Source organism: Streptomyces sp. NPDC101219 (assembly GCF_044767675.1).
Taxonomy (GTDB): Bacteria; Actinomycetota; Actinomycetes; order Streptomycetales; family Streptomycetaceae; genus Streptomyces.
Window position 1 is genome coordinate 353,046 of record NZ_JBIWOK010000006.1, and the last position, 57,334, is coordinate 410,379.

Sequence of the window (57,334 nt, forward strand, 5' to 3'; positions counted from 1 at the left end):
GGGGGGCGGGGCGGCGCGGGCGCGCGGCCCCGCACCCGCGCGGCGCCCCCGGGGGGGGCGCCCCCCCCCCCGGGGGGGGGGGGGGGGGGCCCCCCCGGGGGGGGGGGGGGGGGGGGTCCCCCCCCCCCGCCCCTCACAGCTGCTCACATGATCCGTGGGGAGAGCGTGTCCGGCCCGGTTCAGTCGTCGTCGGAGTCGTCGGAGTCGTCGGCGTCGTCGTCCCGGTCCGCGGTGACCTTTCCGCTCTTCAGGTCCACGTGCCAGTCCTTCCCGGCGCCGCGGGCGTTCGTGGTCTCGACCTCCCAGCCCCGCTCGTCGTCGTCCTCCAGCTCCACCGACGTCACGGTGCCCTTGGCGGCGGCGGCCCGCGCGGCGTCCTGGGCGGAGACGGACGCGCCCTGCAGCGCGGCCCGCACCTCGCCGGCGTCGTCCTCGTCGTCCTTCTGCGAGCCGAGGACCTTGCCGGTGGCCGGGTCGATCCGCACGCTGTACCAGTTGTCGCCGCCGGCGAGCACGTCGACCTCCCAGACGGCCCGGCGGTCGTCGTCCCGGTCGTCCAGCTCGGCGGAGACCGCGGTGCCCGGGCGGTGCTCCAGCGCGGCGGCGATGGCGTCGGCCGCGGTCACCTTCGCGGAGGCCGCCCGCGCGCCGTCGCGGTCGTCCCGGTCGTCGTCCCGGTCGTCGTCGCGGTCGTCGTCCCGCCCGTCGTCGTCGCGGTCGTCCGTGCGGTCGTCGAACCGGGTGTCCGCCTGCCTCGTCGTCGGCGCATCGTCCCCCGAGACCGCCAGGGCCGTCGCGGTGGCTCCCCCGACCAGGGCCGTGGCCGTGACGACAGCGATCACGATGTTGCGCTTCATGATGATTCCTCCCGAGTCGGTGTGCTTCGCGTCGAGTCGCTTGGTTCGCGCTGTTCGACGACCTCAATGTCGCCCACCGAGGCTGAGAGGAAGCTGAAGCCCCCTGAAGAACTCTTCAGGTTCGCTCTGCGACCCTCGTAGGCATGCGCCCACCCGTCACCCACCACCACCCTGCCGGAGGCGCTGCGCGCCGCCCCTCCCTCTCACCCGTCACCCACCACCACCCTGCAGGAGGCGCTGCGCGCCCTCCCGCCCGACTGCTGATCGTGGAGGACGAGAAACGCCTCGCCCTGTCCCTCGCCGGCGGTCTGACGGCCGAGGGCTACTCCGTGGACGTCGTCCACGACGGCACCGAGGGCCTGCACCGGGCCTCCGAGGGCGGCTACGACCTGCTGATCCTCGACATCATGCTGCCCGGCCTGAACGGCTACCGGGTCTGCGCCGCCCTGCGCGCCGCCGGACACGAGGTGCCGATCCTCATGCTCACCGCCAAGGACGGCGAGTACGACGAGGCCGAGGGGCTGGACACGGGCGCCGACGACTACCTCACCAAGCCGTTCTCGTACGTCGTCCTCGTCGCCCGGGTCAAGGCGCTGCTGCGCCGCCGCGGGCAGAGTGCCGGGGCCTCCCCGGTGCATGTCCACGGGGACCTGAAGGTGGACACCGCCGCCCGCCGGGTCTTCCTGGACGAGGACGAGGTGACGCTCACCGCCAAGGAGTTCTCCGTGCTGGAGCAGTTGGTGCTGCGGGCCGGTGAGGTGGTGTCGAAGGCGGACATCCTGGAGCACGTCTGGGACTTCGCCTACGAGGGCGACCCGAACATCGTCGAGGTCTACGTCAGCGCCCTGCGCCGCAAACTGCGCCCCGGGCTGATCAGGACCGTCCGCGGGGCCGGCTACCGGCTGGAGACCGCGCCGTGAGCGGAGTCTTCGGTTCCGTCCGGGCTCGGGCCACCCTCGGCGCGACCCTGGTGGTGGCGGTCGCCCTTGCCGCCGCCGGGGCCGCCCTGGTGCTGTCGCTGCGGTCCAACCTGATCGGTGAGGCGGGCACCCAGGCGGAGCGCTCCGCGCGCGCGGTGGCCGCCGAGCTGGCCGCCGGCACGTCCTACGACGCCCTGTCCGGGCTGGACGGCGACGACCGCCCGGTGCAGATCGTGGACGAGGACGGACGGCTGGTGGCCGCGACCCAGGACCTGGAGCGCATCAGCGGCACGACCACCTCCGACGTACGCCCGCGGCCCGCCGACCCGCAGCGCGACGACGACTCCGACGACGACGATGACGACGACGATGACGACCCGGACGGCGGGCGGAACCCCGGGGAGTCCCTGGAGCCGGGCGAGATCGGCCAGGAGGTCACCTTCACCAACGGCGCCGCGACCATCGACGGGGACACCGAGGACTACCGGTACGCGGCCGTCGACGTGGAGACCCCGCGGGGGGAGCGCCTCACCGTCCACGCCGGCGGGCCGCTGGCCGCCGAGCACAGCGCCGTGCGGACCGCGCGCACCGCGTTGCTGATCGGCGTCCCCCTGCTGTCCGGCCTGGTCGCCGGGGTGACCTGGCTGGTCACCGGGCGGGCGCTGCGCCCGGTCGCCGGGATCCGCCGGGAGATGGCCGCGATCACCGCGTCCGAGGACCTGACCCGCCGGGTGCCGGAGCCGGACACGCACGACGAGATCGCGCGGCTCGCCCGCACCACCAACGAGACGCTCTCCGCGCTGGAGGCGGCGGTGGAGCGGCAGCGCCGCTTCGTCGCGGACGCCTCGCACGAGCTGCGCAGTCCCATCGCCTCCCTGCGCACGCAGCTGGAGGTGGCCGCGGCCCACCCCGGCCTGCTCGACCTGGACGGCGCGGTGGAGGACACCGTACGGCTTCAGCACCTGGCAGCCGACCTGCTGCTGCTTGCTCGGCTGGACGCGGGGGAGCGGCCCTCGGACAACCGGGTCGACCTGGCCGCCCTGGCCCGCGAGGAGGCGGGAGCACGAACCGGTGTCGTGGTGTCGGAGACGGAGCCGGCGGAGGTGACCGGGTCGCGGGGACAGCTCGCCCGGGTGCTCACCAACCTGCTGGACAACGGCCGGCGGCACGCCCGCGAGACGGTCACGGTGACCGTGCGGCGGGACGGTGCCTGGGCGGTGCTGGGGGTCGCCGACGACGGGGAGGGCGTGCCCGAGGGCGACCGGGAGCGGATCTTCGAGCGGTTCGTCCGCCTGGACGCAGCCCGCAGCCGCGACGACGGGGGCGCCGGTCTGGGCCTCGCCATCGCTCGGGACGTCGCCGCACGTCACGGCGGGACGCTCACGGTCGGCGAGGCACCGGCGGGCGGAGCCCTGTTCGAGCTCCGCCTGCCGCTCGCCGCAGATGCGTAGCCGGGCGACTCGCCGGAGATGCGTAGCCGGGCCGCGCGTCAGTGCGCCGCCCGGCGGCCGCGGGGGGCCCGGGTCAGGGCCGTCCCCGCTGCCCGCGGAGGTGCTCCGCGATGGGCTTCAGGGCCTTGTCGAGGTCGGTCAGGGATTCGGGGGCCAGCAGGTCGATGAAGTGCCGCCGCACGGACGCCACATGGTGGGGCGCGACCTTCTGCATGGTCTCCATGCCGTGCTCGGTCAGCACCGCGTAGAGCCCCCGGCGGTCCGACTCGCAGTTCTCGCGGCGGACCAGGGCCGCGTTCTCCATGCGGGTGATCTGGTGCGAGAGCCGGCTCTTGGACTGCAGGGTGGCGGAGGCGAGATCGCTCATCCGCATCCGGCGGTCCTCCGACTCGGAGAGGTTCACCAGGATTTCGTAGTCGTTCATCGTCAGGCCGAACGGCTGCAGATCCTTCTCCAGCTGGTAGGTCAACAGCTTGTTGACCTCCAGGTGAGTGCGCCAGGCACACTGCTCCGCATCGCTCAGCCAGCGCGTGGCCGTCTCGGTCTCCATGTATGCAGTCTACCTAAGAAGTTGAAAGGCGAACTAGTAAGGCATTCCGTGTGACTGCGTGCACGCGTTCGATGTCACACTCCGCAGACTACCGCTCACAGCCCGAAGCGACGCTGGAGGTCTCCCAGCTGTCCGGGAAGGCGCGGTCCCCCCGGCGGCTGCCCGGGTCCGCCGGAACTGCTGCCTCCGGGCACTCCCGGCTGCGCCGGAGGCGCCCCCGTGGCCTGCTCGGTCATCAGTGTCTCGGACGACTGGAGCAGCACCGTCCCGGCCCCCACGAACTCGAACTGGTGCTCCTCGCCGGAGGCCCCGCCGAGGCCCGTCATCGCACGTAGACCGCCCATGACGCCGGTCAGGTAGCCGTGGTCGTAGTGGTGGCACGGAGAGGGGCAGTCGGCCCATCCGACCAGCGCCTGCGGGTCCACCCGGACCGGGGGTTCCATGAACACCACCGGACCGTTGGACGCGGCCACGAACTTTCCGGTTCCGATCAGGGTCAGGAAACCCGGCACGATCGACTGCTTCAACGACAGACTTGGCTGAAAAGCGAGCAAGTTGCCGGAGCGAATGGTCAGGTTGCCGTCCTCGAGGTCGTACGAATTCACGTCGAAGGCCCGGTCGGCGAGCAGCATCTTGCCCGCGCCCTCCGCCACGACCCAGTCGCTCGCGTGCAGTGGCGAATGGAACGAGGTGCGGACAAGTCGGTCGAGCCGGCCGTGCCCGATGCCGTTGAACTCGATCGAGCCGTAATAGGCGATCATCTTCCCCTTCTGCAGGAACCACTGGCTCCCCTTGAGCTCCACGCAGAAGGTGTAGTGATCGACGTTGTCGTCGGACGGCAGGGTCGTCGGGTCGAAGACGGCGGGGCCGCCGGGGCCGCCCTGATAGATGCTCACAGCTTCTCCTCCGAGGCCTGGACGTAGACCGCGCCGCTGCCGCTCAGTTCCAGCTGGAACGCCTCGCCCGAGCCGCGGCCCACCATGTCCCGCCAGCCGAGCGCGGTCGACAGCCGGTTGCGGACGTCGCCGTGGTGGGCCACGTACGCCTGCGGGTCGACGTGCACCGCCCGCTGCGGGGTGATCGGCAGCTCGATCACCCCGCCGTGGGCCATCACGGCGACGGCGCCGTGTCCGCGCAGGGTGGTGGTGAACAGCCCCTGCCCGGAGACCTGGCCCCGGACCATCCCCATCACGCCGCCCTGCGAGCCGAGGAAGACGGTGCCCTGCTCCAGCGTGCCCTCGAAGGCCAGCAGACGGTCCGCCTCCACGTACAGGGTGTCGCCGGAGAGGTTGATCACCTGGATGTGGTGGCCGCCGTGCCCGAACAGCACGGTGCCGCTGCCCTCCACCGTCATCAGGGGCGTGGCCTCGCCCGCGACCCGCCGCCCGATCATCGACCGCAGCCCGCCCTGCCCGCCGGTCAGATTCGGGGTGAAGCTGACGTCCCCCTGGTAGGCGAGCATCGCGCCGCGCTGGCTGAACAGGCGCCGGCCCGGTGTCACGACCGCCCGGATCATCTTCGAGTTGATCTCCTCGAACCCCATGTCACATGTCCCCCGCGATCGTGTTCCGCTCACTCGGCTGCACGTAGACCAGCCCGTCGCCCTCGAAGCGGATCTGGAACGCCTCGCCGCCGCCCTCGCCGAGCATCGTGCGGAACGTCACACCGGACTGCAGCGACTGCCGCAGGTTCCCCCGGTGGGCCACGTAGGCGCCCGGGTCGACGGTGAGGGGGTACTGCGGACCGACCCGCAGCACCACCGCCGGCCCGTCCGACATGATCGCCACCTGGCCGTGCCCCTCGACGGTGGTGGTGAACAGCCCGTTGCCCTGCGAGGCGCCGCGCAGCCCGGTGAAGGTGGTCCCGGTGCGCAGCGCGCCGTCGGCCGCCAGCAGGTTGCTGGACTCGACGTAGAGCGTGTCGCCCTGCAGTCCGACGAGGTTGATCTCGGTGGCCCGGTCGGCGAACCAGCAGGTCCCGTTGCCCTTCACCTCCATCACCGTCATCTGCTCACCGGTCAGCCTCCGGGTCACCATCCCCCGGATGCCCTCGCCGCCCCCGCTGAGCTTCTTGAACGTCATGTCACCGTCGTACGCGACCATCGAGCCGTTCTTCGCCTTCACGGCATCCCCGGTCATGTCGACGGCGAGCACCTTGCTGCTCTGAAGTCGGAACATCGCCACGTGGGTGACCGTAGCCGGATATGTGCCCGTCCGGACAGGTGTGTGGACCGGCGGGCGGACCCCCTCCGGTGATCGCGGAGGGCGTTTGCCAGAATGGTGGGACGCTTGTGCGTGCGTTCACAAACCGTCAGACCGTCGACGCCGACGTCTCTCCCATCGAAGGTGACCCGTGGACCTCAAGACCGCCGCCGCCCTCCGCCGACTCCGCCTGGTCTCGGGCCCCGAGGCGATCTCCTTCCTCGTCCTGCTCGTCTGCTCCGTCCTGAAGCGGACCACGGACTTCAACGCCGTCCCGGTGATGGGCGCGATCCACGGCATCCTCGTGGTGCTCTACCTGGTCTTCTGGGCCGACGCCTGGAACCGTGCCAAGTGGTCGCTCAAGACCGCCGCCTTCTACCTGCTGATGTCGGTCCTGCCCGCCGGCGGCTTCGTCGCCGAGCGGCGCCTCAAGCGGGAGGCCGAGGACGCGGTGATCGCCTCCCGCGCCCGCAACGAGGGAGTGGTGAGCGCGTGATCGTCGCGTTCTCCGTGACACCGCTCGGGGTCGGCGAGGACGTGGGGGAGTACGTCGCCGACGCCGTGCGGGTGGTCCGCGAGTCCGGGCTGCCGAACCGCACCGACGCCATGTTCACCTCCGTCGAGGGCGAGTGGGACGAGGTCATGGACGTGGTCCGGCGGGCCGTGGCCGCCGTCGAGGCGCGGGCGCCCCGCGTCTCCCTGGTCCTCAAGGCGGACATCCGGCCCGGGGTGAGCGACGGACTGACGTCGAAGGTCGAGACCGTGGAACGGCACCTGGCCGCCCCCGGCGGAGACGGTCCGGCCTGACCCCGGCGGAGGCCGCCGGGCTCGACCCGGCCCGGCGCCGGCGCCGGTGCCGGCCGAGCGGGCCCGGCCCGGCACCGCTCCCGGCGGGAGCGGGGGCCCGGCCTGGTGCCGATCCAGGCGGAGACGGTCCGGCCTGACCCCGGCGGAGACCGCCCGGCTCGACCCGGCCCGGTGCCGGTGCCGGCCGAGCGGGCCCGGCCCGGCACCGCTCCCGGCGGGAGCGGGGGCCCGGCCCGGTGCCGATCCAGGCGGAGCGGGCCCGGCCCTGCCCGGCCTGACATGGCCCGGTCGTGGTCGGCCGCCGACCGCGGCCGGGGGCCGAGGAGCCCCCTCGTCCCGCCCCCGGGACGCTCAGCGGCGTCCCGCCCTCCGCAGGTGGTGCCGCACCGCCCGCTGGGCGACCGGGCCGAGGTCCTCGAGCGCGGCGACGAGCGCGCCCAGCTGCTCCAGGGCGTCCAGCGCCGCCCCCGCCCCGGCCGGATCGACCCCGTCGTACAGCTCGATGCCCACGAAGGACGCCGCCACCGCCCGCGCGAGCCCGCGCACGTCGGTGAACTCGCCGAACGGGGTGGCCGGGAGCACCCGCGCCAGGACCCTCTCGATCTCCGCGATCCACAGGTCCAGGCCCGCCGCGGTCGCCGCGGCGAGCGTGTCCTGCGTCTGCGCCCCGGCGAGCAGCTGCCCGAGTACGGCCACATGACCGGCCGCCCGCTCCTCCTCGTGCATCGCGCGCCCGAAGGCCAGCAGCTCCGAGAGGGAGCCGATGCCCGCGAGCCGGGGGCCGTAGCGGGCGATCCGCTGCTCGGTGGCGTGCCGGCAGGCCGCGGACAGCAGCTCGTCCACCGACCCGAAGTGGTAGAAGACCAGCGCCTGGTTGACTCCCGCCGCCGCCGCGACGGTACGGGCCGACACCTTCGTGATGCCCTGATCGGCCAGCGTGCGCAGGGCGCCGTCCAGCAGCTTCGCCTTGGTGTCCCGGGCCGCACTCATGCGCGCCGCTCCTCCCGGACCGGGCGCAGACCGGGCCGCACCCCGCAGGCGCAGACGTCGGTGTACGCGGCGGTGAACGAGCCCTCGTAGCCGAACAGGGGCCCGAACCAGCGGTGGGTGACGTCCACGCGGATCCGGAAGCGGCCGGCGCGCTCGTCGAAGGACTCCCGCACCTCGGCCGTCGCACCGATCAGTTCGGGGACGCGCACGTCGACCGGCCCCTCGCGGAAGCGGTGCTCACCGGAGCGGATCAGCAGCGAGCCGTCCGGCTCGGCGCTGGGGCGCAGCTCGGTGGCGAGGTGCTGGTGGGTGCCGAGGTAGTCGAGGATCCGGTCGCCGCCGGGGGCGAGCACCATCTGGGCGTCGAAGCGGCGGGGACGGCCGGGCAGCCGGAAGGTGCGCACGAAGGTCACCGTCTCCCGCCCGAAGCCGTCGGTGTAGGGGACGTTCTCGATGGTGAAGGGGACGTCCCGGCCTTCCCGGGGCACCAGGATGTTCCGGGTCCCGCCGAGCGCCAGGAACGGCTTGACGAAGGCCCGCCCGTGCCAGATCCGGTCCATCACGCCGTGGCCGGTGCACGCCTCGCCGCTCGACAGGCCGACGGAGAAGCGGCGGCGCAGCTCCGGGTGGAGCCGGTCGAAGGAGGCACCCATCGCGGTGCGGAAGATCGAGGTCATCGCGGCAGCTCCAGGGTGTGCAGGACCCGCGGTGCACGGGAGCGGACCGGCGGGGTGCGCAGGCAGCGGCGGGCCGCCGGGGTGCGGGGCGAGGGCGGGGCGAAGAGGGCCGCGCAGACCGTCAGGGTCAGCAGCAGGACGAGGTAGGCCAGGGCGGGGGAGAGTTGCGCCGGCTGCAGCGCGAGGACGGTGCCCGCGGCCAGGACGGCCAGGACGGCCAGGGCGCGCAGCGCCAGCTCCGCCAGCCAGTTCAGGCGGGCGCGCTCCGGTGCGACGCCGTCCTCCAGCCAGAGCCGCAGCCGGTCGAAGGACCAGGCCGTCGCCCAGCCCATCAGGGGGCGCAGCACCAGACGGTCGGCGAGGGCGCCGAAGCGTCCCCAGCGGGGCCGGTAGTCGTAGCCGGTGAGGAAGCGCACGCCGTCGCCGTCGGGGACGTAGCGCCAGTAGCCGCTGCCCTCCGCGAGCAGCGAGAGCGGGTGGGCGGAGGAGAACCGCAGGGCGGAGGTGCGGGTGCCGTCCGGGCGCTCCCGCTCGCCCGCCGCGACGCCGGTCCCGGAGACGGTGAGGAACGGCAGCACGCGCGTGGCGTACCGGAACCGCTGCGGCTCGCCGTCGGCGCGCGGCAGGTAGGTGATCTCGGTGAACCGCAGGTCCCACCGCTGGTGCCGGTCCGGTTCCTGCGTCCGCTCCCAGAGCGTCTCCAGTCCGGCTCTCACGCGTGTCTCGACGTACAGCCCCATGCTGCCCCCAGGTCGGCCGGTCCTTTTGAGCGACTGCTCAAATGCGGTGCGACGGAAGGTACCGGGTTTTGAGCGATCGCTCAAGCATCAGAAGTCAGGACGGGGGTGACCGAACGGCGAGACGGAGCTGACCAGCATATGACCGGCCGGTAGGGTCTGGACCGTGCCGAAGCCGCTCAGTCTCTCGTTCGATCCCATCGCGCGCGCCGACGAACTCTGGAAGCAGCGCTGGGGAAACGTGCCGTCCATGGCCGCGATCACGTCGATCATGCGCGCGCACCAGATCCTGCTGGCCGAGGTCGACGCGGTGGTCAAGCCCTACGGGCTCACCTTCGCGCGCTACGAGGCGCTGGTGCTGCTCACCTTCTCCAAGTCGGGCGAGCTGCCGATGTCCAAGATCGGCGAGCGGCTGATGGTGCACCCCACGTCCGTCACGAACACCGTGGACCGCCTGGTCCGCTCGGGCCTGGTGGCCAAGCGCCCCAACCCCAACGACGGCCGCGGCACCCTGGCGGCCATCACCGACAAGGGCCGCGAGGTCGTCGAGTCCGCCACCCGCGACCTGATGGCCATGGACTTCGGCCTCAGCGCCTACGACGCCGAGGAGTGCACCGAACTCTTCGCCATCCTCCGGCCCCTGCGGCTGGCGGCGGGGGACTTCGAGGGCGACTGAGGTCGCGTCAACCGGGGACGCCGCCTACTCCCTGACGGTGGGTTCTGGCGCTCGCGGGCTGCAGAAACGCTCGGGCACTCGTCCCGCGCTGGGATCCTGGCGACCGGCCTTCGAGCGGAAGGCCGGCCTCCACGCCGATCGTCAGGGAGCCCCCGCATGCGTGTGCGCCGTACCGTCCGTCGCCTGTCCCCCTCCGTCACCGTGCTCGCGCTCTGCGCCCTGGCGACCATGGGGACGGCGGGTGCGGCTCATGCCGGCGCAACCGGGTCCAGCGCGATCGGCACGTTCTCGTACCAGGTGCGGGGAGCCACGGTGACGGTGCCCGTCGGCTGCTTCCTGACCCATGCGATCTCCGGCTCCGGGAAACGGATCAACAGCCAGCTCGCGGGCGTCGACTGCATCGGTGTCGCGGCGATCTTCTCCCGGTTCTGCAACTGGCGGATCGACTTCGCCTACGCCGACACCCACGGCAGGACGTACCGCACCTCACGCGGAGCCACGCACGCCGAGTGCGACGGTGCCCCGCTGCGGCGGGCCGGGGCGCGGACCCTGCCCTCGTACGGAAAGGCGTGCGCGAAGCTCCACATCAACGGCACCCTGCGGACCACGCAGTGCCACTACATCACCAAGTGACGCGGTGCCGCCGAGGCGGACGTCAGGCCGTCGCGGGAGTGGCGTCGGCGTCCTTGGCGATCAGCGGCTCCGCCTCGCGGGTCACGCGCCGCTCGACGAAGAAGGCCGCCGTGGGGACGGTGCCGGCGAGCAGCACCCACAGCTGGCGCCCCACCGGCATCTTCATCTTGTTGCCGAGGTCGAAGGCGAAGATCAGGTACAGCACGTACAGCCAGCCGTGAGCGATCCCGACCACGGTGACGAAGCCGTCGAAGCCGCTCATGCCCAGCAGACGCTTGCCGATCACGCCCACGGTCAGCAGGACCAGAAGGACGGCGGTGATGTAAGCCATCACCCGGTAGCGGGTCAGGACGCTCTTCTTCATGGCCCCGAGGGTAGCCGGTGCGGTGCCGGCCTCCGTACACCCGTCCTGGCGTGCACTGCTGTCCTTTGCTAGGACGTCCAAGTAACTTCGATGGTATGGACGCTCACGCCATCGAAGAGGGCCGCCGGCGCTGGCAGGCCCGGTACGACAGTGCGCGGAAGCGGGAGGCGGACTTCACCACGCTCTCCGGGGATCCGGTGGAGCCGGTGTACGGGCCGCGGCCGGGCGACACCTACGAGGGGTTCGAGCGGATCGGGTGGCCGGGGGAGTACCCGTTCACCCGGGGGCTGTATCCGACCGGGTACCGGGGGCGGACCTGGACGATCCGGCAGTTCGCCGGGTTCGGGAACGCGGAGCAGACCAACGAGCGGTACCGGACGATCCTCCGCAACGGCGGGGGAGGGCTGTCCGTCGCCTTCGACATGCCGACCCTCATGGGGCGGGACTCCGACGACCCGCGCTCCCTGGGCGAGGTCGGGCACTGCGGGGTGGCGGTCGACTCCGCCGCCGACATGGAGGTGCTGTTCCGGGACATCCCGCTCGGTGACGTGACGACGTCCATGACCATCAGCGGGCCCGCCGTGCCCGTCTTCTGCATGTACCTCGTGGCCGCCGAACGGCAGGGCGTGGACCCCGCGGTGCTCAACGGCACGCTCCAGACGGACATCTTCAAGGAGTACATCGCGCAGAAGGAGTGGCTGTTCCAGCCGGAGCCGCATCTGCGGCTGATCGGCGACCTGATGGAGCACTGCGCGGCCGGCATCCCCGCCTACAAGCCGCTCTCCGTCTCCGGCTACCACATCCGCGAGGCCGGTGCGACGGCCGCGCAGGAGCTCGCCTACACGCTCGCGGACGGCTTCGGCTACGTGGAGCTGGGGCTCAGCCGCGGGCTGGACGTCGACGTCTTCGCGCCGGGGCTGTCGTTCTTCTTCGACGCGCACGTCGACTTCTTCGAGGAGATCGCCAAGTTCCGCGCCGCCCGGCGCATCTGGGCGCGCTGGATGCGGGACGTGTACGGCGCGCGGAGCGAGAAGGCGCAGTGGCTGCGGTTCCACACCCAGACGGCCGGTGTCTCGCTCACCGCCCAGCAGCCGTACAACAACGTCGTGCGCACCGCCGTGGAGGCGCTGGCCGCCGTGCTGGGCGGCACCAACTCGCTGCACACCAACGCCCTGGACGAGACCCTCGCCCTGCCCAGCGAGCAGGCCGCCGAGATCGCCCTGCGCACCCAGCAGGTGCTGATGGAGGAGACCGGCGTCGCCAACGTCGCCGACCCGCTGGGGGGCTCCTGGTACGTCGAGCAGCTCACCGACCGCATCGAGGCCGACGCGGAGCGGATCTTCGAGCAGATCAAGGAGCGCGGCCTGCGGGCCCACCCGGACGGGCAGCACCCGATCGGGCCGGTCACCTCGGGCATCCTGCGCGGCATCGAGGACGGCTGGTTCACCGGCGAGATCGCCGAGTCCGCGTTCCGCTACCAGCAGGCCCTGGAGAAGGGCGAGAAGCGGGTCGTCGGGGTCAACGTGCACACCGGGTCCGTCACCGGCGACCTGGAGATCCTGCGGGTCAGCCACGAGGTGGAGCGCGAGCAGGTGCGCCTCCTCGGCGAGCGCAGGGCGGCGCGCGACGACGCGGCGGTGCGTTCGGCGCTGGACGCGATGGTGGCGGCGGCGCGCTCCGGCGCCAACATGGTCGAGCCGATGCTGGACGCCGTACGGGCGGAGGCCACCCTGGGCGAGATCTGCGGGGTGCTGCGGGACGAATGGGGCGTCTACACCGAGCCCCCCGGCTTCTAGGACCGGCAGCCCCGGCTTCCAGGACCGGCAGCCTCCCGGCTTCCAGGGCCGGCAGCCCCCCGGCTTCCAGGACCGGCCCACAAGGGCGGGCGGCTACGCGGCCGGGGCGGCGGCCAGGCCCGACAGCAGGACGCGGGTGAAGGAGCGCACCCACTCCCCGTCGGCGGGCTGGGCGCTCACCAGCGTCCGGTGCACCACGGCACCGGCCACCATGTCGAAGATCAGGTCCACCGTGCGTGCGGCCTGCGCCGCGTCCGGCTCCGGCGGCAGCTCGCCCCGCGCCTGGGCGCGCGTCCGCCCGGTGTGGACCAGGCGCTTCTGCCGCTCCACGATGGAGGTGCGGATGCGCTCGCGCAGCGCCTCGTCGCGGGTCGCCTCGGCGACCACCGCCATGAGCCCGCTGCGGGCCTCCGGCCGGGCCAGGATCGCGGCGAACTGGAGCACCACGCCCTCTATGTCGGCGGCCAGCGAACCGCGGTCGGGCAGGCACAGCTCGTCGAAGAGTTCCGCGACCGCGTCCACGACCAGTTCGTTCTTGCCCGCCCAGCGGCGGTAGAGGGTGGTCTTGGCGACCCCGGCGCGGGCCGCGACGTCCCCCAGGGTGAGCCGGGACCAGCCGAGCTCCACCAGAGCCTCGCGCGTGGCGGCCAGGATCGCGGCATCCGCGTCGGCGCTGCGCGGACGCCCGGTGCGGCTGGCGGGGGTGCGGCTCTGCATGGCACGACCTTAGCCACCGGCCGGTTCCGTGCGCCCCGTGAGAGAGATCACCGCGCGGGGGTACTCCCGACGGCCCTCCTACCGTTACGCTACGACCCGTAGCGAAAGCGCGCTCCGACCGGCGCGCCCGAGCGACGACCACCCGGGGCCCTCGCGGGCCCGACCGGGCGCGGGGTGGGGACCCGGTGCCCAACAGCACACGTACGCCTGGCTTTCCCGGCGTTTTTCACACGCACGCGTGGTACGGGGGAGGATAGACGCATGCAGCCACGGAACATGTCCATGAGCGGGGTCGTCGACCTCGCCGCGGTGAAGGCGGCCCAGGAGGCCAAGACGAAGGCGGAGCAGGCGCGCGCCGAAGCGGCCCGGCAGGGCGGCGGGGGTGCCGTCTCCCCGGCCGATCTCGTCATCGACGTCGACGAGGCCGGGTTCGAACGCGACGTCCTGCAGCGGTCCACCGAGGTCCCGGTCGTCATCGACTTCTGGGCCGAGTGGTGCGAGCCCTGCAAGCAGCTCAGCCCCGTCCTGGAGCGGCTCGCCGTCGAGTACGACGGCCGTTTCCTCCTCGCCAAGATCGACGTCGACGCCAACCAGATGCTGATGCAGCAGTTCGGCATCCAGGGCATCCCCGCGGTCTTCGCGGTGGTGGCGGGCCAGGCCCTGCCGCTCTTCCAGGGGGCCGCCGGCGAGGCGCAGATCCGCCAGACCCTGGACCAGCTGGTGCAGGTCGCCGAGCAGCGCTTCGGCCTGACCGGCCTCACCGTCGACCCCGAGGCCGAGCCGGGCGGTGCCGCCCCGGCGGCCGCGTCGGAGGTGCCCGTGGGGCCGTACGACGCCCTGCTGGAGGCCGCCGTGCAGGCGCTGGACTCCGGTGACCTGGGCGGTGCCGTCCAGGCGTACAAGAACGTGCTCGCCGAGGACCCGGGCAACCCCGAGGCCAAGCTGGGTCTCGCGCAGGCCGAGTTGCTCCAGCGCGTGCAGGGGCTGGACCCGCAGCGGGTGCGCGCCGAGGCGGCCGAGAAGCCGGGGGACGCGCAGGCGCAGATCACCGCGGCCGACCTGGACCTCGTGGGCGGCCACGTCGAGGACGCCTTCGGCCGCCTGATCGAGACGGTGGGCCGTACGGCGGGCGACGAGCGTGAGGCGGCGCGGGTGCGTCTGCTGGAGCTGTTCGAGGTCGTCGGCGCGGACGACCCGCGGGTGGTCGCCGCCCGCAGGGCACTCGCGCGCGCTCTGTTCTGAGCGGTCCGGGCAAGCCCGGGCCGGGTGGCTGAAATGCCCGGTTCCGGGCCCGTGGTGCCCGAGTGAAGGATTGGCCGACGGAGGTCCGTGCGACCGTGCTTTGCCAAAACTTGGCAATCGCGGCAGCTGTTACTGCGAGTAAGTCGCGGGCGTTGGTCTGTCGGTTTCTGTCCATTGATCAATAGTTTTGTACGCCCCCTTCAGGACACCCAGCGTCGCCGGACGAGGCCGCTGGGTCGTCCCACGGTTATCCGGCCGTTACTAGCGAGTAACGAACCCCCTTGTGCGGGCGGCGAGAATGCACCACGATCGGCGACGCTCGGTCCCTTGACCGCACCCCGACATCCGGTTGGGCCGCGGGACATCCTGGGTCCCCACCGAGCAGGGCCGGCGGCCGTCGTCACCGGCTCTTGGACAGGGGGGTCTTCGCCCTCGGCGAAGCCTGTCCAGCAGGTTGTGCGTGATGCGTGTCAGGCGCGACCAGTGGTTGTCGCTCGGGGGTGATCGCCGGTGATTCGGGCGCCAAGTGCGCCGCCGAGTGCGGGCGCTCTCCTTCCCGAGGACGTAGCACTTCTCCCATCCCTGTCCGGCCGGCCCGCCGACTGGCGGCGCGTCAGGACAGGAGATGTACGTCCGAGAAGGAGGAAATATGGAGTCCCAGGTGCGTGGCGGGACCAGATGGAAGCGGTTCGCTGTGGTCATGGTGCCCAGCGTCGCCGCCACGGCAGCGATAGGTGTCGCCCTCGCGCAGGGCGCTCTCGCCGCGTCGTTCAGCGTGTCCGGTCAGTCGTTCAAGGTCACCACGAAGGAGCTCGTCGGCACGGGCTTCTCGCAGTACGGCGCCCTTGACGAGGGATACACCCTCACCGGCAAGAAGACGGTTCACCCCGTCGCGGTCTCGGCGTTCAAGTCCGCGACCATCAAGAGCCTGTGCCAGTCGGTCGTCACCCCGAACATTCCGGTGCTCGGGAACGTCAGCCTGATCCTGCGTGCCGGTGACGGTGCTCAGCCGGTCGAGGCGGAGAACCTGTACATCGACGTCGCCGACCTGAACGCCGATGCCACGTTCACGAACATCGACATCGGTGTGGCCGCCAAGGACGCCAGCAAGGGTCCGGGCATGAAGGGCGGCAACGAGCAGGCCAACCCCTACGGGTTCGCCCAGCAGGCCGAGAAGGCCGTCCTGAAGGACGTGAAGCAGACGGCGTGGGCGACCACCGCCGGAACCTTCAAGCTCAGCGGCCTGAAGATGTCGCTCTCGACGGGTGTCAAGGAGTGCTACTAAGCACTCTCTGACGGGCGGGGGAGCCGGTGGCGCCCCCGCCCGTCCACCTTCCCGCCGCGCCGTCACGCGCGGCGCACATCACCACCACAGCAAAGCCGTACCAGGGAGCTGTTTTCCATGAGCGCCGAGACTCCTGCCGCCACCGGCCAGTTCACCCGCCGAAGGCTGCAGTTCCGCGCCTGGCGGGGCGAGCGGCCGTTCTGGGCCGGGCTGTTCGTCATGCTCGGCGGACTCCCCATCGCCTACTTCCCGTACGCGAACCTCCAGATCGGGCACCTGACGCTGGCCATGGCGACCACGGCGGGCGCCGGGTCCCTGATCATCGGCGTCCTGCTCGTCGTTCTCGGCGTCAGCCTCTGGTTCCAGAAGCACGTCCGGGTCTTCGCGGGTGTCGCGGCGATCCTCCTGGGGCTCGTGTCGATCCCCGTGTCCAACTTCGGCGGCTTCCTGATCGGCTTCCTGCTCGCCCTCGTCGGCGGAGCGATGGCCGTGGCCTGGGCGCCGGGTGTCCCGCCCGCGGAGCAGCCGCCGGCGGACACCGGGAGCGCGGGCGGTACCCCGGAGGGCGCGGAGTCCGAGACCACGGCGCTGCCGCCGGTCGAGGGCCCCGTCGCGGTGGACGAGCCGAATGATCTGTCAGGAACGAGCCCGGGGAACGGGGCGAACGGGAGGCACAGTGCCGGCTGACGAGGTGACCCGCGGGACTGAGGCGGAGACGTCCCGTGCGAGAACCGGGCCGCGGCACGCGGCACCCAAGAAGCCGCTGTTCACCCGGTTCCACATGCCGGCGGGCAAGGCGATAGCCATCGCGGCGATGCCGACCGCCGTCCTCATGGGGATGGGCTTCACGCCGACGCTCGCACAGGCCGACGACCAGCCGACGTCCAGGAGCCTGACCGCCGACGAGTTCAAGGACTGTCTGGCGGCCCTGGAGGAGGCCGAGAAGGACGACAAGGACAAGGACGACAAGGACAAGGACGAGAAGGACGACTCCTCCGCCTCGCCCACGCCGTCCCCGTCGGCGAGCGAGACCGCCTCGCCCGACAAGGACTCCGCGGAGCCCGGCACGTCGGCTCCCGGTGGGAACGACAAGGGTGCCGCCACGGACGCGCAGAAGGGCCGGGCCTCTTCGCCGGATTCAGGTTCCGACGACAAGGCCGAGCCCGCACCCGCGCCGTCCAGGAGTGCCGAGGACACCGCGAAGCCGGCCGAACCCGCGCCGTCCCCCTCGGAGACCGACCGCAACGTCCTGGAGCAGATCGGGGACGCCATCAAGGACGTCCTCACCCCGAAGGACAAGGCGGCCGAGGCGAGCCCGGCCCCGTCGGCGTCCGCCGACGGCAAGGCGGCCGACGACCCGGCCGCCGCCGCGGAGACGGCCGAGAAGGCCACCGAGAAGCCGACGGCCCCCGAGAAGGCGGCGGAGAAGGCCGCCGGGGCGGCCGAGGACGCGGGCAAGGCTGCCGAGGAGGCTGCCGAGGAGGCGGCCGAGCCGGAGGCGGAGGAGACCCCGACGCCGGAGGCCAGCGCCACTCCGTCGCCCAGCGCGTCCGAGACGTCCACGACCGACCTCGAGGACTGCCCGGTCGCCACCGACGCCGAGGGCGGCGTCGACAACAAGGTCCCGCTGCCCGACGACCCCTGGTTCCTGAACGCCAGCTCGCTGCTGCTCAAGGGCGCCGACTACAAGGGGATCGTCCAGGTGCGGACCGCCAACGGCACCACCAAGAAGGTCCTGAAGTACGTCGTGTCCAACGGCACGGACATCGGTGACCTCCACCAGACGGTCAAGGACAAGCAGTCCGGCAAGACCTACCACGTGCAGGCGGCGAAGGGGTCGACGTCGACCATCCGCGACGGCGACACGGTGATGTACACGGAGAGCATCTCCGGCAAGCTGCTGGGGCTGATACCGATCACCTTCGACCCCGAGAACCCGCCGCCGCTGAACATCCCGCTGATCTACTTCACCGACGTGACGGTGCAGCAGGCCGGCCAGTTCGGCGGGACCCTGCACGTGCCCGGGCTGCACCAGTTCGTGGACTAGGTTCTTACCGGGACCCGCCGCGGACCCCGCACACGCGCCGAGGGCGCCCCCTGTCCGCAGGGGGCGCCCTCGCCGTCGTCGTACGGCCGGGTCAGGCGTTCGTGCCGCCCAGGTGGTGCACGCGCACCATGTTGGTGGTGCCGGGGACACCGGGGGGCGAGCCCGCCGTGATGATCACGACGTCGCCCTCGCCGAAGCGGTTCAGCTTCACCAGTTCCTGGTCCACCAGGTCGACCATCTCGTCGGTGCTGTTCACGAACGGCACGACGTGCGGCTCCACGCCCCAGCTGAGCGTCAGCTGGTTGCGGGTGGACTCGTCCGTGGTGAACGCCAGGATCGGCTGGACGACCCGGTAGCGGCACAGGCGGCGGGCCGTGTCGCCGGACTGGGTGAAGGCCACCAGGCCCTTGCCGCCGAGGAAGTCAGCGATCTCGCAGGCCGCACGGGCCACCGACCCGCCCTGGGTGCGCGGCTTCTTGCCCGGCACCAGCGGCTGCAGGCCCTTGGAGAGCAGCTCCTGCTCGGCCGCCTGGACGATCTTCGACATCGTCCGCACGGTCTCGACCGGGTAGGCGCCGACACTCGACTCGGCCGACAGCATGACAGCGTCGGCGCCGTCCAGGATCGCGTTGGCCACGTCGGAGGCCTCGGCGCGGGTCGGGCGGGAGTTGGTGATCATCGACTCCATCATCTGGGTCGCGACGATCACCGGCTTGGCGTTGCGCCGGCACAGCTCGATCAGGCGCTTCTGCACCATGGGGACCTTCTCGAGCGGGTACTCGACGGCCAGGTCGCCGCGGGCGACCATGACACCGTCGAACGCCATCACGACGTCCTCCATGTTCTCCACCGCCTGCGGCTTCTCCACCTTGGCGATGACGGGGACCCGGCGGCCCTCCTCGTCCATCACGCGGTGCACGTCGGCGACGTCCTTGGCGTCCCGGACGAAGGACAGCGCGACCAGGTCGCAGCCCATCCGCAGCGCGAACCGCAGGTCCTCGACGTCCTTGTCGCTCAGCGCGGGCACGTTCACGGCGGCGCCGGGCAGGTTGATGCCCTTGTGGTCGGAGATGACGCCGCCCTCGACGACGGTCGTCCGCACCCGGGGGCCCTCGACGTCCAGCACCTTCAGCTCGACGTTGCCGTCGTTGATCAGCACCTGGTCGCCGCGGCTGACGTCGCCCGGCAGGCCCTTGTAGGTGGTTCCGCAGATCGTCCGGTCGCCCGGGACGTCCTCCGTGGTGATGGTGAACTCGTCACCGCGCACCAGTTCCACGGGGCCCTCGGCGAAGGTCTCCAGACGGATCTTGGGGCCCTGGAGGTCGGCGAGCACACCGATGGCCCGGCCGGTCTCCTTGGCGGCGGCACGGACCCGGTCGTACCGGCCCTGGTGCTCGGCGTGGGTGCCGTGGCTGAAGTTGAAGCGGGCCACGTTCATGCCGGCTTCGATCAGAGCGACGAGCTGCTCGTGGGAGTCGACCGCGGGGCCGAGGGTACAGACGATTTTCGAACGGCGCATGGGGCGATCCTATCGGTTTGTTTCGCTCCGGAATATTCCGTCTGGCGGAAAATACAAATGAGAAAGGCGTCGCTCAATTGTTCTTTCCGACCAGCGTGTAGGTCTGCGTGGCGATCTCCATTTCCTCGTCCGTCGGTACCACGGCGACCGCGACCCGCGCACCCTCGGGCGAGATCAGCCGCGGCGCGTCGCCGCGCTCTGCGTTGCGCTCGCCGTCGACCGCCAGGCCCATCCCTTCCAGGCCCGCCACGGCCGCCTCCCGCACCGGGGCCGAGTTCTCGCCGACCCCGGCGGTGAAGGCCACCGCGTCCACCCGGCCGAGAACGGCGTAATAGGCACCGATGTACTTCTTCAACCGGTGAATGTAGAGGTCGAACGCCAGCTTCGCCTGTTCGTCGCCCTCGTCGATCCGGCGCCGGATCTCCCGCATGTCGTTGTCCCCGCACAGACCGACCAGCCCGCTCCGCTTGTTGAGGAGGGTGTCGATCTCGTCCGCGGACATTCCGCCGACCCGCATCAGATGGAAGATGACAGCCGGGTCCATGTCCCCGGACCGCGTACCCATCACCAGCCCCTCCAAGGGCGTCAGCCCCATGGAGGTGTCGACGCACCTGCCGCCCCGCACCGCCGAGGCGGACGCCCCGTTGCCCAGGTGCAGCACGATGACGTTCACCTCTTCGGGTGCCTTCCCCAGCAGGTGCGCCGTCTCCCGGGACACGTACGCGTGCGAGGTGCCGTGGAAGCCGTAGCGGCGCACCCGGTGCTCGTCGGCGGTCTTCACGTCGATCGCGTAGCGGGCCGCCGACTCCGGCATCGTGGTGTGGAAGGCGGTGTCGAAGACGGCCACCTGCGGCAGGTCGGGGCGCAGCGTGCGGGCGGTGCGGATGCCGGTGAGGTTGGCCGGGTTGTGCAGCGGGGCCACCGGTATGAGCCGCTCGATCTCGGCGCACACGGCGTCATCGATGAGCGTCGGCTCGGTGAAGCGCAGCCCGCCGTGCACCACCCGGTGCCCGATCGCGGCCAGTTCGGGGGAGTCCAGGCCGAGCCCGTCCTCGGCCAGTTCCCCGGCCATCGCCTTCAGCGCGGCCTCGTGGTCGCGCACCGGCCCGGTCCGCTCCCGGGCGGCGCCGCCCGCGGCGAGCGGCACGTGCCGGACCAGGGAGGTGCGTTCGCCGATGCGCTCGATCAGACCGGTGGCCAGCCGGGTGCTGTCGCTCATGTCGAGGAGCTGGTACTTCACCGACGACGAGCCGGAGTTGAGAACGAGCACCCGGGCCGAGGGGGCCGGGTGCGGCGCGCCGGACGGGGCGGCGGAGGACGACGGGCGGGACGGGCTCACGGGTGGGACGCCTTTGCGGTCTCGGAGGGGGACTGGGCCTGGATCGCCGTGATGGCGACGGTGTTGACGATGTCCTGGACGAGCGCGCCCCGGGACAGGTCGTTGACGGGCTTGCGGAGCCCCTGGAGCACCGGGCCGACGGCGATCGCCCCGGCCGAGCGCTGCACCGCCTTGTAGGTGTTGTTGCCGGTGTTCAGGTCGGGGAAGATCAGCACGCTCGCCCGGCCGGCGACCTCGGAGTCCGGCAGCTTGGTCGCCGCCACCGACGGCTCCACGGCCGCGTCGTACTGGATGGGGCCCTCGATCATGAGGTCGGGCCGGCGGGCGCGGACCAGCTCGGTCGCCCGGCGCACCTTGTCCACGTCGGCGCCGGAGCCGGAGGTGCCCGTGGAGTACGACAGCATCGCGATCCGCGGCTCCACCCCGAACCGGGCCGCCGTGGCCGCCGACTGCACGGCGATGTCGGCGAGCTGCTCCGCGTCGGGGTCCGGGTTGACCGCGCAGTCGCCGTAGACCAGCACCTTGTCGGCCAGGCACATGAAGAAGACCGAGGAGACGATCGACGCGTCCGCGGTGGTCTTGATGATCTCGAAGGCGGGCCGGATGGTCGCCGCGGTGGAGTGCACGGACCCGGACACCATGCCGTCGGCCAGGCCCTCCTGCACCATCAGGGTGCCGAAGTAGTTGACGTCGGCGACGACGTCGTGGGCCAGCTCCTCGGTGACGCCGCGGTGCGCGCGCAGGGCCGCGTACCGGGCGGCGAACGCCTCGCGCAGCTCGGAGACGGCCGGGTCGATCAGCTGGGCGTCGCCGAGGTCGATGCCGAGGTCGGCGGCCTTCTTGCGGATGGGGTCCACCGGCCCGAGCAGCGTCAGGTCGCACACCCCGCGGCGCATCAGCACCTCGGCCGCGTGCAGCACCCGCTCCTCGGTGCCCTCGGGCAGCACCACCCGCCGCCGGTCGGAGCGGGCCCGCTGGAGCAGCGTGTGCTCGAACATCATCGGCGTGACCCGGTCGCTGCTGGGCGCGGAGACCCGCTTGCTCAGCTCCGCGGTGTCGGCGTACCGCTCGAACAGGCCGAGCGCGGTCTCCGCCTTGCGGGGGGTGGCCGCGTTCAGCTTGCCCTCCATGGAGAACAGCTGCTCGGCGGTGGGGAAGCTGTTGCCGGGCACCGACAGCACCGGGGTGCCGGGCGCGAGGCGGCCGGCGAGGGTGAGGATGGCGTCGTCCGGCACCTCGTCGAGGGTGAGCAGGACGCCCGCTATCGGCGGGGTCCCGGCGCTGTGCGCGGCCAGGGCCCCCACCACCAGGTCGGCCCGGTCGCCGGGGGTGATGACCAGGCTGCCCGGCAGCAGGGCGGCGAGCAGGTTCGGCAGCATGGCGCCGCCGAAGACGAAGTGCAGGGCGTCCCGGGACAGCCCGGAGTCGTCGCCGAGGACCACCTCGGCGCCCAGGGCCTGGGCGATCTGGGAGACGGTGGGCGCGGCCAGCGCGGGGTCGTCCGGGACGACGTAGCAGGGCACCGGCAGCCGGGTCGCGAGCCGCTCGGCGATCTCGTCCCGGTCCTCGGGGGCCACCCGGTTGACCACCATGGCGAGCACGTCGCAGCCGTGGGTGTCGTAGGCGCGGTAGGCGTTGCGGGCCTCGGCGCGCACCGACTCCGCGGTCTGCCGCCGTCCGCCGACGACCGGGATGACCGAGGCGCCGAACTCGTTGGCGAGCCGGGCGTTCAGGGCCAGTTCGTCCGGGAACTGGGTGTCGGCGTAGTCGGTGCCGAGGACCAGCACCACGTCGTAGTCGCGGGCGACCCGGTGGAACCGGTCGACGAGCGTCGACACCAGCTCGTCGGTGCCGCGTTCGGCCTGGAGCGTCGACGCCTCGTGGTAGTCCATGCCGTAGACGGTCGCCGGGTCCTGGGTCAGCCGGTAGCGGGCCCGCAGCAGCTCGAACAGGCGGTCCGGCCCGTCGTGCACGAGGGGACGGAAGACGCCGACCCGGTCGACCTGCCGGGTCAGGAGTTCCATCACTCCCAGTTCGACGACCTGGCGGCCGTCGCCGCGGTCGATGCCGGTCACGTACACGCTGCGGGTCACGCGCGCTCTCCGTTCCGTCGGGTTTCGGCGGTGGGTCCGGGGGCCGCCCGGCGGGGCACCCGCTCGGCGTGAGCGGCGACGGAGCAGCCTCCTCGACCGTACCCTCGCCGCCGGACCGGACGCCCGCCCGAGCCGTCCGGGCCCGGGGCGGGACCGTACGGGGGGACGGGTCCGGCGGAAGGCATGAAACAATCGAAGCCGGCTCACCGGTATCCACAGCGAGCAGGAGACACAGCACGATGCGTATCGGAGTTCTCACCGCAGGCGGCGACTGCCCGGGCCTGAACGCAGTGATCCGGTCCGTCGTGCACCGGGCCGTCGACAACTACGGTGACGAGGTCATCGGTTTCGAGGACGGCTACGCCGGCCTGCTCGACGGCCGCTACCGCACCCTGGACCTCAATGCGGTCAGCGGCATCCTGGCCCGCGGCGGCACCATCCTCGGCTCGTCCCGCCTGCAGCGGGACCGGCTCCGCGAGGCCTGCGAGAACGCCTCGGACATGATCCGCGACTTCGGCATCGACGCGCTGATCCCGATCGGCGGCGAGGGCACGCTCACCGCGGCGCGCATGCTGTCGGACGCGGGCCTGCCGGTGGTCGGCGTGCCGAAGACCATCGACAACGACATCTCCTCCACCGACCGCACCTTCGGCTTCGACACCGCCGTGGGCGTCGCCACCGAGGCGATGGACCGCCTGAAGACCACCGCCGAGTCCCACCAGCGCGTCATGGTCGTCGAGGTGATGGGCCGGCACGCGGGATGGATCGCCCTGGAGTCCGGCATGGCCGCCGGCGCCCACGGCATCTGCCTGCCCGAGCGGGCCTTCGACCCCGGGCAGATCGTGAAGATGGTCGAGGAGCGCTTCGCCCGCGGCAAGAAGTTCGCCGTGATCTGCGTCGCCGAGGGTGCGCACCCCGCCGACGGCACCATGGACTACGGCAAGGGCGAGATCGACCAGTTCGGCCACGAGCGTTTCCAGGGCATCGGTACGGCCCTGGCGCGCGAGCTGGAGCGGCGCCTCGGCAAGGAGGCCAAGCCGGTCATCCTCGGCCACGTCCAGCGCGGCGGTGTGCCGACGGCGTACGACCGGGTGCTCGCGACCCGCTTCGGCTGGCACGCGGTGGAGGCCGCGCACCGGGGCGACTTCGGGCGGATGACGGCGCTGCGCGGCACGGACATCGTGATGGTGCCGCTGGCCGAGGCGGTCACCGAGCTGAAGCGGGTCCCGACGGACCGCATGGACGAGGCCGAGTCGGTCTTCTAGTCCGGCTCCGGCGCGCGCCGGGGGGCGAGGGTCCCTCGTCCCCGCCCGTTGTGTCCCGGCGTGACTCAGCGGTCGTCGACGGCCGCCCAGAAGTGCTCGACGACCCGGTCCAGGAAGTCGCGGCCCGCGTCGCCGGCGTCGCCGCTGCCGCCGCCCCAGCTGAGGGTGGCGGCCATGTGGCCCTGGTAGTCCCGGTGCAGCCGCTGGAGCACGCCCTCCAGCAGCCGCCGGTCCAGCGGGGCGATCTTCGACACCGGCCGCACGTACGCCTGCCAGCGGGTCGTCGCCGCGCTGCGCAGCAGTTCCGCGAGCCTCGCCTCCCGCCCGGTGACGGTGATGAAGTCGGCCAGGGACAGGGAGAGCACACCGGCGAGCGCGGTGGCCTGCCGCTCGCTGCCGCGCCACTGGCCCGTCTCCTCCATCCGCAGGTAGGCGTGGATCTCGTGCCCGACGGCGCGTGCCACGTCCTCGGGTGCGAGCCCGCGGGCGATGCGGTGCTCGCGCAAGGTGCGCGGACGCCCGATGAGTTCACCCGGTGAGCACCACAGCACCCCGGCCAGGGCGGTGAGTTCGGTGCCGGTCGGAGCGGCGAGGCCGCGCTCCCAGCCGAGCACGAGGTCCGGGGTGACGTGGGGGAGTCCGTAGGAGACGCGCAGGGTGTGGGCGATGTGGTCGGCACCCATGCCGAGCGCGGACCGCAGCCGGCGGGCGGCGGCGGCGTTGAACGGCGGGGTCCGGCGGGGATCGGGGGACGGGGGGCGGTTCGGTCGGGCGGCAGATCGGGGCACGGCCCACAAGCTAGGCCCGCCGGACCGCGGTGACTACGGTCGGTCCGGCCAGGATCACGCTTCGTGCGAAGCTACGGCTACCGGGCGGTCACCCCTTCGGTGCGGCGCCCGCGCCGGGCCGCCCTCCCGTCCCTGCACCGGGCAAACGGAAAGCTCACCGGGCATATGCGCTGCCGACGGCGCGTCCGGCGCCCCCGCGGGCGTACCGGGCGGATGTGCGACCGTCCTCCGCCACTCGTACTTCCGTCCGTATCACCGCCCCGCCTGCCCCGGCGGAGCAACCTGTTCCGGCGGCGCAAACCGCACCCCGCGTGCGCGGGCCGGGACGCGCCCCCTGCCGGAAACCGCGCGCCCCGGGGGGGGCCGGCGGGGACGACCGGGGCGGTGACGCGCGCCGGGATCCCACCGGGCCTCGCGGCGACCGGCGTCCGCCGGACTCAGGGCCGGCCCGCCACCCACCGGTACTGCAGTTCCGGGCGGCCCACCGTGCCGTACTGGGGGCGGCGCGCCGCGTGGCCCGCCTCCACCAGGTGCTCCAGATAGCGGCGGGCGGTGATGCGGGAGATGCCGACCGTCTCCGCGACGCCCGTCGCGGTCATGCCCTCACCCGCGTCGCGCAGGGTTACCGTGACCCGCTCCAGGGTGGGGGCGCTCAGGCCCTTGGGCAGCGCCGCGGGGCCGGGCGCCCGCAGCACCGCCAGGGCGCGGTCCACCTCGTCCTGGCCGCTGGCCTCGCCCGCCGCCGCGTGGAACTCGGCGTAGCGCACCAGGCGGTCCCTCAGGGTCGCGAAGGTGAACGGTTTCAGCACGTACTGCACCACGCCGAGCGACACGCCCTCGCGCACCACGGCCAGGTCCCGCGCCGAGGTCACCGCGATCACGTCCGCCTGGTGTCCCGCCGCCCGCAGCGAGCGGGCCAGCTTCAGTCCGTGCACGTCCGGCAGATGCAGGTCGAGCAGCAGCAGGTCGACGGCCGTGCGTTCCAGCGCCCGGCGGGCCTCGACCCCCGAGGACACCTTGCCGACCGCCTCGAAGCCGGGCACCCGGCCGACGTACATCACATGGGCGTCGGCGGCGACCGGATCGTCCTCCACCACCAGCACTCTGATGGGCCCGCCCGTCATGCGCCCCCTCCCGAGCCGCTCACCGTCACACCCTCCGCCACCGGTTCCCGCGCCGTCCTGCCGCCCTCGGCGGTCCGCAGCGGGATGCGCGCCTCGAACTCCGCGCCGCCCTCCTCCGGCGACGTCACCGACAGCGAGCCCCCGTGGCGGCCCACCGCCTGCCGGACCAGGGCGAGGCCCAGCCCGCGCCCGCCGGGACCCGCGGGCTTCGTGGTGAACCCGCGCCGGAACAGCGCCTCGGCACGCTCGGGGTCCACGCCCGGACCGGTGTCCCGCACCCGAAGGATCAGCTCGGTGTCCTCGCAGGTCAGCGCGGTGACCGTCACCCGGGGGCGGATTCCGCCCTGCGCCGCGTCCACGGCGTTGTCGATCAGGTTGCCGAGGATGGTGACCAGGTCCCGGGCGGGCAGCGAGTCCGGCAGCAGCCCGTCGTCCAGACGGCTGTCGCCGGACACCACCAGCTCCACACCCCGCTCGTTGGCCTGGGCCGTCTTGCCCAGCAGCAGCGCCGCCAGCACCGGCTCCCCGACCGCCGCCACCACCTGGTCGGTGAGCGCCTGCGCCAGCTCCAGCTCGGCCGTCGCGAAGTCCACCGCCTCCTCGGCCCGGCCCAGCTCGATCAGCGACACGACGGTGTGCAGCCGGTTCGCCGCCTCGTGCGCCTGGGAGCGCAGCGCCTCGCTGAAGCCCCGCTCCGAGTCCAGCTCGCCCATCAGCGACTGCAACTCGGTGACGTCCCGCAGGGTCACCACGAACCCGCGCCGCTCACCGCCGGAGACCGGTGAGGTGTTCACCACCAGCACCCGGTCCGCCGTCAGATGCACCTCGTCCACCCGCGGCTCACAGGCGAGCAGCGCCCCCGTCAGCGCGGTGGGAAGCCCCAGCTCGGCGACCGACCTGCCCACCACGTCCTCCCCGGGAGCCACGCCCAGCAGGTCCCGGCCGCCGTCGTTGATCAACGCCACCCGGTACTGCCCGTCCAGCATCAGCAGCCCCTCGCGCACGGCGTGGAGCGCGGCCTGATGGTAGTCGTGCATGTGGCTGAGCTCGGTCGCGTTCATGCCGTGGGTGTGCCGGCGCAGCCGCGCGTTGATGACGTACGTGCCGATCGCGCCGAGCCCGAGGGCACCGGACGCCACCACCAGCAGCGCCGTGAGCTGCCCCTGGGCGCGCTGGCTGATCTCCTCGACCCGTATGCCCGCGCTGACCAGGCCGACGATCCGGTCCCCGTCCCGGACCGGGGTGACCGCGCGCACGGACGGGCCGAGGGTGCCGGTGTAGGTCTCGGTGAAGGTGCGGCCCTCCAGGGCGGGCCCGGTGTGGCCGCGGAAGGACAGGCCGATCTCGTCGGGGTCCGGGTGGGTCCAGCGGATGCCCCGCGGGTTCATGATCGTGACGAAGTCGATGTCGGTGTCGCGCACCACCGCCAGCGCGTAGGGCTGGAGGGCGGCCGAGGGGTCGGCGGAGCGGATCGCCTCCCGCACGGACGGCGAGTCGGCGACCGACAGGGCCACGGCCGTGGCCTGGTCGCCCGCCGCGTCCTCGGCCTGGCCGCGGTCGCTGACGTAGCTGAACACCGCGTACCCCACCACCAGCACCGCGATCAGCACGGCCTGCATGGCGAACAGCTGGCCCGCCAGGCTGCGGGGTCGGGGGAGGGGCAGACGCATCCCGTCAGTGTGCCTTCCGGTCCCGCGATGAACTAAATGAACGGAAGGGTGACCGCGCTCACAGGGCGAGACATAGTCACGGCGTTCCCCCGAACTTCATCCCCCGGACGTGAGCCGCACGCCGGTGATGCCGACGACGACGTCAAGGAGGGCCGCCGTGACCAGCACAGCCGATACGGCACCTGCCGCACCCAAGGCCAAGCGGGACCGCACGCACTATCTCTACATCGCGGTCATCATCGCGGTCGCCCTCGGCATCGGCGTGGGTCTGATCGCCCCCGGCTTCGCGGTCGGGCTGAAGCCGATCGGCACCGGCTTCGTGAACCTGATCAAGATGATGATCTCGCCGATCATCTTCTGCACGATCGTGCTGGGCATCGGCTCCGTGCGGAAGGCCGCCAAGGTCGGTGCGGTCGGCGGTATCGCCCTCGGCTACTTCATGGTCATGTCGGTCGTCGCGCTCGCCATCGGCCTGATCGTCGGCAACATCCTCGACCCGGGCACCGGCCTCGCGATCACCGACGCGGTCAAGGAGACCGGCCACGCGCAGATCGACGCGGAGGCCAAGGGCACCACCGAGTTCCTGCTCGGCGTCATCCCGTCCACCATCGTGTCCGCCTTCACCTCCGGCGAGGTCCTGCAGACCCTGCTGATCGCCCTGCTGTGCGGCTTCGCGCTGCAGGCCATGGGCAACGCGGGCCGGCCGATCCTGCGCGGCATCGAGCACATCCAGCGCCTGGTCTTCCGCGTGCTGGCCATGATCATGTGGGCCGCCCCGATCGGTGCCTTCGGCGCCATGGCCGCCGTCACGGGTTCTGCCGGTCTCGACGCCCTCAAGAGCCTCGCGGTGCTGATGCTCGGCTTCTACGTCACCTGTGTGCTGTTCATCTTCCTGGTGCTGGGCGCCATGCTGCGGCTCGTCGCGGGCCTGAACATCTGGACCCTGTTCCGGTACCTGGGCCGCGAGTTCCTGCTGATCCTGTCCACCTCGTCCTCCGAGTCGGCGCTGCCGCGCCTCATCGCGAAGATGGAGCACCTGGGCGTCAGCAAGCCGGTGGTCGGCATCACCGTCCCGACCGGCTACTCGTTCAACCTCGACGGCACCATGATCTACATGACCATGGCCTCGCTGTTCATCGCCGACGCCATGGGCACGCCGATGTCGATCGGTGAGCAGATCCCGCTGCTGCTGTTCCTGCTGGTCGCCTCCAAGGGCGCGGCCGGGGTGACCGGCGCGGGCCTGGCGACGCTGGCCGGCGGCCTGCAGTCGCACAAGCCGGCCCTGGTGGACGGCATCGGTCTGATCGTCGGCATCGACCGCTTCATGAGCGAGGCCCGCGCCCTGACGAACTTCGCGGGCAACGCGGTGGCCACGGTGCTGATCGGCACCTGGACCAAGGAGATCGACAAGGAGCGGGTGCACGAGGTGCTGGCCGGCCGGGAGCCGTTCGACGAGCAGAGCCTGCTGGACGACCACGCCGGCGACCCGGCCGAGGACGACGTCCCGGCCGCGGCGCCCGCGGCCGGCGGCGAGAAGGAACTCGCCAAGGCCTGACCCCCCGGCCCGCACGGCCCCGGCCGTGCCGCAGATCCTCCCGGGCGGCCGGGTGGCTTCCCCCCACCTCCCGCCGCTCAGCCGCCCGGGTTCCCGGAGGCCCCCGCCCGTACGGGCCTCCACCCGCCGGGCGGCCGGGCCCCGCCCCGTGGACCCGGCCGCCCGGTTCGCGTCCGGACACGAGAAAACCCCCGGGGCAATTGCGCCCGGGGGTTTTCTCGGCGTATATTCATTGATTCGCGACTTCAATGAAAAGAATCGCATTCAAGTTCAGTGAGCTCAGTATATCCGGGCGGGAGTGGCATTGTCAAACACCGAATTTCCGGACGATGAATTCCGGGAAGAACAGGAATTCATCGACGGACTGTACGCACGCGTGGACGCCCTGCGCGGCGACGCCGAGGACTCCGTGACGGACGCCCTCCGCCAGGGGAACACCCCCATGCAGGCGCGGCTGGAGCGGGACATCCTCGTCGCCGAGCGCTCCGGGCTGCTCGCCGCGCTCAACGCGGTGGACGGCTCCCTCTGCTTCGGCCGCATCGACCTGTCCTCGGGCGACAGCCACCACATCGGCCGCATCGGGCTGCGCGACGACGACGCCGACCGCACCCCCGTCCTCATCGACTGGCGCGCCGACGTGGCCCGCCCCTTCTACCTCGCCACCGGCCACACCCCGATGGGGCTCCGGCGCCGCCGGCACATCTCCACCGAGGGCCGCGAGGTCACTGCCCTGCACGACGAGATCCTCGACCTGGGCGACGAGACCCGCACCGGCCACGAGGACCCCACCGGTGACGCCGTGCTGCTCGCCGCGCTCGACTCCGCGCGCACCGGCCGCATGGGCGACATCGTGCGCACCATCCAGGCCGACCAGGACCGGATCATCCGCGCCCCGCACCGCGGGGTCATGGTGGTGGAGGGCGGCCCGGGCACCGGCAAGACCGCCGTCGCCCTGCACCGCGCCGCCTACCTCCTCTACGAGCACCGCGACCTGCTGGCCCGGCGCGCCGTGCTGATCGTGGGCCCCAACCCGGCGTTCCTCGGCTACATCGGCGAGGTGCTGCCCAGCCTCGGCGAGACCGGCGTGCTGCTGGCGACCGTCGGCGAACTCTTCCCCGGCGTCCGCACCACCCGCACCGACAGCCCGCGGGCCGCCGAGGTCAAGGGCCGGGCGGAGATGGCCGAGGTCCTCGCCGAGGCGGTCCGCAGCCGGCAGGCGCTGCCCGACCCGGTGATCACCATCGAGCACGACCGCGACGTCCTCATGCTGGACGACGGACTGGTCCGCGTCGCCCGGGAACGCACCCGGGCCGCCAAGCTGCCGCACAACGCGGCCCGGGAGCACTTCGAGGGCCACATCCTCAACACGCTCACCGAGATGGTCGCCGAACGCATCGGCACCGACCCCTACGACGGCACCAACCTGCTCGACCCCAGCGACATCACCCAGATCCGCGACGAACTCGCCGAGAACACCGAGGTGTGGTCAGCCATCGACCGGCTGTGGCCCCGGCTCACCCCGCAGCGCCTGGTCGCCGACCTGCTCGCGGCCCCGGAGGACTTCCTGCCCGCCGAGGACGCCGACGCGGTGCGCCGCCCGGTGACCCGGCACTGGACCGTCTCCGACGTGCCGCTGCTCGACGAGGCCGCCGAACTCCTCGGCGAGGACGACCGCCTGGCCCGCGAGCGGGCCGACCGCGAACGGCAGGCGCAGGTCGCCTACGCCCAGGGCGTCCTGGACGTGTCGTACGCCTCGCGGACCTACGAGTTCGAGGACAAGGAGGAGGACGACCCCGACTCCGTCGAGGTGCTGTCCGCGCACGACATCATCGACGCCGAGCGTTTCGCCGAACGGCACGAGGAGGAGGACCACCGCAGCGCCGCCGAACGCGCCGCCGCCGACCGCACCTGGGCCTTCGGGCACATCATCGTCGACGAGGCGCAGGAGCTGTCGCCGATGGCCTGGCGGCTGCTGATGCGGCGCAGCCCCACCCGCTCGATGACCCTGGTCGGCGACCCCGCGCAGACCTCGGAGGCGGGCGGCGTCGGCTCCTGGTCGGACATCCTCGCCCCCTACGTGGAGGACCGCTGGGAGCACACCCGGCTCGGCGTCAACTACCGCACCCCGGCCGAGATCATGGACGTCGCGGCGGCCGTGGTCCGGGCCGGGCACCCCGGTTTCGAGCCGCCCGGCTCGGTCCGCTCCACCGGCGTACGGCCCTGGGCCCGGGCGAGCGACGACCTGCCCGGCGCCGTCGCCAAGGCGGTGGGGGAGCTCACCCCCGCCGAGGGCCGGCTCGCCGTGATCGCGCCCCGGGACCTGCACCGCGCGCTGGCGGCGCGCCTCGACGGGGTCACCGCGGGCGCCGAGCCGGACCTGACGCACGACGTGGTCCTGCTCGACCCGCGCCAGGCCAAGGGGCTGGAGTTCGACTCGGTGCTCGTGGTCGAGCCCGGCCGGTACGGCACCAGCGACCTGTACGTGGCGCTCACCCGGGCCACCCAGCGGCTCGGCGTCCTGCACTCCGAGCCGCTGCCCCAGCCGCTGGCCGAGGCCCTGGCCTGAGACACGGGCGTGAGGCCCTGGCCTGAGACACGGCTGAGGCCCTGGCCTGGGACACGGTCCCCGGGTCAGGCCGGGCGCAGCCACACCGTCGCCAGGGGCGGCAGGACCAGCCGGACGCTCGCCGGGTGTCCGTGCCGGCCCTGCGGCTCCGGCTTGACCGGATCCGGGTTGCCGACGTCGCTGCCGCCGTACCGGGCGGCGTCGGTGTTCAGGGCCTCGTGCCAGGCGGGCACGTCGTCGGGGACGCCGAGCCGGTACTCGGAGCGGACCACCGGGGCGAAGTTGCTGACCGCGAGGAGCGGGCCGCCGTCGGCATCGAGGCGGAGGAAGGCGAACACGTTGTCCTCGGCGGCGTCGCCGGTCACCCACCGGAAGCCCTCCGGACGGGTGTCGAGCCGCCACAGCGCCGGGGTGCGGCGGTAGACGGTGTTGAGGTCCCGCACCAGGTCGCGCACCCCGCGGTGGTCGGCCTCGGCACCGTAGTTCGGGTCGAGCAGCCACCAGTCCGGGCCGTGCGTCTCGGACCACTCGGCGCCCTGGGCGAACTCCTGCCCCATGAAAAGGAGTTGCTTGCCCGGATGGGCCCACATGAAGCCCAGGTAGGCGCGCAGGTTGGCGCGCTGCTGCCACCAGTCGCCGGGCATCTTCGACACCAGGGACCGTTTGCCGTGCACCACCTCGTCGTGGGAGATCGGCAGCACGTAGTTCTCGCTGTAGGCGTACACCATCGAGAACGTCATCTCGTGGTGGTGGTGCCGGCGGTGCACCGGGTCGTGGCTCATGTAGGCCAGCGAGTCGTGCATCCAGCCCATGTTCCACTTCAGCCCGAAGCCCAGGCCGCCGAAACCGCTCGGTCCCTTGTGGTGGGTGGCCCGGGTGACGCCGTCCCAGGCGGTCGACTCCTCGGCGATCGTCACCACGCCCGGCACCCTGCGGTAGAGGGTCGCGTTCATCTCCTGCAGGAAGGCCACCGCGTCCAGGTTCTCCCGGCCGCCGTGCTCGTTCGGCGTCCACTGGCCCGGCTCGCGCGAGTAGTCGAGGTAGAGCATGGAGGCGACCGCGTCGACGCGCAGCCCGTCGATGTGGAACTCCTCGCACCAGTACAGGGCGTTGGCCACCAGGAAGTTGCGCACCTCGCGCCGCCCGAAGTCGAACTCCAGGGTGCCCCAGTCGGGATGGGCGGCCCGCAGCGGATCCGCGTGCTCGTACAGGGGCCGCCCGTCGAACTCGGCCAGCGCCCACTCGTCGCGCGGGAAGTGCGCCGGCACCCAGTCCATCAGGACCCCGATGCCCTCCCGGTGCAGCGCGTCCACCAGGTACCTGAAGTCGTCGGGGCCGCCCATCCGGGCGGTCGGCGCGTAGAAACCGGTGACCTGGTAGCCCCAGGAGCCGCCGAAGGGGTGCTCGGCGACCGGCATCAGCTCCACGTGCGTGAACCCGAGGTCCCGGACGTAGGCGGGGAGCTGCTCGGCCAGCTGCCGGTAGGTCTGTCCCGGCCGCCAGGACGGCAGGTGCACCTCGTACACAGAGAAGGGGCCCTCGTGGGCGGGCACCTCCGCCCGGCGCTCCAGCCACTCGGCGTCCCCCCACACGTACTCCGACGACGTGATCACCGACCCGGTGGCCGGGGGGACCTCGGTGCGGCGGGCCATCGGGTCGGCGCGCAGGGTGCGCGAGCCGTCGGGCCGGGTGATGTCGAACTTGTACAGCTCGCCCTCGCCGATCCCCGGCACGAACAGCTCCCACACCCCGGTCGAGCCCAGCGAACGCATCGGGAAGGCGGTGCTGTCCCAGAAGTTGAACGTCCCCGCCACGCGCACCGCGCGCGCGTTCGGCGCCCACACCGAGAACCGGGTGCCGCGCACGCCCTCGTGGGTCATCGGGTGCGCGCCCAGGACCGTCCACAGCTCCTCGTGCCGGCCCTCGCCGATCAGGTGCAGGTCCAGTTCGCCGAGGGTGGGCAGGAAGCGGTAGGCGTCCTCGGTCTCGTGGACCGTCCCCTCGTAGGCCACCAGCAGGTGGTACGCCGGCACCTCGCGCAGCGGCAGCAGCCCGGAGAAGAACCCCGCTCCGTCGTCGTGCAGGTCGGCCCGCAGCCCGCCGGAGACGACGGTCACGGCCAGGGCGTACGGCTTGAACACCCGGAAGACGACCCCGCCGGGCACCGGGTGGGCGCCGAGGACGTCGTGCGGGGCATGGTGGGTGCCGCTCAGCAGCCGCTCCCGGTCCTCGGCGCCGACGGCCGGGGACACGGCGATCTCCATGTCGGGGGGCACGGGCTGCCCCGCCCCGCGCGCCCCGGCGGCCGTGGATTCCGGGGCCGCCGCCTCCGCCGTCCCCCTCGCCGGCGTCGTCTTCACCCCCGGCTTCTTCTCCGCCGCCTTCACCGTCGCCGCGGCCCGGGCGGCACCGGCCTTCTTCGCCGTGGCCTTGGCCGTGGACTTGGCCGTGGTCTTCGCGGCCGCCGTCTTCCCGGCCGCGGGCTTCTTCCCGGCCGCGCCGGTCGCGGCGGACTTCTTCGCGGCGGGCTTCCTCTTCGGCACCGCGGGCTGCGGCGCGGCCTGCGGTTCGGCCGGCCGGCCGGCCTGCGGTTCCGGCTGCGAGGCGCTGGACTCGGGGCGGGGGGTCACGGGCGGAGCCTCCTGGGCGAAGGGGTGGGTCAGGTCGGGTCGGCCGCGCCGGAGCCGGCGAGCCTGCGCACGGCGGCCAGCGGTACGGGCAGCCACTCGGGGCGGTGCCGGGCCTCGTAGAGCACCTCGTAGACCGCCTTGTCCGTCTCGTAGGCGCGCAGCAGCACAGGGTCGGTGCGCGGGTCGCGGCCGGCGGCGCGCGCGTAGCCGGAGCAGTAGGCCGCCCGGCAGTGGGCCGCCCAGTCGGGCTGCGGCGGGTCCAGGGAGCGGGCCGCGTAGTCGAAGGACCGCAGCATGCCCGCCACGTCCCGGACGGCGGGCTGCGGCATGCGGCGCTCGGCCAGCGGGCGGGCCGGTTCCCCCTCGAAGTCGATCAGCGACCAGTCACCGGCCGGGGACCGCAGGCACTGCCCGAGGTGCAGGTCGCCGTGCACCCGCTGCGCGGTCCACACCTGCCCCTCGGAGGCCAGGTCGTCCAGCGCCGTGAACGCCGAGCGCAGGCCCTCCTCGTACGGGCGCAGCGCCGCCACCGCCTGCACCGCGGCCTCCAGCCGCTCCGTCATGCCGGCGACCGTCGTCCGCAGCTGGGTGGGGCCCAGGGTGACCGTCGGCAGGGCCCTGGCCAGCGCGGTGTGCACCTCGGCCGTGGCGCGCCCGAGGGCGCGGGCGTCGGCGAGGAAGTCCTCCCCCTTGGCCAGCGCCCGCAGGGCCAGCTCCCAGCCGTCGGTGGCGCCCTGCACGTACGGCTGGAGCACCCCCAGCACGTACGGCTCGTCGGTGGCCGGCCCGCCGGCCGCGGCGCCGGGGTCCGCGACCAGCCACGCGGTGGGCGGCGGCACCCGCGTGCTGCCCTCCCGGGCCAGCGCGAGCGGCAGCTCCAGGTCGGGGTTGACCCCGGGCACGACCCGGCGCAGCAGTTTCAGGATGAACGTATCGCCGTAGACGACGGACGAGTTCGACTGCTCGGCCGTCATCAGGCGCGGCACCAGACCGGGCCGGATGTCCTGGCGCGGATCCCGCTCGAAACGGAGCCCGCCGATCCGGGCCTGGGTGCGCAGTGCCTCCAGGAGCAGTTCGGCGGGCCGCGTGTCGTGCAGGGCCTCGTAGACCGTCCGTCCGGCCAGCGGGCCCCGGGTGACATGACCGATCAGCGCGGGCGCGAGCCGGGGCGGCAGCGCCTCGCGCACGCCTATGAACAGCTGATAGCAGTCGCCGGGCTGCTCCTGCCCGCCGTGGCCCGCCGCGAGCGGCTGCTGTGCGCGGACCAGCAGGTGGTACAGGCCCAGCTTGGCGGTGGGCGGCAGCAGCTCGGTGGCCGCGACCAGGGCGAACCCGGTGACCGGGCGTCCCTTGCCCGCGAACCAGCGCTGCCTGGGCAGCCATTCCCTCAGCAGTGGATCGAGTGACGCAAGGAGGCCGGGCGGTGCGGTGACGGTGCGGGTGACGGCTTCCGACATGGCGTCGCGTCCTTTCCCCATCGTCGGCAGGGCCCGGGGGCGCCACCGGTGGGCGGGGTGTTACTGATGCGTGCCCCGGGCGGGACGGAGGAAACCGCCCCGCCGGGTTCTACGCGGCGTCCTTGCGGAGCCGGAACCAGTAGAAGCCGTGTCCCCCGAGGGTCAGCAGATACGGCAGCTCCCCGACGGCGGGGAAGCGCACCCCGCCGAACAGCTCGACCGGGTGGCGCCCCTCGAAGGCACTGAGATCCAGCTCGGTCGGCTGGGAGAAGCGGGAGAAGTTGTGGACGCACAGGACGAGGTCGTCCTCGTACTCGCGCAGGAAGGCGAGGACGGCGGGGTTGGAGGAGGGCAGCTCGGTGTAGGTGCCCAGGCCGAAGGCCGGGTTCTGCTTGCGGATCTCGATCATCCGGCGGGTCCAGTGCAGCAGGCTGGAGGGGGAGGCCATGGAGGCCTCGACGTTGGTGACCTGGTAGCCGTAGACCGGGTCCATGATGGTGGGCAGGAAGAGGCGGCCGGGGTCGGAGGAGGAGAAGCCGGCGTTGCGGTCCGGGGTCCACTGCATGGGGGTGCGCACGGCGTCGCGGTCGCCGAGCCAGATGTTGTCGCCCATGCCGATCTCGTCGCCGTAGTACATGACGGGGGAGCCGGGCAGGGACAGCAGCAGGGCGGTGAACAGTTCGATCTGGTTGCGGTCGTTGTCCAGCAGCGGGGCGAGGCGGCGGCGGATGCCGATGTTGGCGCGCATGCGGGGGTCCTTGGCGTACTCCGCCCACATGTAGTCGCGTTCCTCGTCGGTGACCATCTCCAGGGTGAGTTCGTCGTGGTTGCGCAGGAAGATGCCCCACTGGCAGCCGGAGGGGATGGCGGGGGTCTTGGCGAGGATCTCGGAGACCGGGTAGCGGGACTCGCGGCGGACGGCCATGAAGATGCGGGGCATGACGGGGAAGTGGAAGGCCATGTGGCATTCGTCGCCGCCGACGGCGTAGTCGCCGAAGTAGTCGACCACGTCCTCGGGCCACTGGTTCGCCTCGGCCAGCAGCACGGTGTCCGGGTACTGCGTGTCGATCTCCTTGCGCACCCGCTTCAGGAAGGCATGGGTCTCCGGGAGGTTCTCGCAGTTGGTGCCCTCCCGCTGGTACAGGTACGGCACGGCGTCCAGCCGGAACCCGTCGATGCCCAGGTCCAGCCAGAACTTCAGCGCGGAGATCATCTCCTCCTGCACTGCCGGGTTCTCGTAGTTGAGGTCCGGCTGGTGGGAGAAGAAACGGTGCCAGTAGTACTGCTTGCGCACCGGGTCGTAGGTCCAGTTCGACGCCTCGGTGTCGACGAAGATGATCCGTGCGTCCTGGTACTGCTTGTCGTCGTCCGCCCACACGTAGTAGTCGCCGTAGGGACCCTCCGGGTCTTTGCGGGACTCCTGGAACCAGGGGTGCTGGTCGCTGGTGTGGTTCATGACGAAGTCGATGATCACGCGCATGCCCCGCTGGTGGGCCGCGTCCACGAACTCCACGAAGTCCGCCAGGTCGCCGAACTCGGGGAGCACGGCGGTGTAGTCGGAGACGTCGTAGCCGCCGTCGCGCAGGGGTGACTTGAAGAACGGGGGCAGCCACAGGCAGTCGACGCCGAGCCACTGGAGGTAGTCGAGTTTGGCGGTCAGCCCCTTCAGGTCGCCGACGCCGTCACCGTTGCTGTCCTGGAAGGAGCGGACCAGCACCTCGTAGAAGACGGCGCGTTTGAACCACTCGGGGTCCCGGTCCCTGGCGGGAGTGTCCTCGAAGGTGTCCGGCACGGGTTCGTTGACGATCATGTTGTGGGTGACCCTCCCATCTGCGGGGTGGACGGTCGCAGAGCCGATGTGTGCTCACCCGGAGAGGAGTCCCCGGGCCCCCGGCCGACGACGAGTACATGCGCTCCCCCCGGCCCCAGGCGCACGTAGTTGGCGCTGCCCCAGTGATAGGTCTCTCCGGTGAGCTCGTCGCGCACCGGCACCGACTCGTGCCCTTCCAGGCCGAGTTGCGGCATGTCCAACGAGACCGTGGCCTCCTGGGTGTGGTGCGGGTCGAGGTTGGCGACCACCAGAACCGTGTTCGAGCCCTTCCGTTTCGAGTATGCGATGACCGCCTCCTGGTCCGCATGGTGGAAGTGGAGGTCCCGCAGCTGGCGCAGGGCCGGGTTCTCCCGGCGGAGGGTGTTGAGCTTGGTGATGAGCGGGGCGATGGTGCGGCCCTCGCGTTCGGCCGCCTCCCAGTCGCGGGGCCTGAGCTGGTACTTCTCCGAGTCGAGGTACTCCTCGCTGCCCTCGCGCAGCGGGGTGTTCTCGCACAGTTCGTAGCCGCTGTAGATGCCCCAGGTCGGCGAGAGGGTGGCGGCCAGGACCGCGCGGACCTCGAAGGCGGGCCGGCCGCCGTGCTGCAGACAGGCGTGCAGGATGTCGGGGGTGTTGGCGAAGAAGTTGGGCCGCATGTAGGAGGCGGCCTCCCCCGACAGTTCGGTCAGGTACTCGGTCAGCTCCTGCTTGCTGTTGCGCCAGGTGAAGTAGGTGTAGGACTGCTGGAACCCGATCTGCGCCAGCGTGTGCATCATCGCCGGCCGGGTGAACGCCTCCGCCAGGAAGATCACGTCCGGATCGGTGCGGTTGATCTCACCGATCACCCGCTCCCAGAACACCACCGGCTTGGTGTGCGGATTGTCCACCCGGAAGATCCGCACCCCCACCCCCATCCAGTGCCGCAGCACCCGGCAGGTCTCCGCCACCAGCCCGTCCAGGTCCGCGTCGAAGGCGATCGGGTAGATGTCCTGGTACTTCTTCGGCGGGTTCTCCGCATACGCGATCGACCCGTCGGGGCGGTGGTGGAACCACTCCGGATGCTTGTGCACCCACGGATGGTCCGGCGAGCACTGCAACGCGAAGTCCAGCGCCACCTCCATGCCCAGCTCCCCGGCCCGCGCCACGAACCGGGCGAAGTCCTCCAGGGTGCCCAGCCGCGGATGCACCGCGTCGTGCCCGCCCTCGGCCGACCCGATCGCCCACGGCACCCCCACATCGTCCGGACCGGCGTCCAGGGTGTTGTTCGGGCCCTTGCGGAACGTGGTCCCGATGGGGTGGATCGGCGGCAGGTACACCACGTCGAACCCCATCGCGGCGATCGCGTCCAGCCGCCGCGCGGCGGTCTCGAACGTGCCGTGCGGCTCCTGCGCGGTGCCCTCCGAGCGGGGGAAGAACTCGTACCACGACCCGAACAGCGCGCGTTCCCGCTCCACCAGCAGCGGCAGCGGCTCACTGCTGGTCACCAGCTCCCGCAGCGGATACCGGGCCAGCACCGCCGCCACCTGTGGCGTCAACGCCGCCGCCAGCCGGGAGGCCGTCGGCCGGCGGGCGTCGCGCAGCGCGTCCACGGCCGCCAGCAGGACCTCCCGCGCCTCGGAGTCCGGCACGTCCGCCGCCGCCCGCTCGTACAGGCGGGCCCCCTCCTCCAGTACGAGTTCCGTGTCGATGCCCGCCGGGATCTTGATCTCCGCGTGGTGCCGCCAGGTGCTCACCGGGTCGCCCCACGCCTCCACGGTGTACGTCCACAGGCCCGGCTCCCCGGGGGTGACCTCGGCGCCCCACCGGTCGGTGCCGGGGGCCAGCTCCCGCATCGGGGTGAACGGGCCCGGACGGCCGCCCGGGTCCGTCAGCACCACGTTGGCGGCCACCGCGTCGTGTCCCTCGCGGAACACGGTCGCCGAGACCTGGAACGTCTCACCGGTGACGGCCTTGGCCGGCCGCAGCCCGCAGCGGACCTGCGGCCGCACGTCGAGGACCGGGATGCGGCCCACGGAGGTCGCGGGCCCCAGGGCCGCCGCGTGACCGGCGGGGGTGTCCGGACCGGCGGTGCTCGGGGACGCCGGGCCGGGCGGCTGCTGGGCCGAGGGCGGGCCGGGATCCGCCGAGTGGGCGGAAGGAGATGCGGGGGCCCGCCGCGCGCGGGCGCCGGGGCCGGGCGTCGGGGGCGATGACGAGTGGTGCTTGGCGGGCATGACCGCTCCTGTCCGCGTCAACGTGGGTGGGCGGATGACTGGGGGGAAGGCGGGTCCTGCGTGGTGCTCCTGAGGGAGTACCCGCAGGAGCCTTCCCACCCTATTCGGGTGGGCAATCCGGCACTTTGTTAACTACTCGCGCGTATGTCGACCTGGCGGAGTCGATGGTGTCGGTACGCCGCCGCCCGGTGGCCGGAACGCCTCGTCCGGCAGCCGGAGGGCGGGCCCGCACGGGCTGCCCCGACGGCGAGCGGGGGAGCACCCTTCACGGGCCGGGCGCCCGGAGCGGACTGCGCCGCGGACCGGCCCCCCGCCCCGGTCGGACGCCCCTCTGACCAGGTCTTTCTGCACCTCGGCAGCAGCGGCCGACGGGCGCACGGAGGGGCACGGGACTGCCGTGCCGCCCCTGCGCGGGGACGCCGTCCACGTCCTCCCGGTGGGTGCCGGGCGGTGACGCTCACCGGGGCGGAGGAGGTGACAGCGGCGCCCCGGGGCGTGCGGGACGCTCCCCGAGCCGTGCGGCGACAAGGCCGGTTTCTTGTCCTTGCGCCCGGCCCGCTCCGGCCCGGCCCGCACGAGGCGGCCGCCCGGCACCGGCCGCAGGTGCCGCCGTCGGGCGTCCGCACGGCCGCCGGGCCGCCGCACCGGTGGAACGAACCCTCGCAAGCACTCCCACACGTGCGAAATAAGCCATGTCCACCATGCGACGAATCGTTTGCCCGGGAGCACGGCACCATCCGGGTCGCCCGGCCTCCGGCGCGGCGGCCTCCCGCGCCGGTACTGTCGGCAGGGATGCCGAGACGCACACCGCGTCTTTCACGACCGCGCCGAGGTGGAATGTGAAGGCGATCCGTCGATTCACCGTCCGACCCGTTCTCCCCGACCCCCTCCGGCCCCTGAGCGATCTGGCCCGCAATCTGCGCTGGTCCTGGCACGACGGGACCCGCGACCTGTTCCGGTCCGTCGACCCCGAGCGCTGGGCCGCCGCCGGCAGCGACCCGGTGCGGCTGCTGGGCAGCGTGCCGCCCACCCGGCTCGCCGAGCTGGCCGGGGACCAGCTCTTCCTGGACCGTCTGACGGCGGTCACCGACGATCTGCGCGACTACCTCACCGGCGACCGCTGGTACCAGTCGCGCACCGACGACCTGCCCGCCGCCATCGCCTACTTCTCCCCGGAATTCGGCATCACCGCGGCCCTGCCGCAGTACTCGGGCGGCCTGGGCATCCTCGCCGGCGACCACCTCAAGGCCGCCAGCGACCTGGGCGTGCCGCTCATCGGAGTCGGCCTGCTCTACCGGCACGGCTACTTCCGCCAGTCCCTGTCCCGGGACGGCTGGCAGCAGGAGCACTACCCCGTCCTCGACCCCAACGAACTGCCCCTGGTCCCGCTGAAGGAACCCGACGGCACCACGGCCCACGTCACCCTCGCCCTGCCCGGCGGGCGCTCGCTGCACGCGCGGATCTGGCTGGCCCAGGTCGGCAGGATCCCGCTGCTGCTGCTGGACTCCGACGTGGAGGAGAACGACCTCGGTGAGCGCGGCGTCACCGACCGGCTCTACGGCGGCGGCAGCGAGCACCGGCTGCTGCAGGAGATGCTGCTCGGCATAGGGGGGGTCAGGGCCGTGCGCACGTACTGCAGGCTCACCGGGCACCCCGCCCCCGAGGTCTTCCACACCAACGAGGGCCACGCCGGCTTCCTCGGCCTGGAACGCATTGCTGAACTGCGGGCCGACGGGCTGGACTTCGCCGCCGCCCTGGAGGCGGTCCGGGCCGGGACGGTGTTCACCACCCACACGCCCGTGCCGGCCGGCATCGACCGCTTCGACCGCGAACTGGTCGCCCGGCACTTCGGGACCGGTGCCGAACTGCCCGGCATCGAGGTCGAGCGGATCCTGCGGCTCGGCATGGAGACCTACCCGGGCGGCGAACCCAACCTCTTCAACATGGCCGTGATGGGCCTGCGCCTGGCCCAGCGCGCCAACGGCGTCTCCCTGCTGCACGGCCGGGTCAGCCGCGAGATGTTCGCCGGGCTGTGGCCCGGCTTCGACCCGGCGGAGGTGCCCATCACCTCCGTGACGAACGGGGTGCATGCCCCCACCTGGGTCGCCCCGGAGGTGTTCCGGCTCGGCGCCCGGAAGATCGGAGTGGAGCGCGCCGAGGAGGCGCTGACCGTCGGCGACTCCGACCGCTGGGACTCGGTGGCGGACATCGCCGACCGGGAGATCTGGGAGCTGCGCCGCTCCCTGCGCGAGCTGCTGGTGATGGAGGTGCGCGAGCGGCTGCGTGCCTCCTGGCGGCAGCGCGGCGCCGGGACCGCAGAGCTGGGCTGGATCGACCGCGTGCTCGACCCGGACGTGCTGACCATCGGCTTCGCGCGGCGCGTGCCGTCGTACAAGCGGCTGACGCTGATGCTGCGCGACAAGGACCGGCTGATGGAGCTGCTGCTGCACCCGGAACGGCCGGTGCAGATCGTCGTCGCGGGCAAGGCGCACCCGGCGGACGAGGGCGGCAAGCGGCTCATCCAGGAGCTCGTCCGGTTCGCCGACGACCCGCGGGTGCGCCACCGGATCGTGTTCCTGCCCGACTACGGCATGGCGATGGCGCAGAAGCTGTACCCCGGCTGCGACATCTGGCTCAACAACCCGCTGCGGCCGCTGGAGGCGTGCGGGACCAGCGGGATGAAGGCCGCCCTGAACGGCTGCCTGAACCTCTCGGTGCTGGACGGCTGGTGGGACGAGTGGTTCCAGCCCGACTTCGGCTGGGCCATCCCCACGGCGGACGGCTCCGGCACGGACCCCGACCGGCGGGACGCCATAGAGGCCGCCGCCCTCTACGACCTGCTGGAGCAGCGGGTGACGCCCCGCTTCTACGAGCGGGGCGAGAGCGGGCTGCCCGACCGGTGGCTGGAGATGGTCCGCCACACCCTCAGCTCCCTCGGCCCGAAGGTGCTGGCCGGGCGGATGGTCCGGGAGTACGTCGAGCGCCTCTACGCGCCCGCCGCGTCCGCGCACCGTGCGATGGACCCGCGGGCGGCGCGCGAGCTCGCCGAGTGGAAGGCCAGGGTGCGGGCCGCCTGGTCCGGGGTGAGCGTCGACCACGTCGAGACGTCCGACGCGCAGGCCACCGTGGAACTGGGCACCACGCTGGGCCTGCGGGTCCGGGTGAACCTGGGCGACCTGGGTCCGGACGACGTGGAGGTCCAGGCGGTGTCCGGGCGGGTGGACGAGGAGGACCGCATCACCGACGCGAGCGCGGTGCCGCTGAAGCCGTCGGGCGCCCCCGACCAGGAGGGCCGCTGGGTGTACGAGGGGCCGCTGTCCCTGGACCGCACCGGGCCCTTCGGTTACACGGTCCGCATCCTGCCCGCCCACCGGCTGCTGGCGTCCGGGGCCGAGATGGGCCTGCTGGCCGTGCCCTCCGACGACCTGGTCGCGGCGGCGGGCCTGCTGATGCGGTGAGACGGTCCCGTCCGGTGCGGCGGGGGCGGCGGGGGCCCGGGGTCTTTCGGCCGGGTCGGGCTGCCCCCGCGTGCCCGGTGTGGTGCGGGCGCGAGGCCCTGTCGGGCTGCCCCCGCGTGCCCGGTGTGGTGCGGGCGCCCGGCCCTACTGGTCCTCGACGCCCTCGGTGGCCAGGCGGCGCAGGACGGTTCCGCAGCGGCGCGCGTAGGCGTGCTGGAGTCCGCGCGTCGCCGGGCCGCCCGCCCGGGCGTACCAGCTGGCCGGGCGGCTGAACGCCGACACCGTCAGCCACACCGTCCCGTCGCCGGTGCGGTCCACGACGAAGGCCTCCTCACCGCGCTCCGGGTGACCGGCCAGGGTGCCGTAGGCCCAGCCCGCCCTGCGGTGCTCCTCGACCGTCCACACCACCCGGCACGGAGCCTTGACGACCCCGGCGAGGGTGACGGTGACGTCCACCCCGGGTGCGGCGCGGTCGGCGGCGGCGTCCATCCCGACCCCCATCGCCCGGTGCATCTCCCAGGTGAACAGCGCCTCCACGGCCTGCCGGTGGACCACCTCGCCCTCGCCCAGCCGGGTACGGACGTGCAGGGGGTGGAAGCCCGGTGGGCAGAAGCCCTGTTCACGGGTCTTGCCGACGTGGTCGTAGGTGAAGTCCGCCGAAGACATGGGACCCAAGCGTAGGGCGGCGCCCCCGCCGTGGAGCACGGCGGGGGCGCCGCTCGCGGGACGTACCCCCGGTCTACGGGAAGGTGAGCTTCCACCCGTTGACGTAGCCGGTGTCGTAGCGTGCCCGGTCCTGCACCCGCAGCTTCCAGGTGCCGTTGGCCGCCTCGGAGGAGGCGTTGACCGTGAAGGTCTCCTTGATGTCGTCCGCGGAACCGCCGGTGCGGTTGCGCAGGTTGTAGACGCTGCCGTCCGTGGCGACCAGGTCGACGACCAGGTCACCGCTCCAGGTGTGCACGATGTCGACCGTGACCCGGAGGTTCGACGGGGCGTTGCCCGACCGTCCGGTGACGGTGATCGGGGACGTCACGGCGGCGCCGTTGTCCGGGATCGACACGTCGGCGGTGTTCTCGAAGGACGTGCCGTCGCCGCCACCGCCGTCACCGGGACGCGAGCCCACGTTCACGCCGGCCCACGCGTCCTGCACCGCCTTGTACTCGGCGCTGTCGGTGCCGTACAGCTCGCCGGCCGCCGCCAGGGTGCCGGTGCGGGCTGCCGCGTAGTTGGTGGTGGAGGTGAACTTCGTGGTGAGCGCGCGGAACCAGATCTTCTCCGCCTTGCCGCGGCCGATGCCGGTGACCGGCAGGCCGTCGGAGGTGGGCGAGTCGTAGGTGATCCCGTTGATGGTCTTGGTGCCGCTGCCCTCGGCGAGCAGGTAGAAGAAGTGGTTCGCCACGCCCGACGAGTAGTGGACGTCGATCGAGCCGATGCCGGAGTACCACGAGTCCTTGGATTTGCCGTCCTTGCTCGGCTTGTCCATGTAGCGCAGCGGGGTGCCGTCGCCGTTGATGTCGATCTCCTCGCCGATGAGGTAGTCACCGACGTCGGAGGAGTTGCCGGCGTAGAACTCGACGGTCGAGCCGAAGATGTCGCTGGTGGCCTCGTTGAGGCCGCCGGACTCGCCGCTGTAGATCAGGCCCGCGGTGTTCGAGGTGAGGCCGTGGGTCATCTCGTGCGCGGCCACGTCGATGGAGGTGAGCGGGTTGGCGTTGCCGGAGCCGTCGCCGTAGGTCATGCAGAAGCAGCTGTCCGACCAGAAGGCGTTGACGTAGTTGTTGCCGTAGTGGACCCGGGAGTAGGCGCCGACGCCGTCCCCGCGGATGCCGTTGCGGCCGTGCACGTTCTTGTAGTAGTCCCAGGTCAGTGCCGCCCCGTAGTGGGCGTCGGCGGCGGCCGACTCCAGGTTCGAGGGGTTGCCGTTGCCCCAGACGTCGTCGGAGCCGGAGAACAGCGTGCCGGTGCCGGACGTGCCGCGGTTGAGGTTGTACGTCCGGTGGTTGCCGCGCGCGCCGTCGGTGAGGTTGTACGAGGACCCGGACTGGGTGGTCGTCAGGTCGACGGTGCCGCTGTAGACGGTGTGGCCGGTGCCGTTGTGCACGGCCTGCCACTCGTACAGCTTCTCGCCGGTGGTGGCGTCGGTGACGACGTGCAGTTCCTGCGGGGTGCCGTCGTGCTGGAGGCCGCCGACGACGGTCTCGTACGCCACGACCGGCTTGCCGTCGGCCGCCCAGATCACCTTGCGGGGGGCCCGGTCGACGTCGGGGCTCTTGGCCTTCTCGGCCTTCGCGGCGGACAGCGCCTGCTGCTCCGCCTTCGCGGCGGGCACCGCGGCGGCGGTGGTCGCGGGCTTCACCGCGGCCCGGGTCGCCTTGACGACGGTGTCGGCCTCGCCGGCTTTGTCGCCCTGGACGACCAGGTCGCCGCCGAGGACGGGCAGGCCGTCGTAGGTGCGTTCGTAGCGGACGTGCACGGTGCCGTCGCGGTCCTTCAGGACGTCACGGACGACCAGCTTCTCCTTGGCGCCCAGGCCGATCTGCTGGGCGGTCTCCGCCTTGGTGGCGTCGGCCTGGCGGATCAGTTCGGCGCGCTGGGCCGGGGTGAGCCGGACCGATTCGGAGCCCGGCTTCGCCGCGCTCTCGGCGGCGGGGACCTGCTCGGGCGCGGCGGTGGCCGTGCCGGCCTGGACGGCCGTCGCGACCAGGGCGGCGACCCCGGCGAGAGCGACGGCGGCGGTGCTGCGGGGGGTGCGTCTGTGGGAAGACCTGCTTCTCAACACTGACTCCTTCTGCGCGGCCGCGGGTCGCGCGGCCAGGGGAGACCGGCCGGCGGGTGGGCCGGCCGGGCAGAACGGGGCGGTACGCGGAACCAGTTGCGCTGCGGAGCTGTGGCCGGGCACGGCGGTGACGCGGTGCGGTGGGGTTGCCGTGGAGGGGCCGTGGGAAGAGTGGCAGGTGATCGCGGTTTCTGTCAGGAGCGCGTCAAGATTTTGGCGGAAAATCGTTCGTTGTACGGGAGCTTGTGTCCGCTATGCGAAATCGGCGCGGGGCGGGCGGCCGGTGCCGCACCGCCCCGCGTTCCGGCCGCCCCGCGTCCCTACGCCAGGCTGTCCCGCCAGGCCCGGTGCAGGTCCGCGAAACGGCCCGTGCCCGCGATGAGGTCGGCCGGGGGGCCGTCCTCCACGATGCGGCCGTGCTCCATCACCAGGACCCGGTCGGCGATCTCCACCGTGGACAGCCGGTGGGCGATGACCACCGCCGTCCGGCCGGTCAGCACCGTCGCCATCGCCCGCTGCACCGCACGCTCACCGGGCACGTCCAGGGAGCTGGTCGCCTCGTCGAGGATCAGCACGGCGGGGTCCGCGAGCAGGGCCCGGGCGAACGCCACCAGCTGACGCTGCCCGGCGGAGATGCGACCGCCCCGCTTGCGGACGTCCGTGTCGTAGCCGTCGGGCAGGGCGGTGATGAAGTCGTGCGCGCCGATCTGCTTCGCGGCCCGCTCGATCTCCTCACGGGTGGCGTCCGGCCGCCCGATCGCGATGTTGTCGGCGACCGTGCCGGAGAACAGGAACGCCTCCTGCGTCACCATCACCACTCCGCGCCGCAGTTCCGGCCCCGCCAGGTCGCGCAGGTCCACGCCGTCCAGCAGGACCCGGCCGTCGGTGGGGTCGTAGAACCGGGCGAGCAGCTTGGCCAGTGTCGACTTTCCCGCGCCGGTCGAGCCGACGACCGCGACGGTCTGCCCGGCCGGCAGGGTGAGGTCGAAGCGGGGGAGGACCTCCCCGCCGGTGCGGTACGCGAACCGGACGCCGTCGAAGACCACGTCGCGGCCGGGATGCCCCGACCGCCGGGCCGGAAGCTCGCGGGGCGCGGCCGGTTCGGGCACGGACGGGGTCTGCGCCAGCAGCCCGGCGATCTTCTCCAGCGACGCCGCGGCCGACTGGTAGGCGTTGAGGAACATGCCCAGCCGGTCGATCGGGTCGTACAGCCGCCGCAGGTAGAGTACCGCCGCCGCCAGGACGCCCAGCGCGAGCGTGCCCTCCGCGACCCGGTAGGCGCCCCACAGCACCACCAGCGCGACCGTCGTGTTGGCGATCACCCGGGAGCCGACCACGTAACGGGCCATCTCCAGCAGGGCGTCGCCGTTGGTGCGCTCGTGGCGCCGGTTCAGTACCCGGAAGCCGGCGTCGTTGGCGGCCTCCCGGCGGAAGGCGCGCACCGGCCGGATGCCGTTCATCGTCTCGACGAACTTCACGATGACCGCCGCGATGGCCGTCGACCGCTTGCGGTACACCCGCGCCGCCCGCCGCCGGTAGGACCGCACCAGCCCGTACAGCGGCACGAAGGACGCCACCGCCACCGCGCCGAGCCCCAGGTCCAGCCAGAGCAGCAGCACCGAGATGTACACGCAGGACAGGACGACCGTCACCAGCTCCTGCAGCCCCTCCTCCAGCAGCTCCCGCAGCGCCTCCACATCGGTGGTGGAGCGGGAGATGAGCCGGCCGGAGGTGTACCGCTCGTGGAAGTCGACGCTCAGCGCCTGCGCGTGCCGGAAGATCCGCCCGCGCAGGTCCAGCAGCACCGCCTGACTGACCCGAGCGGACGCGGTGATGAACCCGTACTGCAGCGCGCCCGCCGACACCGCGCACACCAGGTAGCCCACCGCCACCGCGATCAGCGGCCCGTGGCCGCCGTCCCGGAACGCCGGCACCGCCCGGTCGATCCCGTACGCCACCAGCAACGGGCCGGCCTGCACCGCCGCCTGCTGGAGCAGCAGCAGGAACGCGGTGAGCGCGACCCCGCCCCGCAGCGGGGACAGCAGGGAGCGCAGGAGGGCCCCGGTGGCGCCCGGGGGCGTGGGCAGGACGTCCCGGTCGAAGGGGTCGCCGGTCTCCCGCGGCGGGCGGTCGTCGCCGTCCCGGTCCGGGGCGGGTGCGGTGGTGGCCGCCGTCATCGCGGGTCCTCCTGTCCGTCCGCCGGGTCACCGGCCATGAGATGGGCGTACTCCGGGTGGGTGTGCAGCAGTTCGTGGTGGGTGCCGACGGCGGTGATCCGGCCGCCGGAGAGCAGCGCGACGCGGTCGGCCAGCAGGACCGTGGACGGGCGGTGCGCCACGATGAGGGCCGTGGTGTCGGCCAGCACCCGGCGCAGGGCCGTCTCCACCGCGGCCTCCGTGTGCACGTCGAGGGCGGACAGCGGGTCGTCCAGCACCAGGAAGCCGGGCCGGCCCACCACCGCGCGGGCCAGCGCGAGCCGCTGCCGCTGGCCGCCGGACAGGCTCAGGCCCTGCTCGCCGACCTGGGTGTCCACACCCTCGGGCAGTGCGTGCACGAAGTCCGCCTGCGCCACCTGGAGCGCCCGCTCCAGGTCGCCGTCTCCGGCACCGGAGGCACCGGCGCCCATCAGCACGTTCTCCCCGACACTGGCCGAGAACAGGGTGGGCTCCTCGAAGGCGACGGCGACCCGGTCGCGCAGTTCCTCGCGGGACATCGCCGTGACGTCCACGCCGTCCAGGGTGATCCGGCCCGAGGTGACCTCGTGGAGCCGGGGGACCAGGGCGGTGAGCGTGGTCTTGCCGCTGCCGGTCGCGCCGACCAGCGCCATCGACTCGCCGGGACGGATGTGCAGGTCCACGCGGTCCAGCACGGGCGGGGAGCCCGGCGGGGCGTCCGGGTAGCGGAAGGTGACCTCGTGGAAGCGCAGCCCGTCGGCGCGGCGGGGTGCCGAAGCCCCCTCCGGCAGAGCGGTCCCGGGCCCCGGGTCCTCCTCCGGCGCGTCCATCACCTCGAAGTAGCGGGTGGTCGCCGTCGCCGCCTCCTGGCTCATCGCCAGCAGGAACCCGATCGAGTCCACCGGCCAGCGCAGCGCGAGCGCCGTCGACAGGAAGGCGACCAGCGTCCCCGCGGACAGGGTGCCGTCGGCCACCCGCATGCACCCGAGGACCAGGGCGGCCCCGATGGCCAGCTCGGGCAGGGTGACGATGATGCCCAGGATGGTGGCCAGCAGCCGCGCCTTGTGCAGCTCCGTCCCGCGCAGCCGGCCGGCCAGTTCGTGGAACGCGCGCGCCTGACTGCGGTGCCGTCCGAAGCCCTTGACGATGCGGATGCCGAGGACGCTCTCCTCGACGACGGTCGTCAGGTCGCCGACCTGGTCCTGCGCGCGCCGGGACGCCGCCGAGTAGCGCTTCTCGAACACCAGGCACGTCACCATCACCGGCACCGCGGGCACCAGGACGACCAGGCCCAGCGTCCAGTCCTGCACCAGCATGATGATCACGCCGACGAGGATGGTCACGCTGTTGACCAGCAGGAAGGTCAGCGGGAACGCCAGGAACATGCGCAGCAGCATCAGGTCGGTGGTGCCCCGGGACAGCAACTGCCCCGAGGGCCACCGGTCGTGGAAGGCCACCGGCAGCCGCTGGAGGTGCCGGTACAGGTCCGCCCGCATGCCCGCCTCGACCCCGGACAGCGGCCGCGCCACCAGCCAGCGCCGGAGCCCGAACAACAGGGCCTCCGCGAGGCCGAGCAGCAGCAGGTACAGCGCTCCGAGCCACACGCCCCCCGGGTCCCGGTCGGCGATCGGGCCGTCCACCATCCACTTCAGGACGAGCGGGATCACCAGGCCGATGCAGGACGCCAGGACCGCGATGAACGCGGCCGTGAACAGCCGCGCCCTTACCGGCCGCACGTACGGCCACAATCGCAGGAGGCTGCGCACGGTGGACCGGGGTTCGGGGTCCGGCCCGGAGCCGTCCTCCGGGCGGGTGTCGGGGGTGGGGAGTGTGGTGGCCATCAGCAGCGAGCCTACGGATCGATACTGACACTGCCCACCGAGTTTCGGCCCGACCCGGCTCCGTCCGGAGACCTACGACCTGCGGGTCCCGGCCCGTCGGACGGGCAGGGGCGGGCCGGGGCGCGGGAGGTCGTACCACTCCATCAGCCGATCGGCCGATGGCGGTCGAGCGGGACGGCCGATGTGCGCGGGGCGGGCCGCCGGAAGACTGACCGCCATGTCCGTCATCGAAGTCACCGATCTGCGCAAGACGTACGGCGGCCGGCCCGTGGTCGACGGGGTGTCCTTCACCGTCGAGGAGGGGGAGATCTTCGGCATCCTCGGCCCGAACGGCGCCGGCAAGACCACCACCGTCGAATGCGTGGAGGGCCTGCGGGTGCCCGACGGGGGGCGGGTCCGGGTGACCGGACTCGACCCCGTCACCGAGCACGAACAGGTCGCCCGGGTCCTCGGCGCCCAGCTCCAGAAGAGCGCGCTGCAGGCAAAGCTGACGGTCCGGGAGGCCCTGGAACTCTACGCGTCCTTCCACCCCGCCCCCGCCGACTGGCGGCCGCTGACCGAACGCCTCGGGCTCACGGCACAGTTGGGGACCCGCTACGGCAAGCTGTCGGGCGGTCAGCAGCAGCGCCTGTCCATTGCGCTCGCCCTGGTCGGCGACCCCCGGGTGGTGGTCCTCGACGAACTGACCACCGGACTCGACCCGCGGGCCCGGCGCGACACCTGGCAGCTCATCGAGGACGTCCGCGCCGGCGGCGTCACCGTCCTGCTGGTCACCCACTTCATGGAGGAGGCCCAGCGGCTCTGCGACCGGATCGCGGTGATCGACCGGGGACGGGTGGTCGCCCTGGACACCCCGGCCGGGCTCATCCGCCGCTCGGCCGGCGCCACCGTCATCGGCTTCACCCCGTCCGCGCCGCTGGACGAGGCCGACCTTGCCGCACTGCCCGGCCTGGCCTCGGTCGAACACCGCGACGGCCGCGTCACGCTGGCGGGCACCGACGCGACCGTCAACGCCGTCATCACCCTGCTGGCCCGCGCCCGCGTCACCGCCCACCAGCTGCGGGTCACCGACGCCACGCTGGACGACGCCTTCCTGGACCTGACCGGCACGCCCGGCACGCCCGGCACGCCCGGCGCCGCCGCCCCGTCCGGCGCCGCCGTCCCGTCCGGCCCGACCGAGGAGCTCCCGGCATGACCGCCCCCCTCTTCAACACCGCCGTCCTGCGCACCGAGATCCGCCTGTTCCGCCGCGAGCCCGGCAACCTCTTCTGGATCATGCTCTTCCCCGCCCTGCTGCTCGGCATCCTCGGCGCCATCCCCTCCTTCCGCGACCCCGACCCGGACCTCGGCGGGCTGCGCGCGGTCGACCTGTACGTCCCCGTCGCCGTCCTGCTCGGCGTGCTCATCGCCGGCCTCCAGGGCATGCCGCAGACCCTCACCGGCTACCGCGAACAGGGCATCCTGCGGCGCATGGCCACCACCCCGGTCCGGGCCACCGCCCTGCTGTCCGCGCAGATGCTGGTGTTCGGCGGCAGCGCCCTGGTCTCCGCGCTGCTCGCCCTCGCCCTCGGCCGGCTCGTCTTCGGCGTGCCCCTGCCCGAGCAGCCCGCCGGCTACCTCCTCGCCCTGCTGCTCGCGGCCCTCGCCTGCCTCGCCCTCGGCGCGCTGATCTGCGCGCTGTCCCGGACGACGAAGATCGCCGCGGCGGTCGGGTCGGCGGCCCTGTTCCCCGCGATGTTCTGCGCGGGCGTGTGGCTGCCGGTGCAGGCCATGCCGGACCTGCTGGCGAGCATCGTCGGCTGGACCCCGTTCGGCGCCGCCTCCGAGGCCCTGGGCGACGCCGCCGGCGGGGCCTGGCCCGGCTGGGACCACCTCGGCGTCACGGCCGGCTGGGCGGTCCTGCTGACCGTGGCCGCCGCCCGCTTCTTCCGCTGGGAATGAGCGCGCCGCCATGCCCGACACTGGTGCGATGACGCACACGGAGGACAGCGCACGGGCCGCCTCCCGGCTCGAGCAGCGGTGGGCGCTGTTCCACCGCTGGGGACCGTACGTCCTGCTCGGCACCGGCACCGTGCTGGCCGCGGTCACCGCCCCGCTCCTCGGCATGACCCGGGGGGAGCGGTACGCCTCGGGCGCGCTCGTCGTCGCGGCCGTCGTGCTCCAGCTGTGGTGGGGGCGGGCCTCGCGCGGCCGTCCTCAGCCGTCGCGGACCAGCTCGCTCTACTTCACGCTGCGCATGGTCATCAGCTTCGCCCTGACCTGGATGAACCCGCTGTTCGCCTTCCAGGCGGCGATCAACTACTTCGACATCGGACGGCTCCTGCCGAAGAGGTTCGTCGTCCCCGGGCTGCTGGCCGCCGCCGTCACCGTCGCCGGTTCGCAGAGCGGCGGACTCCCGCCGCGCGACGGGACCGGCTGGATGATCTTCGGTGGTGTGCTGGCCGTCAACATCGCGCTGCTGCTGGTCTTCTCCCACATCGCGGGACTGGAGGAGGCCCGCGCCCACACCCAGGCCGAGACCATCGCCGAACTCGAACGCACCAACACGGCCCTGCAGCAGGCCCTCGACGAGAACGCGGCCCTGCACGCCCAACTGCTCGTTCAGGCGCGGGAGGCCGGGGTCGCCGACGAGCGGCGCCGGCTGGCCGCCGAGATCCACGACACCCTCGCCCAGGGGCTGACCGGCATCATCGCCCAGCTCCAGGTGGTCGCGGGCACGGCGGACCCCGCGCGGGCGCGCGAGCACCTGGACCGCGCCACCGCCCTGGCCCGCCACAGCCTGGGCGAGGCCCGCCGCTCCGTGCACAACCTGTCGCCCGCCGCCCTGGCCGACGACGACCTGCCGCAGGCGCTGGAGAAGACGGTGACGGAGTGGGAGGAACGCACCGGCGTCCCGGCGCGGTACACCACCACCGGGACCGTCGAACCGCTCCACGACGAGGTGGCCGCCACCCTGCTGCGCATCGCGCAGGAGGCCCTCGCCAACACCGCACGGCACGCGGGCGCCACCCGGGTCGGCGTCACCCTCTCCTACATGGGCGACACGGTCGCCCTCGACGTCCGTGACGACGGACGCGGCTTCGACCCGCGCGTCCGCCCCGCCCGCACCGGCACCGGCGGATTCGGCCTCGACGGCATGCGGGCCCGCGCCGAACGCATCGCCGGGACCCTCGGCGTCGAGTCCGAGCCCGGGCTGGGGACGGCGGTGTCGGCTCGCGTACCGTTGGTCCGCCATGACTGACGCTCCCGAACAGCCGACCGTCTCCCTGCTCGTCGTCGACGACCACCCCGTCGTCCGGGACGGCCTGCGCGGCATGTTCGCGTCCGCCGCCGGATTCCGGGTGCTCGGCGAGGCGGCCGACGGCGTCGAGGCGCTGGAGCGGGCCGCCGCCCTGGACCCGGACGTGATCCTCATGGACCTGCGCATGCCGGGCGGCGGGGGAGTGGACGCCATCCGCGAGCTGACCCGCCGCGGCGCCCGCGCCCGGGTGCTCGTGCTCACCACCTACGACACCGACTCCGACACCCTCCCCGCCATCGAGGCGGGCGCCACCGGCTACCTGCTCAAGGACGCGCCCCGGGAGGAGCTGTTCGCGGCGGTACGGGCCGCGGCCGAGGGCCGAACGGTGCTGTCCCCGGCGGTCGCCTCCCGGCTGGTGTCCGCGGTCCGCGCGCCCCGCCCGGCCGACGGCGGGACGCTGTCCGCGCGGGAGCGGGAGGTGCTCGGCCTGGTCGCCCGGGGCACCTCCAACCGCGAGATCGCCCGCGAACTCTTCATCAGCGAGGCGACCGTGAAGACCCACCTCACCCACCTGTACGCCAAGCTGGGCGTCCGGGACCGGGCGGCGGCCGTGGCCGCGGCCTACGACCGGGGCATCCTCGGCTGACGGCCGCACCACGCCCGCCGGGGCACCGCTCCCCGCCGGTCCCTCAGCGCACCCGCAGCAGCAGCACCGTCCGGCCCGGCACCGTCAGGACCGACCCCGCCCGGTGCTCCGCGCCCGGTTCCGACGCCTGCTCCTCGCGTCCGGTGTCGACGACCACCTCGTACCGCTCGGCCCACGGCGGCCCCGGCAGCACGAAGCCGACCGGTTCGTCCCCGGCGTGCAGCACGGCCAGGAAGCTGTCGTCGACGACCGGCGCACCGTCCTCGTCCCGGCCGGGGATGTCCCGGCCGGAGAGGTACATGCCGAGCGTGGCGGCCGGCGCGTACCAGTCGCCCTCGGTCATCTCCGCGCCCCGCGCCGTGAACCAGGCCAGGTCCCGCAGCCCGTCCGCGGAGTGCGCCCGCCCGGAGAAGAAGGCGCGGCGGCGCAGCACCGGGTGCCGGTGCCGCAACCCGATCAGCCGGGAGGTGAGGTCGTACAGCGCCTTCCAGGCCGGGTCGTCCAGCAGCGACCAGTCCACCCAGCCCGTCTCGTTGTCCTGGCAGTAGGCGTTGTTGTTGCCGCCCTGGGTGCGGCCCATCTCGTCCCCGGCGACCAGCATGGGCACGCCCGTGGACAGCAGCAGCGTGGTGAGCAGGTTGCGCAGCTGGCGCCGGCGCAGCGCCAGGATCCGCTCGTCGTCGGTCTCGCCCTCGGTGCCGCAGTTGAAGGACCGGTTGTCGTCCGTGCCGTCCCGGTTGCCCTCGCCGTTGGCCTCGTTGTGCTTGCGCTCGTACGACACCAGGTCGCGCAGCGTGAAACCGTCGTGCGCGGTCACGTAGTTAACCGAGGCGTACGGGCGGCGCCCGCCCCAGGCGTACAGGTCGCTGGAGCCGGACAGCCGGTAGCCCATCTCCCGCACGTCCGGCAGGGCGTGGCGCCAGAAGTCCCGCACGGTGTTGCGGTACCGGTCGTTCCACTCCGTCCACAGCGGCGGGAAGGCGCCCACCTGGTAGCCGCCCGAGCCCACGTCCCAGGGTTCGGCGATCAGCTTGACCCGGCGCAGCACCGGGTCCTGGGCGATCACCGCGAGGAACGGGGAGAGCATGTCGACGTCGTGCATGGAGCGGGCGAGGGCCGCCGCGAGGTCGAAGCGGAAGCCGTCGACGCCCATCTCGGTCACCCAGTACCGCAGCGAGTCCGTGATCAGACGCAGCACGTGCGGCTGCACCACGTGCAGGGTGTTGCCGCAGCCGGTGTAGTCGGCGTAGCGGCGGGCGTCCGGCTGGAGCCGGTAGTAGCCGCGGTTGTCGACGCCCTTCAGGGACAGCGTCGGACCCAGCTCCCCGGCCTCCGCGGTGTGGTTGTAGACCACGTCGAGGATGACCTCCAGCCCGGCCGCGTGCAGGGCGCGCACCATCCGTTTGAACTCGCCGACCTGCTGCCCGGTGGTGCCGGAGGCCGCGTAGCCGGCGTGCGGGGCGAAGTAGCCGATGGAGTTGTAGCCCCAGTAGTTGCGCAGGCCCCGGCTCAGCAGGTGGTCCTCGTGCGCGAACTGGTGCACCGGCAGCAGCTCCACCGCCGTCACCCCGAGACCCACCAGGTGCTCGATCGCCGCCGGGTGGGCGAGCCCCGCGTAGGTGCCGCGCAGTTCCTCCGGGATGCCCGGGTGGCGCCGGGTGAAGCCCTTGACGTGCAGCTCGTAGATCACCGAGTCCGCCCACGGGGTCTTCGGGCGGCGGTCGTCGGCCCAGTCGTCGTCGTCATGCACCACGACACCCTTGGGCAGGTACGGGGCGGAGTCCCGGTCGTCGCGCACCGTGTCGGCGACATGCTGGTCCGGCCAGTCACGGACGTGCCCGTACACCTCCGGCGGCAGCGCGAAGTCGCCGTCCACCGCACGGGCGTAGGGGTCCAGCAGCAGCTTCGCCGGGTTCCAGCGGGCCCCCGTCCACGGGTCCCAGCGGCCGTGCACCCGGAAGCCGTAGCGCCGGCCCGGCAGCACGCCCGGGACGAAGCCGTGCCAGATGCCGTGCGTCTGCTCGGTCAGCCGGGTCCTGCTCTCCCGGCCCCGCTCGTCGAAGAGGCACAGCTCCACGCCCTCCGCCCCGCCCGCCCACAGGGCGAAGTTGGTCCCCGCCACCCCGTCCGGACCCACCCGGAACCGGGCGCCCAGAGGGGTCGGCCGGCCCGGCCGGACGGGCACCGGGGGCGCGGACGTCGCCGGCCGCGCGCCGTTCACGACGACGGCCGGGCGCCCGTCCCCGGTGGCCCGCGCTGCGGCCACCGCCTCCTGCTCGGCTGCGCTGGACACCTGTCAGCCTCCCGCGGCTCGTGGAACGACGGTGGTCATCAGCGCGCGGCCCTCCGGTCGGCTCCGGCCGCGGCTGTCCGGCGCGTCGTTCTCCCCACAGTTCTGCCCAGAGCGTGCCTCGCACTCACGTTTCCCCGCCCGGCGGCATGGTCGTTTCCCGACCGCCGGCCCCGTCGTTGGGCAGCGCGTGAGGCACGTACAAGGGCGCGCACGGCGCGCGAGGGCCGCACTGGCCGCCGTACTGACATGGGCAGGACTGCTGACCGGGACCGTCGGGTGTACCGCGGACGGCCCACTGAGCGGGGCGTTCGGACCGCCGGCCGCCGAGGACGTCATCCGGGTGACGCCCGACGACGGCAGCAAGAACGTCCGCCCGGACCGGAAACTGCGCGTCCGGGTGACGGACGGACGGCTGGAATCGGTGAAGGTGGTGAAGTCCCAGGACGCCGAGGAGTCCCCGGTCCCGGGCCGCGTCTCCGCCGACGGACACACCTGGCGGCCCGACGACGAACGGCTGGCGCTCGCCGCCGAATACACCGTCGACGCGGTCGCCGTGGACGGCTCCGGACGCCGCTCGGCCCGCCACACCACCTTCACCACCCACGTCCCCGAGGAACGCTTCATCGGCTACGTGGCCCCCGAGAACCGCTCCACCGTCGGCACCGGCATGATCGTCTCCCTGGAGTTCAACCGGGAGATCGCCCACCGCGCCGCCGTGGAACGCGCCGTCCGCGTCACCTCCAGCCCCGCCGTCGACATCCGCCCGCACTGGTTCGGCCGCTCCCGGCTCGACTTCCGCCCCGAGCGCTACTGGAAGCCCGGCACCCGCGTCACCGTCGAGCTCGGCCTGCGCGACGTCGAGGGCGCCCCCGGCGTCTACGGCCTCCAGCAGCGGACGTTCACCTTCACCGTCGGGCGCAGCCAGG

45 protein-coding genes (1 of these 45 running past the window's edge) are annotated in these 57,334 nt (G+C 72.7%); 20 read left to right on the forward strand and 25 right to left on the reverse strand.

The features are described 5' to 3' along the window. Positions 1-179: 179 nt before the first annotated feature. Complete coding sequence (locus ACIRPP_RS14625; RefSeq protein WP_403641888.1) at positions 180-857, reverse strand: PepSY domain-containing protein; 678 nt, start codon at positions 855-857, stop codon at positions 180-182. Positions 858-1,123: 266 nt separating this feature from the next. Between ACIRPP_RS14625 and ACIRPP_RS14630 the strand changes: the two genes are divergently transcribed. Next, a complete protein-coding gene (locus tag ACIRPP_RS14630; RefSeq protein ID WP_403641891.1) occupies positions 1,124-1,777 on the forward strand; it encodes a response regulator transcription factor in 654 nt (217 codons plus the stop codon). Continuing rightward, entirely contained in the window at positions 1,774-3,228 is a 1,455-nt protein-coding gene (locus ACIRPP_RS14635; RefSeq protein ID WP_403641894.1) for a sensor histidine kinase, read from the forward strand. Before ACIRPP_RS14630 ends, ACIRPP_RS14635 begins: the two co-directional genes overlap by 4 nt. A gap of 73 nt (positions 3,229-3,301) precedes the next feature. Here the strand turns inward: ACIRPP_RS14635 and ACIRPP_RS14640 are convergent, their stop codons facing one another. From ACIRPP_RS14640 to ACIRPP_RS14655, 4 genes are all read right to left on the reverse strand, one after another. After that, positions 3,302-3,778, reverse strand: a complete 477-nt coding sequence (locus ACIRPP_RS14640; protein WP_403641897.1) for a MarR family winged helix-turn-helix transcriptional regulator — start codon at positions 3,776-3,778, stop codon at positions 3,302-3,304. A 95-nt stretch (positions 3,779-3,873) separates the two neighbouring features. Next, positions 3,874-4,674, reverse strand: coding sequence for an AIM24 family protein (locus tag ACIRPP_RS14645; RefSeq protein ID WP_403641901.1), 801 nt, complete (start codon positions 4,672-4,674; stop codon positions 3,874-3,876). After that, a complete protein-coding gene (locus ACIRPP_RS14650) occupies positions 4,671-5,321 on the reverse strand; it encodes an AIM24 family protein (RefSeq protein WP_192230359.1) in 651 nt (216 codons plus the stop codon). Before ACIRPP_RS14650 ends, ACIRPP_RS14645 begins: the two co-directional genes overlap by 4 nt. A 1-nt stretch (position 5,322) precedes the next feature. Continuing rightward, a complete protein-coding gene (locus ACIRPP_RS14655; RefSeq protein WP_164335167.1) occupies positions 5,323-5,955 on the reverse strand; it encodes an AIM24 family protein in 633 nt (210 codons plus the stop codon). 175 nt (positions 5,956-6,130) lie between these two features. Here ACIRPP_RS14655 and ACIRPP_RS14660 point away from each other — a divergent pair, with 175 nt between their 5' ends. Both ACIRPP_RS14660 and ACIRPP_RS14665 read left to right on the forward strand, forming a co-directional pair. After that, complete coding sequence (locus ACIRPP_RS14660) at positions 6,131-6,475, forward strand: DUF3817 domain-containing protein (RefSeq protein ID WP_403641904.1); 345 nt, start codon at positions 6,131-6,133, stop codon at positions 6,473-6,475. Continuing rightward, positions 6,472-6,786, forward strand: coding sequence for an MTH1187 family thiamine-binding protein (locus tag ACIRPP_RS14665; protein WP_403641906.1), 315 nt, complete (start codon positions 6,472-6,474; stop codon positions 6,784-6,786). Before ACIRPP_RS14660 ends, ACIRPP_RS14665 begins: the two co-directional genes overlap by 4 nt. 351 nt (positions 6,787-7,137) lie before the next feature. Here the strand turns inward: ACIRPP_RS14665 and ACIRPP_RS14670 are convergent, their stop codons facing one another. The 3 genes from ACIRPP_RS14670 to ACIRPP_RS14680 are packed head-to-tail and all read right to left on the reverse strand — an operon-like array spanning position 7,138 to position 9,193. Continuing rightward, entirely contained in the window at positions 7,138-7,776 is a 639-nt protein-coding gene (locus ACIRPP_RS14670; protein ID WP_403641908.1) for a TetR/AcrR family transcriptional regulator, read from the reverse strand. Beyond that, entirely contained in the window at positions 7,773-8,453 is a 681-nt protein-coding gene (locus ACIRPP_RS14675) for a DUF4166 domain-containing protein (protein WP_403641911.1), read from the reverse strand. The genes ACIRPP_RS14670 and ACIRPP_RS14675 overlap by 4 nt, the downstream gene beginning before the upstream one ends. After that, the gene (locus ACIRPP_RS14680; protein WP_403641914.1) at positions 8,450-9,193 is read right to left on the reverse strand and encodes a hypothetical protein; all 744 of its coding nucleotides are present in this window, start codon (positions 9,191-9,193) and stop codon (positions 8,450-8,452) included. Before ACIRPP_RS14680 ends, ACIRPP_RS14675 begins: the two co-directional genes overlap by 4 nt. 163 nt (positions 9,194-9,356) lie before the next feature. Here ACIRPP_RS14680 and ACIRPP_RS14685 point away from each other — a divergent pair, with 163 nt between their 5' ends. Both ACIRPP_RS14685 and ACIRPP_RS14690 read left to right on the forward strand, forming a co-directional pair. Continuing rightward, positions 9,357-9,866, forward strand: a complete 510-nt coding sequence (locus ACIRPP_RS14685) for a MarR family winged helix-turn-helix transcriptional regulator (protein WP_403641917.1) — start codon at positions 9,357-9,359, stop codon at positions 9,864-9,866. Positions 9,867-10,022: 156 nt separating this feature from the next. Continuing rightward, the gene (locus ACIRPP_RS14690; RefSeq protein WP_403641919.1) at positions 10,023-10,499 is read left to right on the forward strand and encodes a hypothetical protein; all 477 of its coding nucleotides are present in this window, start codon (positions 10,023-10,025) and stop codon (positions 10,497-10,499) included. A gap of 22 nt (positions 10,500-10,521) precedes the next feature. On the opposite strand, the gene ACIRPP_RS14695 is transcribed toward ACIRPP_RS14690, so the two are convergent. Further along, positions 10,522-10,863 carry a DUF3817 domain-containing protein gene (locus tag ACIRPP_RS14695; protein WP_164335368.1) on the reverse strand — a complete coding sequence of 114 codons (342 nt, stop codon included), beginning with the start codon at positions 10,861-10,863 and terminating at the stop codon, positions 10,522-10,524. 95 nt (positions 10,864-10,958) lie between these two features. Between ACIRPP_RS14695 and ACIRPP_RS14700 the strand changes: the two genes are divergently transcribed. After that, entirely contained in the window at positions 10,959-12,659 is a 1,701-nt protein-coding gene (locus ACIRPP_RS14700; RefSeq protein ID WP_403641922.1) for a methylmalonyl-CoA mutase, read from the forward strand. A 93-nt stretch (positions 12,660-12,752) separates the two neighbouring features. Here the strand turns inward: ACIRPP_RS14700 and ACIRPP_RS14705 are convergent, their stop codons facing one another. Next, a complete protein-coding gene (locus ACIRPP_RS14705; protein ID WP_403641925.1) occupies positions 12,753-13,376 on the reverse strand; it encodes a TetR/AcrR family transcriptional regulator in 624 nt (207 codons plus the stop codon). Between the two features lie 261 nt (positions 13,377-13,637). Between ACIRPP_RS14705 and ACIRPP_RS14710 the strand changes: the two genes are divergently transcribed. The 4 genes from ACIRPP_RS14710 to ACIRPP_RS14725 all read left to right on the forward strand — a co-directional run bounded on the left by ACIRPP_RS14710 (position 13,638) and on the right by ACIRPP_RS14725 (position 17,950). Further along, complete coding sequence (locus tag ACIRPP_RS14710) at positions 13,638-14,618, forward strand: tetratricopeptide repeat protein (protein ID WP_403641927.1); 981 nt, start codon at positions 13,638-13,640, stop codon at positions 14,616-14,618. Positions 14,619-15,267: 649 nt separating this feature from the next. Beyond that, a complete protein-coding gene (locus tag ACIRPP_RS14715) occupies positions 15,268-15,903 on the forward strand; it encodes a DUF6230 family protein (RefSeq protein WP_403641930.1) in 636 nt (211 codons plus the stop codon). Positions 15,904-16,020: 117 nt separating this feature from the next. Next, a complete protein-coding gene (locus ACIRPP_RS14720; RefSeq protein ID WP_403641932.1) occupies positions 16,021-16,590 on the forward strand; it encodes a DUF6114 domain-containing protein in 570 nt (189 codons plus the stop codon). Continuing rightward, the gene (locus ACIRPP_RS14725; protein WP_403641935.1) at positions 16,580-17,950 is read left to right on the forward strand and encodes a hypothetical protein; all 1,371 of its coding nucleotides are present in this window, start codon (positions 16,580-16,582) and stop codon (positions 17,948-17,950) included. The genes ACIRPP_RS14720 and ACIRPP_RS14725 overlap by 11 nt, the downstream gene beginning before the upstream one ends. A gap of 91 nt (positions 17,951-18,041) precedes the next feature. Here ACIRPP_RS14725 and pyk read toward each other — a convergent pair whose 3' ends face one another. From pyk to pta, 3 genes are all read right to left on the reverse strand, one after another. Continuing rightward, positions 18,042-19,469: a pyruvate kinase gene (gene pyk / locus ACIRPP_RS14730; protein ID WP_403641938.1), complete on the reverse strand. Its 1,428-nt coding sequence runs from the start codon at positions 19,467-19,469 to the stop codon at positions 18,042-18,044. 73 nt (positions 19,470-19,542) lie between these two features. Then, positions 19,543-20,739, reverse strand: a complete 1,197-nt coding sequence (locus ACIRPP_RS14735; protein ID WP_403642186.1) for an acetate kinase — start codon at positions 20,737-20,739, stop codon at positions 19,543-19,545. Between the two features lie 65 nt (positions 20,740-20,804). Next, positions 20,805-22,901 (reverse strand): phosphate acetyltransferase, encoded by a 2,097-nt coding sequence (gene pta, locus ACIRPP_RS14740; RefSeq protein WP_403641941.1) that lies wholly within the window; start codon positions 22,899-22,901, stop codon positions 20,805-20,807. Positions 22,902-23,140: 239 nt separating this feature from the next. Between pta and ACIRPP_RS14745 the strand changes: the two genes are divergently transcribed. Beyond that, positions 23,141-24,166 carry an ATP-dependent 6-phosphofructokinase gene (locus ACIRPP_RS14745; protein WP_164335349.1) on the forward strand — a complete coding sequence of 342 codons (1,026 nt, stop codon included), beginning with the start codon at positions 23,141-23,143 and terminating at the stop codon, positions 24,164-24,166. Positions 24,167-24,231: 65 nt separating this feature from the next. Here ACIRPP_RS14745 and ACIRPP_RS14750 read toward each other — a convergent pair whose 3' ends face one another. The 3 genes from ACIRPP_RS14750 to ACIRPP_RS14760 all read right to left on the reverse strand — a co-directional run bounded on the left by ACIRPP_RS14750 (position 24,232) and on the right by ACIRPP_RS14760 (position 27,748). Next, positions 24,232-24,963 carry an XRE family transcriptional regulator gene (locus tag ACIRPP_RS14750; RefSeq protein WP_403641945.1) on the reverse strand — a complete coding sequence of 244 codons (732 nt, stop codon included), beginning with the start codon at positions 24,961-24,963 and terminating at the stop codon, positions 24,232-24,234. 428 nt (positions 24,964-25,391) lie between these two features. Then, on the reverse strand, positions 25,392-26,078 hold the full coding sequence (locus tag ACIRPP_RS14755; RefSeq protein ID WP_403641948.1) for a response regulator: 687 nt from the start codon (positions 26,076-26,078) through the stop codon (positions 25,392-25,394). Next, positions 26,075-27,748, reverse strand: a complete 1,674-nt coding sequence (locus ACIRPP_RS14760; protein WP_403641951.1) for an ATP-binding protein — start codon at positions 27,746-27,748, stop codon at positions 26,075-26,077. Before ACIRPP_RS14760 ends, ACIRPP_RS14755 begins: the two co-directional genes overlap by 4 nt. Before the next feature lie 157 nt (positions 27,749-27,905). On the opposite strand from ACIRPP_RS14760, the gene ACIRPP_RS14765 reads away from it, so the two are divergent. Both ACIRPP_RS14765 and ACIRPP_RS14770 read left to right on the forward strand, forming a co-directional pair. Continuing rightward, on the forward strand, positions 27,906-29,303 hold the full coding sequence (locus ACIRPP_RS14765; RefSeq protein WP_403641954.1) for a cation:dicarboxylate symporter family transporter: 1,398 nt from the start codon (positions 27,906-27,908) through the stop codon (positions 29,301-29,303). Between the two features lie 286 nt (positions 29,304-29,589). Then, a complete protein-coding gene (locus tag ACIRPP_RS14770; RefSeq protein ID WP_403642188.1) occupies positions 29,590-31,869 on the forward strand; it encodes a HelD family protein in 2,280 nt (759 codons plus the stop codon). A 65-nt stretch (positions 31,870-31,934) separates the two neighbouring features. Here ACIRPP_RS14770 and glgB read toward each other — a convergent pair whose 3' ends face one another. The 4 genes from glgB to ACIRPP_RS14790 form a co-directional block, all read right to left on the reverse strand. Continuing rightward, positions 31,935-34,499 carry a 1,4-alpha-glucan branching enzyme gene (glgB, locus tag ACIRPP_RS14775; RefSeq protein ID WP_403641957.1) on the reverse strand — a complete coding sequence of 855 codons (2,565 nt, stop codon included), beginning with the start codon at positions 34,497-34,499 and terminating at the stop codon, positions 31,935-31,937. 29 nt (positions 34,500-34,528) lie between these two features. After that, positions 34,529-35,956 carry a maltokinase gene (locus ACIRPP_RS14780; protein WP_403641960.1) on the reverse strand — a complete coding sequence of 476 codons (1,428 nt, stop codon included), beginning with the start codon at positions 35,954-35,956 and terminating at the stop codon, positions 34,529-34,531. A 109-nt stretch (positions 35,957-36,065) separates the two neighbouring features. Next, a complete protein-coding gene (gene treS / locus ACIRPP_RS14785) occupies positions 36,066-37,766 on the reverse strand; it encodes a maltose alpha-D-glucosyltransferase (protein WP_403641963.1) in 1,701 nt (566 codons plus the stop codon). Continuing rightward, positions 37,763-39,979 carry a maltotransferase domain-containing protein gene (locus ACIRPP_RS14790; RefSeq protein ID WP_403641966.1) on the reverse strand — a complete coding sequence of 739 codons (2,217 nt, stop codon included), beginning with the start codon at positions 39,977-39,979 and terminating at the stop codon, positions 37,763-37,765. Before ACIRPP_RS14790 ends, treS begins: the two co-directional genes overlap by 4 nt. Before the next feature lie 839 nt (positions 39,980-40,818). Between ACIRPP_RS14790 and ACIRPP_RS14795 the strand changes: the two genes are divergently transcribed. After that, on the forward strand, positions 40,819-43,437 hold the full coding sequence (locus tag ACIRPP_RS14795) for a glycosyltransferase family 1 protein (protein WP_403641969.1): 2,619 nt from the start codon (positions 40,819-40,821) through the stop codon (positions 43,435-43,437). Between the two features lie 144 nt (positions 43,438-43,581). Here ACIRPP_RS14795 and ACIRPP_RS14800 read toward each other — a convergent pair whose 3' ends face one another. From ACIRPP_RS14800 to ACIRPP_RS14815, 4 genes are all read right to left on the reverse strand, one after another. After that, entirely contained in the window at positions 43,582-44,103 is a 522-nt protein-coding gene (locus tag ACIRPP_RS14800) for a DUF1990 family protein (RefSeq protein ID WP_403641971.1), read from the reverse strand. A gap of 73 nt (positions 44,104-44,176) precedes the next feature. Continuing rightward, positions 44,177-46,213: a M4 family metallopeptidase gene (locus tag ACIRPP_RS14805; protein ID WP_403641974.1), complete on the reverse strand. Its 2,037-nt coding sequence runs from the start codon at positions 46,211-46,213 to the stop codon at positions 44,177-44,179. A gap of 320 nt (positions 46,214-46,533) precedes the next feature. After that, complete coding sequence (locus tag ACIRPP_RS14810) at positions 46,534-48,390, reverse strand: ABC transporter ATP-binding protein (protein WP_403641976.1); 1,857 nt, start codon at positions 48,388-48,390, stop codon at positions 46,534-46,536. Continuing rightward, positions 48,387-50,228: an ABC transporter ATP-binding protein gene (locus ACIRPP_RS14815; protein WP_403641979.1), complete on the reverse strand. Its 1,842-nt coding sequence runs from the start codon at positions 50,226-50,228 to the stop codon at positions 48,387-48,389. The genes ACIRPP_RS14810 and ACIRPP_RS14815 overlap by 4 nt, the downstream gene beginning before the upstream one ends. Before the next feature lie 217 nt (positions 50,229-50,445). Between ACIRPP_RS14815 and ACIRPP_RS14820 the strand changes: the two genes are divergently transcribed. From ACIRPP_RS14820 to ACIRPP_RS14835, 4 genes are read left to right on the forward strand one after another with little or no spacing between them, the layout of a single operon-like run. Next, the gene (locus ACIRPP_RS14820; RefSeq protein WP_403641982.1) at positions 50,446-51,423 is read left to right on the forward strand and encodes an ABC transporter ATP-binding protein; all 978 of its coding nucleotides are present in this window, start codon (positions 50,446-50,448) and stop codon (positions 51,421-51,423) included. Then, positions 51,420-52,169 (forward strand): ABC transporter permease, encoded by a 750-nt coding sequence (locus ACIRPP_RS14825; RefSeq protein ID WP_403641985.1) that lies wholly within the window; start codon positions 51,420-51,422, stop codon positions 52,167-52,169. Before ACIRPP_RS14820 ends, ACIRPP_RS14825 begins: the two co-directional genes overlap by 4 nt. 28 nt (positions 52,170-52,197) lie before the next feature. After that, complete coding sequence (locus ACIRPP_RS14830; RefSeq protein WP_403641987.1) at positions 52,198-53,469, forward strand: sensor histidine kinase; 1,272 nt, start codon at positions 52,198-52,200, stop codon at positions 53,467-53,469. Next, positions 53,462-54,115: a response regulator gene (locus ACIRPP_RS14835; protein WP_403641990.1), complete on the forward strand. Its 654-nt coding sequence runs from the start codon at positions 53,462-53,464 to the stop codon at positions 54,113-54,115. Before ACIRPP_RS14830 ends, ACIRPP_RS14835 begins: the two co-directional genes overlap by 8 nt. A gap of 43 nt (positions 54,116-54,158) precedes the next feature. Here the strand turns inward: ACIRPP_RS14835 and glgX are convergent, their stop codons facing one another. After that, the gene (gene glgX / locus ACIRPP_RS14840) at positions 54,159-56,408 is read right to left on the reverse strand and encodes a glycogen debranching protein GlgX (RefSeq protein WP_403641993.1); all 2,250 of its coding nucleotides are present in this window, start codon (positions 56,406-56,408) and stop codon (positions 54,159-54,161) included. Between the two features lie 187 nt (positions 56,409-56,595). Here glgX and ACIRPP_RS14845 point away from each other — a divergent pair, with 187 nt between their 5' ends. Further along, a protein-coding gene (locus ACIRPP_RS14845; protein ID WP_403641995.1) for an Ig-like domain-containing protein crosses the window boundary here: on the forward strand, positions 56,596-57,334 show its 5' portion. The gene runs 482 nt beyond the window's last position; only the first 739 of its 1,221 coding nucleotides appear in the window; it begins with the start codon at positions 56,596-56,598; its stop codon lies beyond the right edge, outside the window.

Bases quoted from the DNA above. Each gene is read 5' to 3' on its own strand.
- ACIRPP_RS14625 (WP_403641888.1), bottom strand. From the start codon at position 857: ATGAAGCGCAACATCGTGATCGCTGTCGTCACGGCCACGGCCCTGGTC.
- ACIRPP_RS14640 (WP_403641897.1), bottom strand. From the start codon at position 3,778: ATGGAGACCGAGACGGCCACGCGCTGGCTGAGCGATGCGGAGCAGTGT.
- ACIRPP_RS14650 (WP_192230359.1), bottom strand. From the start codon at position 5,321: ATGGGGTTCGAGGAGATCAACTCGAAGATGATCCGGGCGGTCGTGACA.
- ACIRPP_RS14655 (WP_164335167.1), bottom strand. From the start codon at position 5,955: ATGTTCCGACTTCAGAGCAGCAAGGTGCTCGCCGTCGACATGACCGGG.
- ACIRPP_RS14670 (WP_403641908.1), bottom strand. From the start codon at position 7,776: ATGAGTGCGGCCCGGGACACCAAGGCGAAGCTGCTGGACGGCGCCCTG.
- ACIRPP_RS14675 (WP_403641911.1), bottom strand. From the start codon at position 8,453: ATGACCTCGATCTTCCGCACCGCGATGGGTGCCTCCTTCGACCGGCTC.
- ACIRPP_RS14680 (WP_403641914.1), bottom strand. From the start codon at position 9,193: ATGGGGCTGTACGTCGAGACACGCGTGAGAGCCGGACTGGAGACGCTC.
- ACIRPP_RS14690 (WP_403641919.1), top strand. From the start codon at position 10,023: ATGCGTGTGCGCCGTACCGTCCGTCGCCTGTCCCCCTCCGTCACCGTG.
- ACIRPP_RS14695 (WP_164335368.1), bottom strand. From the start codon at position 10,863: ATGAAGAAGAGCGTCCTGACCCGCTACCGGGTGATGGCTTACATCACC.
- ACIRPP_RS14700 (WP_403641922.1), top strand. From the start codon at position 10,959: ATGGACGCTCACGCCATCGAAGAGGGCCGCCGGCGCTGGCAGGCCCGG.
- ACIRPP_RS14705 (WP_403641925.1), bottom strand. From the start codon at position 13,376: ATGCAGAGCCGCACCCCCGCCAGCCGCACCGGGCGTCCGCGCAGCGCC.
- ACIRPP_RS14710 (WP_403641927.1), top strand. From the start codon at position 13,638: ATGCAGCCACGGAACATGTCCATGAGCGGGGTCGTCGACCTCGCCGCG.
- ACIRPP_RS14715 (WP_403641930.1), top strand. From the start codon at position 15,268: ATGGAGTCCCAGGTGCGTGGCGGGACCAGATGGAAGCGGTTCGCTGTG.
- ACIRPP_RS14720 (WP_403641932.1), top strand. From the start codon at position 16,021: ATGAGCGCCGAGACTCCTGCCGCCACCGGCCAGTTCACCCGCCGAAGG.
- pyk (WP_403641938.1), bottom strand. From the start codon at position 19,469: ATGCGCCGTTCGAAAATCGTCTGTACCCTCGGCCCCGCGGTCGACTCC.
- ACIRPP_RS14745 (WP_164335349.1), top strand. From the start codon at position 23,141: ATGCGTATCGGAGTTCTCACCGCAGGCGGCGACTGCCCGGGCCTGAAC.
- ACIRPP_RS14755 (WP_403641948.1), bottom strand. From the start codon at position 26,078: ATGACGGGCGGGCCCATCAGAGTGCTGGTGGTGGAGGACGATCCGGTC.
- ACIRPP_RS14760 (WP_403641951.1), bottom strand. From the start codon at position 27,748: ATGCGTCTGCCCCTCCCCCGACCCCGCAGCCTGGCGGGCCAGCTGTTC.
- ACIRPP_RS14780 (WP_403641960.1), bottom strand. From the start codon at position 35,956: ATGTCGGAAGCCGTCACCCGCACCGTCACCGCACCGCCCGGCCTCCTT.
- treS (WP_403641963.1), bottom strand. From the start codon at position 37,766: ATGATCGTCAACGAACCCGTGCCGGACACCTTCGAGGACACTCCCGCC.
- ACIRPP_RS14790 (WP_403641966.1), bottom strand. From the start codon at position 39,979: ATGCCCGCCAAGCACCACTCGTCATCGCCCCCGACGCCCGGCCCCGGC.
- ACIRPP_RS14800 (WP_403641971.1), bottom strand. From the start codon at position 44,103: ATGTCTTCGGCGGACTTCACCTACGACCACGTCGGCAAGACCCGTGAA.
- ACIRPP_RS14810 (WP_403641976.1), bottom strand. From the start codon at position 48,390: ATGACGGCGGCCACCACCGCACCCGCCCCGGACCGGGACGGCGACGAC.
- ACIRPP_RS14815 (WP_403641979.1), bottom strand. From the start codon at position 50,228: ATGGCCACCACACTCCCCACCCCCGACACCCGCCCGGAGGACGGCTCC.
- ACIRPP_RS14820 (WP_403641982.1), top strand. From the start codon at position 50,446: ATGTCCGTCATCGAAGTCACCGATCTGCGCAAGACGTACGGCGGCCGG.
- ACIRPP_RS14825 (WP_403641985.1), top strand. From the start codon at position 51,420: ATGACCGCCCCCCTCTTCAACACCGCCGTCCTGCGCACCGAGATCCGC.
- ACIRPP_RS14830 (WP_403641987.1), top strand. From the start codon at position 52,198: ATGACGCACACGGAGGACAGCGCACGGGCCGCCTCCCGGCTCGAGCAG.
- ACIRPP_RS14835 (WP_403641990.1), top strand. From the start codon at position 53,462: ATGACTGACGCTCCCGAACAGCCGACCGTCTCCCTGCTCGTCGTCGAC.